Source organism: Streptococcus alactolyticus (assembly GCF_012277075.1).
Lineage (GTDB): Bacteria > Bacillota > Bacilli > Lactobacillales > Streptococcaceae > Streptococcus > Streptococcus alactolyticus.
The window spans coordinates 1-57,671 of record NZ_JAAXMT010000001.1 but is presented as its reverse complement, the minus strand read 5'-3'; the positions used below and the strand labels follow the sequence as shown (position 1 = coordinate 57,671).

The following is a 57,671-nucleotide window of genomic DNA, read 5'->3' as shown; positions in this document are numbered from 1 at the left end:
GGACCGCGAATATCATAAGCAACGTGTTCTAGCTTTGAAGATTTGTCAAATGTTTTCATAGAATTTACCTCGTTGCCAATATTATAAACTTTCCGCCTTAAATTTTCAATTCTCTAACGATTCTAAAGGTAAATTTTCTTGTGTGAAAAAGGCTCTGATAAACTCTGCTTTTTCTGAATGGTTTTCTGTTAAGATAAAAAGAATTCAGAAAAATACTCAAACGTTTTCAATTTCACATAAAAAGGAGTATAATGAATGTGAGGATATTCATAGTTTAGGCCATTTAGGTGCCTATTGTCCTGCATATCACTTTATATCTCATAGGAATGAGGGAAATGTTATCTTTTTATTCTTTGGTTAACATAATTAAGGAGGCAGTTATGTCACAACATTATGAACGAATTATGATTGCGGTTGATGGTTCTTACGAATCTGAGTTAGCTTTTGAAAAAGGGGTAAACGTTGCTTTGCGTAACAAGGCTGAATTGATCTTGACACACGTCATTGACACACGTGCCCTACAAAGCATTGCGACCTTTGACACTTACATCTACGAACAATTAGAAGAAGAAGCTAAGGGTGTTTTGGAAGGTTTTGAAAAGAAAGCCCATGAAAGAGGGATTGAAAAAGTCAAACAAGTCATTGAATTTGGTAATCCTAAGACCCTTCTTGCGCGTGATATTCCTGATAAAGAAAAGGTGGATTTGATTATGGTAGGGGCGACTGGTCTTAATACCTTTGAACGCTTGCTTATCGGTTCATCATCAGAATACATCATGCGCCATGCTAAAGTGGACTTGTTGGTCGTGCGTGATAGCCAAAAGACTTTCTAAAAGGACAACTGAACTCGGCCTAGTTTTTGCGACTAGGTCTTTTTGCATACGAAAAAACCAAGCTTAGGATGTCTTAGCTTGGTTATTTTTTTGGCGCTGAAAAGCGTGTTGAATTTGTCGATTTAATTTCCGATGAATGGTTGGTTCTGGTGCAAAACGTTCTTCCCAATCATCTGGTTTTAAAATTTTATGAGTGATAGGGTCAAAATGCGCCTTGCCGTCAGGGAAAACTTTGCCCATATTAGCCTCATGAACCGCGTCAAATAACGGTTTAGGGTCAACACCCATCAATACAAATGAACCATAGGTCAAATACAGCAAATCCGTCAAGGCATCCACTTGCCCAACCAAAGGCGTTTCAGGGTGTTCCTTGCTTTCTACCTTGCGTGCCGCCTTGTCAATAGCCGCGTGCAATTTGACCAGCGAATCGTTAAAGATAGCCTCATCTCCATGACTAGCCGCATAGAGAAATTCCACGATTTCTTCGACCTTGAAATCCGAACGGTGATTAGCCTCTTCATTTTCATAGACTCTTGGCATTTCGCAGGTTGTGCCATCCATGACCTTGTGGAACATTTTCACCTTGTTGAAGTTTTCGTCTTGGCTATCAAAACTTTCTTCTTGCTCTAGATGAATCAAGCCAAAGTGAGCCAAAGCTTTTGAGATACCGTCGTTATTGTTGGTTTCTGTGGTGTAATGGGCAATGTCTTTGAGAGAAGCTTCCGCATTTCCCATCGCGACACCGATACCAACACCCGATAGCATTTCCTTATCATTGTCAGAATCGCCAAAGGCCATTACCTCAGACAAATCAAAGCCAAATTGCTTGCCTAAACGCTCAATGCCGTGTATTTTTGATTGGTTGTAAGAAATCAAATCCGCTGAATAAGGGCTGCTGCGCGTTACCTTAATCTGTGGAAAACGGTTCTGAATGTTTTCCGTTTCGTCCTCGGTCGCAATCAAAACCACCTGATAAATGGGCCGGCGCATCAAGGTCAGCAAGCCATTGACATTTTGCGGTTTGAAACGACGAATGAGGTGTTTAAAACTACGCTCGACTGCTTTTGCCCATTGCTTGGGAACAACCGAACTCACCACTTGCCCAAAACGGCTAGTCCCCATGTCAATAATACGCGAGCCAACCAAGCCCGAAGCTGTCCCCAAAGAAATCTCGCGACGCTTGTCATTGGCATAACGGATAATGCGGTAAACAGTGGACACAGACAAAGGATTTTGGTAAACCACCACATCACGCGTGAAAATATACTGCCCATTATAAGTCACTGCAAAATCCAAGCCCAGATTTTCAAGGTAAGGCTGCACAAAACTTGGTCCCCGACCTGTTGCCACGCCGACAAAAATTCCTTGTTCTTTTAAATTGTTAATGGCTTTTTTTGTGGATTGTTGGACGTTTTTTCGGTCGTTTAACAGGGTGCCATCAATATCAAAAAAGACTGCTTTTATCGCCAAATCAGTTTCTCGCTCTCCATCTTTATGTTAAAATAGATTATAACACATTTTTGAAGGAAGTTTTAGAACAATGAAAAAAATCCTTGTCTTGCACACAGGCGGTACAATTTCCATGCATGCTGATCAAGCGGGTAATGTTCGACCAGATACGGATAATCCTATGAATCATATTGGTGTCAGTCTTGATAACATCGAAGTGACAGCAATTGATTTTTTTAATATCCCAAGCCCACACATCACCCCTAAACACATGCTCCAGCTTTATCAAGAAATCAAGCAAAAAGCTGCGGATTTTGACGGAGTGGTCATTACCCACGGTACAGACACCTTGGAAGAAACGGCTTATTTCCTAGATACCATGGAAATTCCTAATATTCCTATCGTTATCACAGGCGCCATGCGCTCGTCAAACGAACTAGGAAGTGACGGGGTGTACAACTACCTCAGCGCCCTTCGTGTAGCCAGCCATGACGATGCTATTGGCAAGGGGGTACTGGTCGTGATGAACGATGAAATTCACGCTGCTAAATACGTGACCAAGACACACACGACCAACGTATCAACCTTCCAAACACCTATCCACGGCCCACTTGGCATTATCATGAAACACGATATTGTATTCTTTAAAATGGCCGATACGCGTGTTCGCTTTGATTTGACTGATATTTCAGGAACTGTGCCAATTGTCAAGGCCTATGCAGGGATGGGGGGAGATGGTATCATCAGTTTCCTTAACCCTGACAATGTTTGTGGAGTCGTGATTGAAGCCTTGGGAGCTGGTAATGTGCCACCACGCGCTGCCCAAGAAATCGTGCACCTCATCGAGCAAGATGTCCCAGTTGTCTTGGTATCACGTTGTTTCAATGGGATTGCGGAGCCTGTTTATGCCTACGAAGGCGGTGGCGTCCAACTCGCCCAAGCAGGGGTTATGTTTGTCAAGGAATTAAACGCTCAAAAAGCGCGCTTAAAACTCCTTATCGCTCTAAACGCTGGTTTGAAAGGGCAAGCCCTCAAAGACTACATTGAAGGTTAGGCCGCTTATCTTTTCAAAAAGACACTCAAAAAAGCTCAGCTTAAATCAAGCTGAGCTTTTTGCCATTCCATGGGCTTTGGTGTCTTATCATGGGTGTTGTTTTTCCGCTGCCCTTGTCATGTCAAAAAGGAGAGGTCAGCAACTCACCGACCGTAAGCAGGTCTAGGATGAATGGTTTTAGCAAAATATTTGTGATAAGTGACTCTTACTGTCATAAGCCTTCCCCCTCACTTCATTTGATGGTTTTATTATAAGGGAAAAAACTTAAGCATGGCTTGCAAAAAACTTGCACAAAGCTTAATCAAAGGTGTCCTTGTCTTTGAGATGGTCGGAAATCACCTGCCACCTAGCGTCTTTTTGCCAATTATCTTCCGCCACAATCTGGCTTGCCACCCGTCTGGCTTCCTCTAAAATGGGATAATCTTCCACGATATCCGCCACTTGAAATTCGGGAATACCTGATTGGCGAGTGCCAAAGATTTCACCTGAACCGCGCATTTTGAGGTCAGCTTCTGCTAATACAAAACCGTCCGTGGTTTCTGTCATGATTGTCATGCGCTCTTTTCCTGTGTCTGTTTTGGGATTGGCCACTAAGATGGCATAAGATTGCTTATCCCCACGGCCCACTCGTCCGCGTAGCTGGTGCAATTGGCTAAGCCCAAAACGGTCAGCATCCATAATCAACATGATAGTTGCATTGGGCACATTGACACCAACTTCAATGACGGTGGTTGACACCAAAATCTGACTTTTTTGCTGCTTGAAGTCTTGCATGATAGCATCCTTTTCTTCGTTTTTCATGCGACCATGCATGAGGGCAACTGTCGCAGTTCCTGCGAAATATTGGGACAATTCGTCGTGCAAAGCGACTGCATTTTTCAAATCCAAGGCCTCAGATTCTTCAATGAGAGGTGATACCACATAGGCTTGGGCACCTTTGGCTAACTCCTTTTTCATCCAATCCAAGACAGTAGGCAATTGCTCATGCTTGACCCAACGTGTGATAATAGGCTTTCGCCCCGCAGGCAATTCATCAATAATGGAAACGTCCATTTCCCCAAAAGCCGTAATAGCCAGCGTTCTGGGAATAGGCGTCGCGGTCATCATCAAAACGTCAGGGTTATTGCCTTTTTCACGGAAAATACGACGCTGATTGACACCAAAGCGGTGCTGCTCATCTGTAATAACCAAACCCAAGCGGTGATAGGTCACTGCGTCTTGAATCAAGGCGTGTGTTCCCACGACCATATCAATCGAGCCATCCGCCAACGCCGCGAGGGCTGTTTTTTTCGCAGCCGCCTTCATGCCTGACGTTAAAATCGCGATCGATAAGTCTGGAAACAATTGACGCAAACTTTCAAAATGTTGTTCCGCTAAAATTTCCGTGGGCACCATCAAGGCTGACTGAAAACCTGCGGTGTAGGCGGCATACATGGCAAGACTAGCCACAACAGTCTTTCCTGACCCCACGTCCCCTTGCAAAAGGCGATTCATGTGAGCACCTGAACGCATATCGGCTAAAATGGCCTCCAAACTGCGTTTTTGCCCACCTGTCAAGGCAAATGGCAGAGTAGCAATCTTTTCAGCCACTTTTTGAGCATCATAGGCAATCACCTGACCGTTGCTTTCTGCCTTATTATCCGCCTTTAGAACCTGCAAATTCATCTGAAAATAAAACAGTTCCTCAAACTTGATGCGGCGCAGGGCCTGTTTGTATTCGGCGATGTCTTTTGGAAAATGCATGGCAGCGGTGGCTTGAGCACGTCCTAACAGACGGTATTTGTCCAGAAGGACTTGGGGGAGATTTTCAGGTAACCAATTCAAAGCCCCCATATCAAAGGCTGACTGGATAGCCTTGACCAGTGTTTTTTGTGAAATGCCTTGAGCCACGCGGTAAACAGGTTGCATATCATCTGTGACCTGAGCCAAAATTTTCATTCCAGTCACCGTTGCTTTCAGGGCATCCCATTTTCCAAAAATAGCAATATCACTGCCCAAGGTCACCTTATCCGCTAAATAAGGTTGATTGAAAAAAGAAACAGCAACAACTGCTTCGCCCTGCCGAATTTTAAAGGACAGGCGATTACGTTTATATCCATAATACTGCACGTTCGCTGGTGTCACAACTGTTCCGACGATAACCGAACGCTCCCCGTCAACCAACTCAGAAATGCGTTTGCTTTTAAAATCCTCATAACGAAAAGGGTAGTAGAGCAACAAGTCCTCAATCGTATAAATACCTAATTGCTGGCATTTTTCGGCTGTTTTGGCACCGATACCTTTTATTTCCACAATGGGTGATTGTAAGTTCATAAAACCTCACTTTGCTGCTTAATAGCAAAAAGAGATTCTAAATCGCTGCTTTTTCGTCACAGCGAAGTAGAATCCAATTTATTTTGAATACACACGAGGCACACGGTCACTTAATAGACAAAGCACTTCATAATTGATGGTGCCACGTTTTTGGGCTAAATCCGTCGCAGTGATAACTTGGTCGCCGTCTTGTCCAATCAAAGTCACCTTGGTACCAATTGGAAGTTTTTCTGGCAAGCGAATAGTGATTTGGTCCATTGACACACGCCCAACGATTTCACACCATTCCCCATTGACCAACACATAAAAGCCTTGCAAATCACGGGTCCAGCCATCTGCATAACCAATCGGAACCGTCGCAATGTATTCATCCCCTTGAGCCACGTAAGTAGCCCCATAACCAACAGAATCACCAGCTGAAATTTGCTTCACATGTACCAAAGAAGATTCCAAGCTGAGAGCAGGTTTGATCGGATAAGGCAAGGCTAATTCCGTACCGCTTGGGTTAAGGCCGTACATCACAATGCCTAAACGCACCATGTTAAAAATAGTTTCGCTATGCCACAGACTCGTTGCCGAATTGCTGGCGTGAACAAGGGCTGGCGTTTCGCTCAAATGCGTAATCAAGTCTGTGAAAAAGGCTAGCTGTTGATTGAATTTAGTGTCGTCAGCTTCATCAGCCGTTGCAAAATGCGTGAAAATTCCTGCCACATGAGCGCCAGCTTTTTTCAAATCCGCCAACAAATGCTCTGCCTCATCCAGACTTCTCACACCAATCCGACCCATGCCAGAATCGACTTTCAAATGAACATCCAAGTCCGCCAAAGAAATGCCTTGCGCCAAGGCCATGTCCAACCATTCCTGACTAGCCACCGTCAAGGTCAAATGATGCTCGCGCGCTATTTCCACTTCTTCTGGCATAATAACTCCCAGAATCAAAATGGTCTTGTCAATGCCAGCTTCACGCAACTCCAGCGCTTCATCAATATTGGACACGCAAAAGCCATCCACCAAATGCGAAATCGCCTGCGCCACTTGCTTAGACCCATGCCCATAAGCATTAGCCTTTACCACCGCAAAAGTCTGCTTCCCTTGAGGGATATTAGCTTGCACACTTTCAATATTTTGGCAAATCGCTTCTAAATCAATTAATGCCTTAGTCGGTCTATGTAAACTCGAAATCATGTCATTCCTCCAAAGATAATCATTTATGAGAAGTCGTCTAATGTGTGATTTTTAATCCTTTCAACCAGAATCATCCTCTAAGATAACACTGGCTTGGGCATAATCTCCCGAGTGAGAGATGGAAATAAAAGTCCTTCCCGAAAAAGGAGAGCGGGTAATCACCGGCGCTCCTTGGGAATTATTTAAAATTTCGATATCCTGAAATCGCAGTTTTCCAATGCCCGTTCCCATTGCCTTAGCAAAGGCTTCCTTTCCAGCCCAACGCCCTGCCAAAAAGGCCATTTGGCGTTTTAAGTTGGTATGTTCTGAAAAGCGCCTAAACTCCGCTTCTGTTAAAATGCGTTGAGCAAATTTGGGGTTCTTCTCATAAGCTTGTTGAATTGCGGAAATGTCTTGTAAATCAATACCATGCCCAATAATCATGTGACTCCCTTACCTCAGCTTATCCGCACCTGCTAACTCTCCTCAAAACTAAGGAGCTGAGAGAAATTCCCAGCTCCATTATATGTTAGTGATTAGAAGAGCAAGTCCTCATAGGAATCATGTCGCAATGTTTCATGAATTTCACGGATTAATTGTTCAGTTTTATCCCAGCCCAAACATGGGTCAGTGATGGATTTTCCAAAGACTTCTGGCGTGTCTTGACGACCGTCCTCAAGGTAAGACTCAATCATGAATCCACGCACATAAGCTTTGATTTTCTCATTCCAATCTCGATTGATTAGGGTTTGACGAACAATACGCACTTGTTCTAGGTAATTTTTCCCTGAATTGTCGTGGTTGGTGTCAATCACGATAAATGGATTTTGAAGTCCCATTTTTTCGTACAAGCTGATCGCTTTGAGCAAATCATCGTAGTAATAATTTGGCTCATTTTCACCGTGTTCGTTGGTTGCCCCGCGCAAGATAGCATGAGCTAACGGATTGCCGTCCGTTTCCACTTCAGCATTTTGGTAAATGAAATTTTGCACATTTTGCGCGGCATAAATACCATTAAACATAACCTGTAAGTTACCAGACGTTGGGTTTTTCATACCTGTCGCCGCATCAATTCCTGATGCTACAAAGCGGTGTTCTTGGTCTTCAACCGAACGCGCCCCAATAGCGTGGTAAGAAACCAAATCATCTACTAGCGGTAAATTAGCAGGGTAAAGCATTTCATCAGCCGTAGTCAAACCTGTTTCAGTAATCACGCGATAATGCAAGTGACGAACGGCTGCCACTCCATTAATCAAATCAGGTAATTTTGAGGTATCTGGCTGGTGCATCAAGCCCTTATAGCCGTCACCATTAGTACGTGGCTTAGCGGTATAAACACGCATCACAATAAAGATGCTATCTTTAACTTCTTCTTGCAATTTTGCCAGGCGGCGAGCGTATTCCAAAACAGCCTCTTCATTATCTGACGAACAAGGACCAATCACAAGAAGCAGGCGCTCATCTTCACCTCTGATGATACGAGCCAATTCCTCGTCACGCGCCTCTTTCTTTGCAAGAAAGTCTCCTTCTAATTTTGAGATGGCCTTAACTTTTGCAATGTCAAGCGTTGCACTTTTTTGATGTATTCCCATAATTATTCTCCTAATGTGCCGTAAATTTCACGGATTAATTGTTCCGTGTTGTCCCAACCAAGACAAGGGTCGGTGATTGATTTTCCGAAGATTTCTGGCGTATCTTGACGACCATCTTCAAGATAAGATTCAATCATGAAACCACGCACGTATTGCTTAATTTTAGCATTCCAATCACGATTGATTAGGGTTTGACGGACAATACGCACTTGTTCCAAATATTGCTTACCTGAGTTGTCATGGTTTGTGTCAATCACGATGAATGGGTTTTTAAGCCCTAATTTTTCATAGTGTTCGATGGTTTCAAGAACATTGTCATAGTAATAATTTGGGACGTTTTTACCGTATTCGTTGGTTGCTCCTCGAAGAATAGCGTGTGCCATGGCATTTCCTGACGTTTCCACTTCTTCACCGTTGAATAGGAAAGATTGTTTGTTTTGAGCAGCGTAGATACCGTTGAACATAACGTTCAAATTACCAGATGTTGGGTTTTTCATTCCTGTTGGAACATCGATACCAGATGCTACAAAACGGTGTTGTTGGTCTTCAACAGAGCGTGCTCCAATCGCGATATAAGACACCAAGTCATCCACCAATGGAAGGTTTTCAGGATAAAGCATTTCATCAGCAGTTGTCAAGCCTGTTTCTGAAATCACGCGGTAGTGCAAGTTACGTACCGCTTTGATACCGTTAATCAAGCTTGGTGATTCTGATGTATCAGGTTGGTGCATCAAGCCTTTATAGCCATCCCCATTGGTACGTGGTTTGGCAGTATAGACACGCATCACCATAAAGACGCGGTCTTTCACTTCTTCTTGAAGTTTTGCCAAACGATGAGCGTATTCGAGAACAGCCTCTTCGTTATCTGATGAGCAAGGACCGATGACCAAAAGAACACTGTCATCTTCGCCTTTCATGATCGCTTCTAATTCGTGGTCACGCGCTTCTTTTCTCGCCAAAGCCTCACCAGTTAAGGCAGATTCTTCCTTTAGCGCATCGAAATCGATTTTTTTACTTGTTGCTTTAAATGACATGAATCATCCCCCTTAGTGTCGAAAAGTTTAGATTTTTTCTATTATATCACTTTTGGCTCTGTTTTCAATCAACTTTTCTGAATTTTCAGTAGACAGTCTAAAATTGTTTGCGACCGTGACAGTTTTTGAATTTCTTACCTGAACCACATGGGCAAGGATCGTTACGTTTAACGTGAGAGAAATCAATATCTTGTGTCGCTTGGTTTGGTGTTTGCGCCGCAATATTCTTTTCAGCCATTGTTGTGGCGTTTTGTGACACACGTTCACGTTCTTGTTGGTGAATTTGTGCTTTCATCATGGTTCTTGTTACATCAAATTCAATCGCACCAATCATAGCTTGGAACATACGGAAACCTTCAGATTGATATTCCACCACAGGGTTATTTTGGGCATAACCACGCAAACCAACAGATTGACGCAATTGATCCAAAGCATCAATATGGTCTGTCCATTTATTGTCAACAACCATCAAAATAAGCACTTTTTGGAATTCTTTGACGGCATCAGGTGTTTTCAATTTAGCCATTTGCGCATCGTAAACGACCATCGCACGGTTAAAAAGTTCTTCTTTGATCTCATCAAAGCTCAAGTTTTCCAAATCAGATTGTTGGATAGATTGCTCATCAACTAGGTTGTTCTTAGCAAAATTCAAAATAGCGGCAAGTGCTTCGTCACGATCTGAATGGCTGTGTGCCTCAACAGTACGTTTGATGGTGCGTTTAATCATCGCTTTGATTTCAGGACCTAAATCACGGTCAGCTGTAATCACGTCACGACGTTCTGCATAAATGATTTCACGTTGTTCACGCATAACATCATCGTATTGCAAGACTTGTTTACGTGTATCGTAGTTGTTCCCTTCAACACGTTTTTGGGCAGATTCCACTTGACGTGTCAACATACGCGAACGAATAACCGCATCTTCTTCATCAAGATTCATACGGTCAAGGAAGGCCTTAATACGGTCTGAACCGAAACGACGCATCAAATCATCTTCAAGTGACAAGTAAAATTGTGATTCACCTGGATCACCTTGACGTCCTGAACGTCCACGAAGCTGGTTATCAATACGACGGCTTTCATGACGTTCTGTTCCGATAACGCACAAACCACCCAATTCACGCACACCTTCACCAAGTTTAATATCGGTACCACGACCAGCCATGTTGGTTGCGATAGTGACTGCACCACGTTGACCAGCGTTCATGATGATTTGAGCTTCTTTAAAGTGGTTTTTCGCATTCAAAACTTCGTGTGGAATGCCTGCATCCACCAAGCGTTTTGAAATAATATCAGATGTTTCAACAGCAACTGTACCAACAAGAACAGGTTGTCCTTTAGCATGACGTGCCTTAACATCTTCAACCACTGCTTTGAACTTAGATTCCAAAGTTGGGTACAAGAGGTCTGGATGGTCAATACGAGCAACTGGTTTGTTCGTTGGTATCGGAATGATACGCATGTTGTACACTTCACGGAACTCTTCTTCTTCCGTTTTAGCGGTACCAGTCATTCCTGCCAATTTCTTATACATACGGAACATATTTTGATAAGTAATTGAGGCACTTGTTTTTGATTCTTCTTGAATGCGGACGCCTTCTTTAGCTTCGATGGCTTGGTGCAATCCATCAGAGAAACGACGACCTTCCATCGTACGACCTGTAAATTGGTCAACGATTAGAATTTCACCTTCTTGGCTAACCACATAGTCAATATCCAAAATCATGATGTAGTTAGCGCGAAGAGCATTGTCGATATAGTGCGTCAAGGCAACATTTTCCAAATCGTAAAGATTGTCTAAGTGGAAGTATTCTTCTGCCTTGTCAATCCCGTAATCCGTCAAGCTAATGGTCTTAGTTGGCACATCGACGATGTAGTCTGTGCTTGTCAAAGTTTTAACAAAACGGTCCGCACGAATGTACAACTGACTCGTTTCTGAGCTAACTTGACCAGACACAATCAATGGTGTTCTAGCTTCGTCAATCAATACTGAGTCCACCTCGTCAATCAAGGCGAAGTTTAGCGGACGTTGTACCATGTCTTCCTGACGAACAACCATATTATCACGCAAGTAGTCAAAACCAACTTCTGAGTTGGTTGAATAAGTGATGTCACAGTTGTAAGCTTCACGTTTTTCAGATGATGATTTCGCTGACAAGTTGATACCAACAGAGAGTCCTAGCCAGCTGTACACTTCACCCATTTCTGTCGCGTCACGCGTTGATAGGTATTCGTTAACCGTAATAACGTGCACCCCTTCGCCAGAAATGGCGTTAAGGTAAACTGGCATAGTCGCTGTCAAGGTTTTCCCTTCACCAGTACGCATTTCAGGAACATCACCATTGTGCATCACGATACCACCCATAATTTGCACACGGTAAGGGAACAAGCCCAATACACGTTTGGCTGCTTCACGCACAACCGCGAAAGCTTCTGGCAACATCTGGTCGAGGGTTTCGCCGTCCTTGTAACGTTGTTTAAATTCAGGAGTCTTTGCTTTCAATTCGTCGTCTGACAAAGCTGCCATAGCGTCAGCATAAGACTCAACCTTTTTTGCTATTCTTTCTAATTTTCTTATTTCACCTTTATCGTTTTCGATAACAGTCCGTAGAATATTTGCCATTCCAATTCCTTTCGATAAACTTGTCAGCCCATTCTATCATAAAAACCCTTTAAATTCAAGAATTCAGCGTACTAGCATCTGCTCAATTGAGGGTGTTAGAAGCGTTTTTCAAACGCGCAAAAAGACTGAGGTAACGGCCCTCAGTCCTAACATTCTTATAAGAAATTAACGTTCTGATACTTTCTTAGCCAAAGCAAAATTACCTAGGGTTGCTGAGCCATTTTCGGCTACACCTGGTGTAACAATGTACTCTGCAACATCTGGAACAGGAACATAGCCATTTAACAGGGCGCTAAATTTATTACGAACGCGATGCAGCATATGCTCTTGTGCCATAACACCACCACCAAACACAATGACTTGTGGGCGATAAAGTAAAGTTGCTTGAACAGCCGCTTGGGCGATGTAGTAAGCTTGGACATCCCAAACTTCAGAATTGAGCTCAATCAATTCACCGCGAATACCTGTACGCCCTTCAAGCGAAGGACCTGCTGCCATACCTTCCAAACAGCCCTTGTGGAAAGGACAAGAACCTGTGTAGTCATTAGTAACATCTTGTGGGTGTGGCGCCACATAAACGTGACCCGCTTCGGTGTGTCCGATCCCACCAACAAATTCACCATTTTGGATAGCACCCGCTCCAATTCCTGTACCGATAGTGTAGTAAACAAGGCTCTTAACCCCTTTACGAACAAGGGTTTCACCATATGCAGAACTGTTAACATCGGTTGTAAAGTAAAAAGGTACTCTAAAATGTTTTGAAATCAATCCAACCAAGTCCACATTTGCCCAATGAGGTTTTGGCGTAGTCGTAATATAGCCATAGGTTTCTGAATTTTCATCCACATCAATCGGACCAAAAGACCCAATAGCGACACCTGCTAAGTCTTCCTCAAAGCGCTTGAAAAAGGCAACCACTTTGTCAATGGTTTCATAAGGTGTAGTCGTTGGAAATTGCGCCTTTTCCACTACTTGAAATTGCTCATCACCGACAGCACAAACAAATTTCGTCCCGCCAGCTTCTACGCTACCGTATAATTTTGTCATGTTTTTTACCTCAATATATTATATTTTTTCGATTTGTCAGTGAAAGAGTGGTGACAATCACCTCTCTACTGAATCGTTTTTATTTAACGTCTAGCAAGTTATCCCCTTCACGGACGCTACCATCAGCGACTGGTGTTACTTCAGAGTAGTCAGCTGTATTTGTGATGATAATCATAGTCGTATCATCAAGTCCCGCGTCAGCGATTGCTTTGCTATCAAATGTTCCAAGAACATCGCCTTTTTTCACTTTTTGGTTAGCTGATACTTTTTGAGTAAAGCCTTTACCTTCCATTGACACGGTGTCAATACCAATGTGAATCAAAACTTCTGCTCCGTCGTCAGATTTAAGGCCGTAAGCATGACCTGTTTCAAAGGCAATTTGAACCGTACCATCAACTGGTGAGTAAACTGTGTCACCACTTGGTTTAACAGCAATCCCTTGACCCATTGCCCCAGATGAGAATACAGGGTCGTTAACAGATGCCAAGGCAACTGTTTCACCAGCTAATGGGCTAACAATTGTTTCTGCTACTGCTTGAGTGGTAGGAGCTTGACTTGGTGCTGCAGTTGTTGTTTCTGCTTGTTTAGCAGATTCTTGAGCCGCTTGTTCTGCAACTGCTTCTGCTTCGAAAAGACCTGCTTCTCTTGTTTTACCGTAGATGTAAGTCAAAGCAAAGGCAATGGCGAAGCTGATAAGTTCACAAAGAATGTAGAATGGAATAGATGTTGCTTTGATTGAAAGGAATCCAAGGAAACCTGCTGAACCAAGTGATACGGCAACAACTTTAAGCAATCCTGCTACTGCAGCTGCTACCCCTGAACCAATCAAGGCACAGAAGAATGGGAAACGGTATTTCAAGTTAACCCCGAACAAAGCAGGTTCGGTAATACCTAGAAGGGCTGATACCCCTGCAGATGAAGCAAGACCTTTTGTTTTAGAATTTTTCGTTAAGAACCAGATGGCAAATGTCGCCGCACCTTGGGCAACGTTGGCCATAGAAGATACTACGAAGATGAAATCTCCGTATCCAATACCTTCACGCCAAGCTGAAAGCAATTGTGTTTCGATAGCTGGGAAGGATTGGTGCAGACCTGTCATAACAATCAATGAATAAGTACCACCAAAGATACCCATACCAATGAATCCAGTTGTGTTATACAACCATACAATCCCATCTGTGATTGCATTTGACAACATCAACATCACTGGACCAATGACTGTGAAGGTTACAAAACCTGTAATCATCACAGACAAGAGTGGTGTGAAGGTAAAGTCAACTGATGATGGCAAACGTTTGTGGAAGAATTTTTCTAAGACTGAAAGCAACCAAACTGCTGCCAAAACTGGAATAACTTGGTAAGCGTAGTTGGTTTGTGCTACATGGTAACCAAAGACATTCCAATATTCGCTAGCCCCACCAAGGTCTGGTGTGGTCATAATCATACCAATGGCAGCCCCTAGGAATTGGTTAGCACCAAAGCGTTTCGCAGCTGAGATTCCGACCAAGATAGGCAAGAACATAAATGGTGCAGCTGACATCAATTGAATCATTGCTGAGATACCCTCAATAGCAGGGTACATCTCTTCAAGTGATTTTGGTCCAAATAAGTCTGGTGAGGTTAAGAAGTTGCGCAATGCCATCAACAAACCACCTGCAACCAGGGCAGGAATAATTGGAACAAAAATGTCTGACAACAACTTAATCAAAGCCATGATTGGGTTAAATCGCCCATTGTTGTTAGCAATTTGTTTTAAATCATCTGTAGAAACTTCTGACAAACCTGTCTTTTTAATCAATTCGTCATACACGAAGTTGACATCCCCAGCACCGATGATAACTTGGTACTGACCGTCAATTTTGAAAGTTCCTTTAACATCTGGATTTTCATCCAATGCTTTTTGATCGACTTTGCTATCGTCTTTCAATACAAGACGAAGACGAGTCGCACAGTGGGCAGCTGCAACAAGATTATCTTTTCCGACCGCTGCAATAACGTCAGAAGCTACTTTTCCATAATCCATTACATTAACTCCTTTTGTCTATTTATTAAGTGTGTGAAAGCGTTTCACTTGTTTACGTTTACATTCTACCACATCTGTCAAAAATATGTCAAGCGTTTGATATATTTTTTTATTTTTTGCCAAAAACAATTGATTTTTAAATAGAAAACGTTTACTATATAGGTATAGATGGATTACTAAAAGGAGAAAGACCCCTATGGATTTACCTAAAGAAATACGATACCGAGCGTATTCCGACTGGAGTACCGAAGAAAGAGCTGCTATTGCAGAAAATGTCAACAAGTCACCTTGGCATGTCACTTATCACATTGAGCCAAAAACAGGCTTATTAAACGACCCAAACGGCTTTTCTTTTTTTAACGGCAAATACACCCTTTTCTACCAAAATTGGCCATTTGGCGCAGCTCATGGCTTGAAAGAATGGGTTCATACCGAGTCAGAAGATTTGGTGCATTTCCATACAACTGGCGCAGAATTGCTGCCTGACACCAAGCACGATAGCCACGGGGCTTATTCAGGTTCAGCCTACGAAATCGACGGCAAATTATTCCTATTTTACACAGGAAATGTCCGTGATAAAAACTGGGTACGTGACCCTTTGCAAATCGGGGCTTGGATGGACAAAGACCACAAGATCACCAAATGCAAAGACGTGCTTATTCAGCAGCCTAGCGACGTGACTGAACACTTCCGTGACCCACAAATTTTCAAATACGATGACCAATTTTATGCTATTGTTGGAGCTCAAAGTCCTGAAAAATCAGGCTTTATCAAGCTTTACAAAGCCCTTGACAACAACGTTGAAAACTGGGAAGAAGTGGGTAATCTTGACTTTGGCGGAACAGGGTCAGAATACATGATTGAATGTCCAAACCTTGTTTTTGTGGATGGAAAACCAGTCCTACTTTACTGTCCACAAGGTCTGGATAAGGCAGAATTGGATTACCAAAACATTTACCCAAATACCTACAAAGTGTGTCAAACGTTTGATACAAAGATCCCTAAATTGGTTGATCCATCAACAATCAACAACTTGGATTATGGATTTGAAGCTTACGCAACACAAGGGTTCAATGCGCCTGATGGACGTGCTTTGATTGTGAGTTGGATTGGATTGCCAGATATTGATTACCCAACTGACCAATACGACTACCAAGGGGCACTTAGCTTGGTCAAAGAATTGTCTATCAAAGACGGCAAACTCTACCAATACCCTGTCGAAGCCATTACAAGCCTGCGTTCAAGCTCAGAACCGCTTGCTGACAAAGCCGAAACAGCAAACATTTACGAATTAGAAGTTACTTTTGCTGCTGACCAAGTATCAGAATTATTACTATTCGCTGACGACAAAGGAAACGGCCTACGTTTGACTGTGGATACTGCCAACGGAAAAGTCATCCTTGATCGTAGCAAAGCTGGCGTGCAATACGCAACTGATTTTGGTCAAACCCGTGAATGTGACATTGAACCAACAGAAACCACTGCCAACATCTTCGTCGATCGTTCAATTGTTGAAATTTTCATTAACAAAGGAGAAAAAGTATTTACCAGCCGCGTCTTCCCAGAAGCAGGGCAAAGCGGTATTCAGCTCACAGCTGGGGAAACGACTGGAACATACTTTGAGTTAACAAAGTAACATGGTAGCAAAATTAACAGATGTCGCTGAATTAGCTGGTGTTAGTCCAACCACCGTGTCGCGTGTCATCAATAACAAAGGGTATTTATCTGAAAAAACCAAAAGCAAGGTTCAAAAAGCCATGCAAACCTTGGGTTACAAGCCCAACAACCTCGCTAGAGGTCTGCAAGGCAAGTCAGCCAAATTGATTGGGCTCATCTTTCCAAATATCAGCAATATTTTTTATGCCGAACTCATCGAACATTTGGAAATCGAGCTTTTCAAACGTGGCTACAAGACCATTATTTGCAACAGTCAAAACGACCCTGCAAAAGAAAAAGAATACCTCGAAATGCTTGAGGCTAATCAGGTAGACGGGATTATTTCATCTAGCCACAATCTTGGCATCAAGGACTACAATCGTGTTGAGGCACCCATTGTTTCTTTTGACCGCAATCTCGCGCCAAATATCCCGATTGTATCCTCTGATAATTTCGAGGGAGGAAAAATGGCCGCTAAAACCTTGCAAAAGAACGGTTGCCAGCAAATCATTATGATTACAGGAAATGACAATACGGACTCACCAACAGAACTGCGTGCCCTTGGCTTTTCTTTCCAAATTCCACAAGGAAAAATCTTCAAAGTGCCAAACAACCTCTCTAACATTCGCCGTGAAATGGAAATCAAGTCCATTATCGCCAACAACAAACCTGATGGGGTCTTCGTTTCTGATGATTTGACTGCAATTTTGACCATGAAAATTGCCAAGCAACTCAAACTTCAAGTACCTGAAGATTTGAAAATCATTGGCTATGACGGCACGACTTTCACCGAAAATTTCATTCCTGAACTTACCACGATTAAACAACCGATTGACGAAATTGCTAATTTAATTGTTGATGTTCTGATCAAAAAAATAAAGGGAGAAAAGACCAGCAAAGACTATGTTTTGCCGATTTCTTTACTCCCTGGTGGCAGTATTTAAAAAGCAAAAAAACAAGCTGAACAATCAGCTTGTTTTTTTACATTGTAATAAACTGGCTTAGCAAACCATTGACAAATTTTGCAGATGTGTTATCTGAATATTTCTTAGCAATTTCAATGATTTCATTGACAGCCACGCGACCTGGTGTTTCGTCAAAATACTTGATTTCAAACAAACCTAGGCGCAACAAAGTTTTATCCGTTAGGGTCAAGCGTTCCAAAGACCAACCTGCTTTTAAATGCTCTTCAATTTGCTGGTCAATCTCTGCTTGAAAGTCTTGCACACCTTTGACAAGGCTAAGGAGAAAGACAGGAATATCAACTGTCACTCCTTCATCATCAAGCATGGGTTTGTCGTAAATGTAGGCAAACTCCGCAGCTGACAAGACATCTCCCCCAAATTCTAGGCTAAACAGGGCTTGGAAAGCACGCTCACGAAGGTCACGTCTGGAATTGGTAAAATTATTAGTCATCCAAAAAATCCTCATCAAACAATGCTTTTAAGTCTGGTTTAGGAGTCTTTTCAGGAACAATGCCTTCTACATGAATGTTTACAGATGAGATGGTTACTTCTGCCATGTCATAAACGGCTGCTTTTACCGCTTTTTGGATAGCAATAGAAACAGCAGGGACATTGACACCGTATTGTAAATAGACATAAATATCCGCATTAACTGTTCCATCTTCTTCTGTTTTAAGATAGACACCTTTGCCCAAAACGGTTTTGCTAAAGCTATCTGTCACCGCTTTGTTACGAAGGGAGTGAACACCATCAACCTTAGTTGCAGCAATACCTGTAATGACTTCCAGTACACGTGGTGAAATGACGATATCACCAATATTTTCAGTTGTCATAAGCATTCCTTTCTAAATACATAAAGGTAAAAAAGTAAAGAGTACAAACTGCCTCTCTACTTACTTTACTGGCTATTACGCACGTGATACGTAAGTACCTTCTTGAGTGTTGATGACTAATTTTTGACCAACTTCAATAAAGTCTGGCACGTTAACCACAAGACCTGTTTCAAGAGTGGCTGGTTTACCTGAACCTGTAACAGTTGCTCCTTTGATTGAAGGTTGTGTGTCAGTAACGATCAATTCAACAGTTGTTGGAACAGTTACACCGATAACTTCTGTACCGTAGAATTGAATTTTAACTTCTGAGTTTTCAAGGATGTAAAGCAATTCTTCTTCAACGTTGGTTACTGGAATTTCGTATTGTTCGTAGCTTTCAGTATCCATGAAGTATGCGGTGTCATCCATTTTGTAAAGGTATTGGGCAGCACGCGTTTCAATGATTGCTTGTTCAAATTTTTCTTCTGGGCGGTAAGTCGTATCAAAAGTTGAACCAGAACGAACGTCGCGGAGTTTCATACGCATAACAGTGTTCCCTTTACCTGGTTTGTGGTGGCTTGCTTCAAGAACTTTGATAAGTTTGCCATCTGATGTTACGAAAGTCATACCTGCTCTAAGCTTACTTGCTTCAATCATTTATTCATTACCTCTTATAAATTAGTTATCGTCTTATTTTACCATAAAATAGAGCATGGCTCAAATGTTTTATAGGGGAATGTCTAGTCAAGGGCTTTAAGCATCTTTTCCCAAATGCACTTCTGGGACGTCATGCTGCACATAAGCTACGCCTTTTTGCTCCATCAGTTCAATGGCAAACGGATGCATGCGGTAAGCCGTCTTGTAGGTGATTTTCTTGATACCTGCTTGTAACAAGGCTTTGGTGCAGTTGATACACGGAAAATGGGTCACATAGATTTCGGTACCTTTTGTAGAAATGCCTTCTTTGGCACATTGGATGAGGGCATTCATTTCGGCATGAACCGTGCGAATACAGTGCCCGTCCTCCATCTTATGCCCAACCTCATTGCAGTTATCAGTAGCAGACACCCCACCGTTGTATCCTGTGGCGATGATGCGATTATCCTTGACCAATACAGCCCCAACAAAAGCACGGTCACAGGTGGAACGCTTGGAAATCAGCTCCGCATTTGCCATAAAATAATCTTGCCAAGAAAGTCTATTTGTCATCGTTTCTTCCTCTTATGCTTATCTAACGCTTGTACAGGCTCGTTTAAGGTAAGACAATCAATTCTTTTGGTGCCAAGGTCAAGACTTCGCAACCCTCTTCTGTGACGATAAGGTCATCTTCGATACGGACACCAAATGCATTGTCCAAATAAATGCCTGGCTCGTCTGTAATCACCATACCTGCTTCAACCACTTCTTCTGATTGACCAAAGTAAGGAATTTCATGGATATCCAGTCCGATACCATGACCAATACCGTGCGTGAAATAATCACCGTAACCCGCATTGGTAATCACATTACGCGCTGCCTTGTCGTAATCTTTACGAACCATACCTGCCTTAACCGAATCAATCACAGCTTGGTTCGCTTCCAAAACCAACTGGTAAACCTCACGCTCCTTGTCGCTAATGTCACCGATGTGAATGGTGCGTGTCATATCGCTAACGTAATGATTGTAGTAGCAACCAAAATCAAGCGTCAGCATATCGCCAGATTCAATGACCTTGTCACTCGCTACACCGTGTGGCATAGCAGAGCGTTTACCTGACGCTACGATGGTTTCAAAGGAAATACCTGATGCCCCATATTCACGCATCCGAAAATCAAGGAAATTGGCGACTTGCAATTCTGTCGTTTGCCCTGCCTTGATAAAGTCCAGCACATCTGTAAAGGCACGGTCAGAAATGGAACAAGCCTTACGGATGGTTGCCATTTCAGAAGCATCTTTAATCATGCGCAATGCTTCCATGAAGTTGGTTTGGGCTTGCAGATGATAACCTGCAAATACCGCTTGCAGATTTTGATAGTAGGCAAAAGACACTTGACTATCAAAGCCAATTCTTTCCAACTTATCTGCTTGGATAACCTTGGCAATCTCTTGCAGAGGGTCACGGCTTTCAATGATGTCAAATCCTTGTACGGATTGTTTCGCAATCAAGGTATAGCGGGCATCTGTCACAAACAAACAGCGTGTTTTAGAAATAAAAACCGTCGCTGACGTCCCCCAAAAACCAGTCATGTAGTAAATATTGTTTTGACCAGTCACCAAAAAACCATCAATACCAACTTTGTCCAACTTTTCTTCAAAACGTTTCAATCTTGTCAACATAGGACTCTCCTTTGCAAGTCTTTTCCCCATTATATCAAAATAAGTTAAAAGCGGATACAAGATTTCGGCATATCACGGAAAAAGCCTCTCCAAATGGCATATACCTTGGAAAAGCTTTCTTGATATTATGATAATTTGTCTTTCAAATATTGTCCTGTGTAAGAACCTTTGACTTTGGCGACTTCTTCAGGCGTACCTGTGGCAACGATTTGACCCCCGCCGACACCACCTTCTGGACCAAGGTCAATCAAGTAATCCGCCGTTTTAATGACATCTAAATTGTGTTCAATCACGATGACGGTATTGCCATCATCCACAAAACGTTGGAGAACTTGAAGCAAGCGTGCAATATCATCCGTATGTAAACCCGTGGTTGGCTCATCAAGAACATACAAACTCTTACCTGTTGAACGTTTGTGCAATTCACTTGCCAACTTCATGCGTTGGGCTTCCCCACCTGATAAAGTGGTTGCCGATTGTCCCAAAGTGATGTAGCCAAGCCCCACGTCTTTAATCGTTTGCAGTTTCCGAGCAATTTTAGGAATGGCTGCAAAGAATTCTACCGCGTCATTGACTGTCATTTCAAGAACTTCGGCAATATTTTTATCCTTGTAACGAACTTCTAGGGTTTCACTGTTGTAACGTGTCCCATGACAAACCTCACAAGGCACGTAAACATCAGGCAAGAAGTGCATTTCAATCTTGATAATCCCATCACCCGAGCAGGCTTCACAACGTCCACCCTTGATATTAAATGAGAACCGTCCTTTTTTGTAACCACGAATTTTGGCTTCGTTGGTTTGGGCAAATAAATCGCGAATATCATCAAATACACCTGTATAAGTAGCTGGGTTTGACCGCGGTGTTCTTCCGATAGGGCTTTGATCAATGTCAATCAAGCGGTCAACGTATTCCACACCTTCTAGGGCACGGTGTTTGCCAGGTTTGGCAGCATTACGATTTAATTTTTGGGCGACAGCTTTTTTCAAAATGCCATTTACCAAGGTCGATTTCCCAGAACCTGACACACCTGTCACGGCAATAAAGGTTCCCAAAGGAAAATCAACGTCAATGTTTTTCAGGTTATTTTCACTAGCTCCCTTGATAGACAAGAAACGCCCATTGCCTTGACGGCGTTCTGTCGGCACAGGAATAGCTTTTTTCCCTGACAAATACAAGCCCGTGATGGAATTGGGGTCCTTGGCCACTTCTTCTGGGGTACCTGAAGCAACGATTTCACCGCCAAAGGCTCCTGCTCCTGGCCCCACATCAATCAACCAATCCGCCTGACGCATGGTGTCCTCATCGTGTTCCACAACAATCAAGGTATTGCCCAAATCACGCATTTTCTTCAAACTAGAAATCAAGCGGTCATTGTCCCTTTGGTGCAAGCCAATTGAAGGCTCGTCAAGAACGTAAAGCACACCAGAAAGGTTGGAACCAATTTGCGTTGCTAGGCGAATGCGTTGGCTTTCCCCACCAGACAAAGTCCCTGCCGAACGTGACAAGGTTAAATAATTCAAACCAACATTGTTTAAGAAAGTCAAACGGTCTTTGATTTCTTTTAAGATAGGTTTGGCAATGACACTTTCATTTTCAGAAAGTTCCAAGTGTTTCAAGTGTTCCAAATGGTCAGACACAGACAAATCAGACACTTGCCCAATGTTCAAGCCATCTTCACCACCCACGCGTACACTGAGGGCTTGCGGGTTCAAACGGTAACCATGACAAGCTGCACAAGTCAATTCGTTCATGTATTCTTTCATGACCTTGCGGGTGAAGTCACTATTGGTTTCATGGTAACGGCGGTTAACATTGTTGACAACCCCTTCAAAAGGAATATCAATGTTGCGTTCGCCACCAAAATCATTGACATAGTGAAAATGAAATTCACGCTCACCTGAACCATATAAGACAAGGTTCTGGTCGTCCTCGCTCAAATCCTCAAAAGGCGTATCCATATTCACGCCAAAGGCTTCCATAGCTTGCTCCAACATGGTTGGGTAATATTGTGACGAAATGGGATTCCACGGAGCGAGTGCCCCTTCACGCAGCGTCTTGTGACGGTCAGGCACCACCAAATCCACATCCACTTCTAATTTAATTCCTAAGCCATCACAGGTCGGACATGACCCAAAAGGCGCATTAAATGAAAAGAGGCGAGGTTCCAATTCTGGCACGGTAAACCCACAAACAGGGCAGGAATAATGTTCTGAAAAGAGCAATTCATTGCCATCCATGGTGTCAATGATGACATAACCATCAGCCAAACGAAGGGCTGATTCGACCGAATCAAACAAACGCGACCGAATGCCTTCTTTGTTAATCAAGCGATCCACAATGATTTCGATATTATGTTGCTTGTTCTTAGACAACTCAGGGACTTCTGAGACCTCGTAAACATCTCCATCGACTCTAGCACGCACATAACCATCCTTTTGAATGCGACTAAAAATGGTCTTGTGTTGCCCTTTTTTACGACGAACAATAGGTGCCAAAATCTGCATCCGTGTCCGCTCAGGCAAGGCTAGGACTTGATCCACGATTTGCTCAACAGACGAAGCCTTAATCGGTCCATGCCCATTGATACAATAAGGCGTCCCTACACGCGCGTACAACAAACGCAAATAATCATTGATTTCTGTTGTCGTTCCCACCGTTGAACGAGGGTTTTTACTGGTAGTTTTTTGGTCAATGGAAATGGCAGGGCTAAGCCCCTCAATCGAATCCACATCTGGTTTTTCCATGTTACCAAGAAACATACGGGCATAAGCTGACAAGCTTTCCACATAGCGGCGTTGCCCTTCTGCGTAAATCGTATCAAATGCCAAACTCGACTTTCCCGATCCAGACAAACCTGTCACCACAACCAGCTTATCCCTAGGAATATCCACATTAACATTTTTCAAATTGTGGGCACGCGCCCCACGAATCGTTAGTTTTTCTTGCATATTTCTCAACCAGCAGTTCCAGTCCGCCGCCATATCTCAATAGTAGCGCACCTCTAATAAGAACTGATAATCCTTTCTAATTAGGCATTTCCACATGTTCCACCTTCATTATAACAAATTTTCTGTGACTTACTTTCCCAAAAAAACTCCGAATTGTAGTATAATAGGAGAGTATGTAAATTTTCCTTTTTTCGTTATGAAAAACAGTGTCTTTTTACAGGCTAAAAATTTAGAACACGATTTGGCTGATAGTGAAAGAAATGCCAAATCCTGTATCTCAGGTAAAAAGGAGGGGTTGTTTTTATGGAACAAATGTTTCTATCAACAGCGTTAGAATTTAAAGAAATCAATACATTCGAGCCAGGCGCTTGGATTAACTTGGTTAACCCCTCCCAGGAAGAATCAGTGAGGCTGTCTGAACAGTTCAACATTGATATCACTGACCTACGTGCACCACTTGACCTCGAAGAAACCTCACGTATTGCCGTTGAGGACAACTACACTCTCATCATCGTTGACGTACCGACCTATGAAGAGAGGAACAACAAAAGTTACTACGTCACCATTCCTTTGGGAATTATCGTGACAGAAAATGCCGTTATTACGACTTGTCTGCAAGAGTTGACCCTTTTTGACAACTTTTTCAATCGCCGTGCGAAAAATTTCTACACTTTCATGAAAACACGCTTTGTTTTCCAATTGCTTTATCGCAATGCTGAGCTTTTCCTAACTGCTCTTCGTTCTATCGACCGCCAAAGCGACCGTATCGAAGCTGAACTGGAAAATGCCACACGCAATGAGCAACTCATCGACATGATGGAGTTGGAAAAATCTATCGTGTACTTGAAAGCGTCTCTAAAATTCAACGAGCGTATTGTCAAGAAACTCTCAAGCAGCAACAGTTCTTTGAAAAAGTACATTGAAGACGAAGATTTGCTGGAAGACACCTTGATTGAAACGCAACAGGCCATCGAAATGGCTGGCATTTACGAAAATGTCTTGAATGCCATGACCGAAACAACAGCCTCTATCATCAACAACAACCAGAACACCATCATGAAGACACTCGCCCTCATGACCATGATTTTGGATATTCCAACCGTAATCTTCTCAGCTTATGGTATGAACTTCCAAAACAACTGGCTACCGCTAAACGGTTTACCTCATGCCTTTTGGTACATCGTCTTTATCGCCGCTTCTATGAGTGCCGCTGTCGTGATTTACTTCTTTAGAAAGAAGTGGTTCTAATGAATGAATTGCCCCACACCCTCTTGTTAAATCCTAATCATTTGACGCAGGGTGTTTACTAGTGAGAGAAAGTAAATCATTTGTTTTCTCTCACTAGTAATTTCTCTTGATGTAAAGACATTACTGGATACACTTAATCATTTGTTATTTCAAAAAACAGGAGAATAGACCTAATGGATCTCAATCAGCTTACTAAAAAGAATCAAGAATTCATTCACATTGCTACCAATCAGTTGATTCGTGATGGCAAATCAGACGAGGAAATCAAAGCTATTTTAGCAGATGTTTTACCAACCATCGTTGAAAATCAGAAAAAAGGGATTACCGCCCGTTCACTTCTTGGCGCACCAACAACTTGGGCTGCTTCTTTCACAACACAAGAATCAGAAACCCAAGACGCTAACAAAAAGAAAAACGATAACCCTTGGTTGATGTGGTTGGATACATCACTATTATTCATCGGCGTCGTAGCCCTTTTAAATGCTGTTATGGCTTTCTTTAGCACGTCAGCAACAAGCTTTGGTTTGCTCTCACTTATCGCCCTTGGTTTTGGTGGTGGGGCTGCTATGTATGTCACTTACTACTTTATTTACCGCCACGCTGGCAAACCAAAAAGCGAGCGTCCTGGCTTTGGTAAAACCATCCTTGTTATCGGACTTTCAATGATGGCTTGGGTATTGGTTTACACGGCAACAGCCTTCTTACCACTTGCCCTCAACCCACAATTGCCAGCAGTTGTCATGCTTATCATCGGAGCTGCTGCTCTACTTGGACGTCATTATCTTCAAAAACGCTACAACATCCTTAGCGCTATGACGCCACAAGCTTAACAGTCAAACCCCTCACTTTTAAAAAGTGAGAGGTTTTTTTGATGCTTTTGATCATACAAAAAACGACTTCACAAGGAAGTCGTTTTTAGCGTCATCGCAACGAATTAGTCTTCGTTTACGAATGGCATAAGAGCCATAACGCGAGCGCGTTTGATAGCTGTTGTTACTTTACGTTGGTTTTTAGCTGATGTTCCAGTAACACGACGTGGAAGAATTTTACCACGTTCTGATACGAAACGGCTAAGAAGCTCAGTATCTTTGTAATCAACATATTCAATTTTGTTAGCTGCGATGTAATCAACTTTTTTACGGCGTTTGAATCCGCCACGACGTTGTTGAGCCATGTGTATTCTCCTTTATATTATAGTGTTTCAAGTCCGATAAACTTGGTCATTCCATACTTTAGAATGGAAGGTCGTCGTCTGAAATGTCCATTGGGTTTGAATTGCCAAATGGGCTTTCGTCGCGACCAAAATTTGGTGTTTGTTGTGAAGGTTGTGATGAAAAACCACTATCATGTGAATTATCCCCAAATGATGGTTGGTTATTGTAACCAGCATTGTAAGAACCACCTGATTGGCCTTCACGTGTAGCACGACTTTCCAAGATTTGGAAATTATCTGCAATTACTTCTGTTACGTAAACGCGTTGACCTTGTTGGTTTTCATAGTGACGGGTTTGAATACGTCCTGTGATACCAACCAATGTGCCTTTTTTAGCCCAGTTAGACAGGTTTTCTGCTTGCTGACGCCAAATCACACAGTTGATAAAGTCAGCTTCGCGTTCACCATTTTGGTTTTTAAAGTTGCGGTTTACCGCTAGGGTAAAAGTCGCAACAGCTTGATTTGATGGGGTGTAACGAAGTTCTGCATCGCGGGTCATACGACCAACAAGTACTACATTATTTATCATAACACACCTTCTTACGCGTCAAGTTTAACAATCATGTGACGAAGAATGTCGCCGTTGATTTTTGAAAGACGGTCAAACTCGTTAAGAGCTTCAGCGTTTTCAGCTTCAACGTTGACAATGTGGTAAAGTCCTTCACGGAAATCTTTGATTTCGTATGCAAGACGACGTTTTTCCCAGTCTTTTGATTCTACAACAGTCGCACCGTTGTCAGTCAAGATAGAGTCAAAACGTGCTACCAAAGCATTTTTAGCTTCTTCTTCAATGTTTGGACGAATAATATAAAGAATTTCGTATTTAGCCATTGATATTTCCTCCTTTTGGTCTAATGACTCGCATCCTTGGACACGAGTAAGTGAGGCATACTCACAATAAATAATTATACTATATTATCCTAGAATGTGCAAGAGATTTATCTAGAAGTTCTGAAATCTCCCTCATCATAGATGGAACGGTTGCTTTCATACAACTCTGTGGCACAATCAAGGCTTTTGCGTAATTGCACCGCTTCGTCACGGCTAGTAAAAATCCGTTGTGTTTGGACATATTATTGACCGCTCCGCCAATACAATTTCTGAACAACCCACATAGCGCTACTCGCTTTTTTGCTAAACATAAGGTTCATTATGGCATATAGAGCAAACCTTGTTTATCTACCATGTAGAAACGACTGTAAGCTTCTTCTTCTGTAAGGCCTTGTTCCATCATTTCCAAAAGAACGCGGTGGGCAATACCTGCACCCGCTGTTCCTCCACCGAAGCAAAGGTAACGTTGGTCTGTTAATTTTTCACCAGTGATATCAAGCGCACCATAGATACCTGCTAGAGTAATGATACCAGTTCCTTGGATATCGTCGTTGAATGTTGGGATTTTATCTTTGTATTTGTTAAGGATAACAGCCGCATTGCTACGTCCGAAATCTTCCCAGTGCAAGTACAAATCAGGGAACAAATCTTCAGCTTCTTTAACAAATTGGTCGATAAAGTCGTAGTAAGCTTCACCACGGATACGTTTGTGGCGATTTCCTAGATAAAATGGGTTGTTTAATAATTCTTCGCGGTCTGTACCAGCGTCAATGACAACTGGTAAAACCGTTTTAGGGTCAATACCTGCTGCTGTGTAAATCATCAATTTTCCGACTGAAATATCCACACCTTGTGTACCCCAGTCACCAATACCTAAAATACCTTCTGCATCGGTTACAACGATAAGGCGGATATTACGATCGCCTGCTGCATTTTTAAGGGTATCAAGAATGTCTTCAGGGTGTTCAACAGAAAGGAAAGCCGTATATTGTGGATCAACAAACAAATCACTGGATTGTTCGATAGATTCTGCAATAACTGGATCGTAAACAATTGGGTTAAATTCAACAACGTGTTCGTTAAACAAATAGTAGAACAAGGTTCTGTTTGTGTTGAAAATTTCCATCAAGAAATGGCGTTTTTCCAAATCGATGATTTACGTTGATAGTGAGCATACGCTTGTTCTGCTTGTTCTTCAATGGTTTGAACTTTTGGAGGAAGTAAACCAACTAAACCAAGTTCTTTACGTTCTTCCAAAGTAAAAGCAGTTCCCTTATTCAAAAAAGGATCATTCAAAATGTCATGTTCTAACATAATAAATATCCTCTCTTTTAATAAATAAATTAGCAAACAAAATTACATAGGCATAGTACAACTTTTCACATAAAAAGTAAAGACATAGGTTCTGATATTTTTAAAAAAACGTACCCACCTCTAAACTCTGCCCAACAGGCATAAGAGTAAGAGGTTGGATACGTTAATCTTGGTCTAGTGTGCGATTGTCAATACGGTAAATCGCTAATAAATCACAGGCTAACCATGATGATTTCATGTAACTAATGTAGCGTGGTTGCCATTCTGGTGCAAATTTTTGCTTGTATTTACGCAATCCTTCAAACGAGTAAAAACGTGACGTGAAGGAATAAACAAGGAAACCAATGCGTTCTTGGATAAAACTGTCTTTATTGATTCCCACATTTGATAGCGGCGCCATGCCCAAATCAAAGTAGCGGTAGCCTTCTTCCTTGTAGTGCAAGAAGAGAGAAATAAAGAGGTAATCCATAACGCCAGATGGGCTTTCTTCCTTGTCATAACGCATTAAATCAACGGTAACAACAGATTCTTCTTCAGCTAGGATAATGTTGGCAAAAGCCACGATTTTTCCTTTGTCATTACGTACCAAAGCCATCGGCGTCATTTGCAAGTAATCTTCCTTGAAAAAACCTAGTGAGAAGCCTTTTTCCTGACGGCCATCCAGCCACGAATCTGAAATGCTGCGAAGCTGTGTGATTAGCTCAGTCGCATAAGGCGGTTGGATAATATCAAATGTGAAGCCTTCTTTTTCCACAAAGTTAAGGGCACGGCAGAAGCTCTTGCTGCTTTTACCCGTCAAAGTGAAATCTTGCAGATGAACCAAAGCAGACTCCCCAAATTTCATGAATTCAAACCCACATTCATGCAGGTAGAGGGTCAATTCTTGACCGATTTCATAAAAGACTGGCGAATAATTGAGGTCCCTAGCTGCTCGGATAAAGGCGTTGATAGCAGGCTGGAAGTTGTCCTTATCGCCAATCGGCTCGCCCATCACCACGGCTTTGTTATTATCCAGTGAAAATTGAAGCACAACACTTGCTTCTGGTTTATTAGGGTACCAAAACAACTGCTTGTCCCCCAAGAATGGTAAAAAGCTATCAGAGGTGTTGCCATGTGTGTCCAAAAACTGACGATAGGCTTCCGCATCGAAAGACTCGCCTAGTTTCTTAGAGCTCTTTCGCAAAAGGTGCACGATAATCGTGTAGCAAATACCCACGACAATAATCGTTCCAAGGAAAGAAATGGCAAATTTATTAAGCTGTAAAATTTCTTTGTGATGAATCAAATAATGCGGCATGCCTAGGAAAAGGTAGCTAATGATTAAGCCTAGAAAAATCACGCTGTCTTTCAGCAAGGATTCCCAAGAATAAATCAAACGGTCAACAGTCAGGTTATTTTTGAAGAAAACCAATAACAGTAACAAGATAATCAAATAAAGCGACGTGAAATTGCTAAAGGATTTGGCATTTATCCAAATAAGCGACACGAAAATGAGCCCAATGCCAAAAGGCAGTGCTTGACGCACGCGCTCTAACAAAGAACGCCCTAAAAGAATGTAAAGACTTCCGATTAAGATACTTGGAAATTGCCAAATGAGGTTGGCATGAATAGGATTCATCTGTTTCAACCAGTGAATTTGATTGACCTTCTCTGGAATGGTAGCTGATAACACGAGAAAAATCCCAAACAAAACCACCAAACCATAAATCAAACGTCTTAGCAAAGTAACGGTTAATTCTTTTGGAATGCCTTTGTAGTGGTCGTTGATGGTTTTACCAAGATTTTTAACAAATAGCACCACCCCAAGGGCAAATGGCAAAATATCGTAAACCATACGGTAAAGCAAGGTCCACAAAATTACGTCAGTGCTGGCAAATCCCATCATGGTCAAAGCTGTCATCATAGTCAAATCAAAACTTCCGATTCCACCAGGAATGAAAGAAATCATCCCAAACAAAATGGCTAAGATGTAAGCTCCAGCAACTTGGACAATTGAAAAATGGAAGCCCATCAAATACCCAACTGCAAGGAATGACCCAACACAACCTGACCATTCCAAAACAGAAATCAAAGTTAATTCCAAACGCACCTTTCGCTCAACATTACCAAAAAAGGTGAGGTTTTCCCTTGATGATATCCACAAGACGACTGGGAAATAAAAGGCTGCTACCACAAAAATAATCAAAAAACGGTGTAGATAGGAGCCTTCTGTGAACAACCCTGCAAACAGCAAAATCACTGTGGATAAGACAGACAAACCAGAGCTAAAATAAGGGAGCAGACGGGACAAGACCTTGATGCTTTTCCCGTTGTCAATGCCGTCACTGTACAAGGCTAGACGCAAACCAACATCTATAATTCCACCAAAACCAATCATATTATTTATGGTGTTGATACTCCAACTATTTTCAATAATATACTTTTTAGAGTGCGACGTCCCAAGCAAACGGTTGAAAATAACGTCATAACCAATCATCGGCATAACGGCCACTAAGCCAATCAAAATCATTAGAACGATATTGAAAGGGGGAATGCTAGCAAAGGCTGACTGTAAGGTTGGCCACGAAATGGTTTTAGACAATCGGAAAAATTCGACTAAAACCAAGATGAAAATCGATAAACTAAATCCTATTTTGATCTTGGATTCATTGGTTTTGAAAAAATTGATGACTTTCTTCATGCGTTCTTATTCTCCTCTAGTTGCGTCAAAAAGTGATTCACTTCCTTATTAAAACGTTTGGGACTGAGGTAAGCCATATTGTGCAGACGAAATGGTACTGAAACCAAATGACCATTACCAAGATGATTAGCAATTTCAAGCGAATGCTCATAAGAAATCAAGTCCCATCCACCAATCAAGACCAAGGATGGAACGGTAACACGAGCTAAATCATTCAGATGAATAGGCATATCCTCCATCATCAAACGCATATTTATCATATAATTTTCCAATTGTGGGAAATACGGCAACAAACGCTTCATCACACTATACAAAACGTGTGTGGACAATCCAGCATACCATTTCTCACCATACAGGCGAATGTTTCCAGCATTTAAGACCAAACCTGTCACCAAGTCAGAGTATTTCAAAGCAATAGTCAAAGCCAAGTTTGCCCCGTCACTATAACCAATGAAAGTAGCCTTGTCGATGCCCAATTCCTTCAGCGCATAAGCAATATCATCTGCCATCAAATCAAAGGAATTGACCGCCTTTTCATTAGTCGATTGCCCATGACCTCTGCTGTCAAACAAAACCAACTGGTATTTTTGAGAGAAATAAGGAATTTGTTTGCTAAAGTAATGGTAATTGCCGTTATTACCGTGTAAAAAGACTAAGGTTTCGCCCTCACCGACAATCTGATAATGCAATTGTGAACCGTCAGGTAAAGGGATAAAGGTTTCTGATTCAGTATCCTTACTGGCATCTCTACGGCATTTGATAAGCAGCAACAAGCCAATGCTTAACAAAACAGGAAAGAGATAGGTTTTTGGAAAACCAATAAAAGAATAGACAATCATGCCTGCTGTTAGCGGTGCATTCATGGTAATTCCCAAGAAACTACAAGCAGCAACGGCTAGATAGATTTGAGATGGGTCATTAAAACCAAAAAGAGCAGCCACCAAGCACACCACCTCTCCAAAAGCAACTCCCAGTGAAATCGATGGCGTCATTGTCCCACCGTAAGACCCAAATCTCAAGCAGAGTAAGACAATGGCGTATTTACATGTAAATAAAACCAAGGCATCAGGCAAATTCAAGCTGTCAAATCCAGCTTGCACCAAAGGTGCCCCATTCCCCAGCAATTCTGGAAAACGATAACTTTGCACAGCAAGAAGGACAAAAACCAAAGGCAATTGCCATAAAATGCGACTATCTTTGGTGCGATTTTGGCTGGCGTGTTTACTAATACGGCTAAACAAACGCGCCACAGGTATGGTCGCAAAGGTTAAAATAACCGTCACCACAAAAGTCACCCAAGTCACAGGCTGAGGATTGACATGGTAAAGCGGTGCATCGCTAATTCTCAAGTGGGCAATAGCTGTCGCTCCATAAGTCGTGATGAAAGCCACCACCACATTTATAGCCGTCAAAGGAATGCCAAGCACTTCAAAGACAAATATCAAGCTGGCAAAAGGAATTTGGTAAATGGCTGCTAAACCTGCTGCCGCCGAACTCGCCACCAAAACCGAACGCTGGTCACTATCTAGCGGAATTTTTCTAACCAAATGCGTTGAGAACAAACTCCCTAATTCACGCGGAGCCACTTCTTTACCAACAGGCGCCCCCATACCAACCGTGATAACTTGCAAAAACAAATGCCCTAATTGTCGCCAAAAAGGGGGATATTCTTCTATTTCTGATTGAGGTGAAATTTGCTTTTTCAAAGGAATTAGACGTCTTCCTTGCCTCTGAAGAAAATACCACCCCAAAGCACTTAGCAAACCAGAAACCAAAACAATGCCGCTACGTTGCAGCGCTGGCACGGTGTGTAAAATGTCTTCCCAAAGAAAATCAAAAAGATCATGCAACACAATAGCGCCTAAACCAACTAGAATAGCCATAACAAGCGCTAATAGTATTAGCCTAATCTTATTTCTATTCGTAAATACTGTATCCATACCTTCTTACCTTAAACCAATTGAAAAAGTTAGCTGTCCTTAACAAATCTGTTAGGTGTATCAGAAATATTCTAACATAAAAACGAACGAACTGCACCTTGTACTTGTCAAAGATCAGTTATTATCTCTATTATGGTATCACAAAAGCCCCGCAAAAGAAAAAGACTAGAACTGCTATTTTGCTTTTCTAGACTTTTCTTTGATAGCATCAAAAAAAGCACTCTAGAAAGTAGCTAGAATGCTCTTTAGTCAACGTTTTTAAGTTATTGTCATCAATAAGTGATTTTCACTATTGCTTTTTTAGGGTTATTTATATCTCATAGAGTTGTCATGGGAGTACACTAGAGTTAATTGTCACCGTTTTTATAACGGCCTACATTCATCTTCATCATATTGCACCTCCGTGGGTTCTTTCAAATCAGAAGCCTCATTTTACATTGGACTCACTCCTACTAATGTTTGTTAATCCGAAAAGAGCGATTGACTCGTCGCCACTTTGGCTTAACTTGCTCTACTTTAAAACTCCTAACATGAATTGCTTTCATATCTATCTTTTGTCTTATCAAACATGGAAGCAATATGATTAGAAGCCCTATCGATTACTATTGTTACTAGCGAAAAAGTCAACCGGTCGCTTTTTCCATCTAGCTGTATCTAATCGTCTGCTTCCAACACCATTTCTTCTAAAATATGGCACCACTCCCTTTAGAAATAACGTCGTTTTATGCCGTTATTGATCTCCATTCTTATAACGTCCTACATTAACCATCAACATAAGGCATCCCTCCAATGTACTTTGTTACAAGATTTCTCGTTTACGATTAGGGTGATTAATCACCATTTTTATAGCGTCCTAGATTAAACCTCATATAGTCCACCACCTTCATAAGGTTATCCCTGCCTACCTAAATCCAAGTTGGAGACTAATCTCCGTTTTTATACCGAGCGACATGATGTTTCAACATAAGAATCATTACCTCCTTATCTTGTTTTATCTGTCATCCTTCTTTACACTTTTATTATAATGTAACCGATTACAATTGTCAAGAATTTTGCTGCTTTTTTTGTCTATTTTTTTCGATAAGTCGCTTTTGCTACTATCCACCTAAAAACTTTGATACAATAAAGGCATGATTGATTTAAAAGATTACGGTATTGAGATGTGGGAGGATGATACCATTTTGTCCTTTCGCCGCACTTTGTTGGCTTGGTACGACCAAGAAAAACGGGATTTGCCTTGGCGACGAACCAAGGACCCTTACGCGATTTGGGTGTCTGAAATCATGCTACAACAGACACAGGTCCGCACGGTTATTCCCTACTACAAGCGCTTTTTAGATTGGTTTCCCACCATTGAAAGTCTGGCAAACACTCCTGAAGAAAAGCTCTTGAAGGCTTGGGAAGGACTGGGGTATTATTCTCGTGTCCGCAATATGCAAGCAGCTGCACAGGATATCATGACGCGATTTGGCGGGCAGTTTCCAGCCAACCACAAGGACATTCTTTCTTTGAAAGGAATTGGACCTTACACGTCTGGAGCTATTGCAAGTATTGCTTTTGGTCTGCCTGAACCAGCTGTGGATGGCAACGTGATGCGCGTGATGGCTAGGCTTTTTGAAATTAACTACGATATCGGTGACCCTAAAAATCGGAAGATTTTTCAAGCTGTGATGGAAAAACTCATTGACCCTGACCGTCCTGGGGACTTTAACCAAGCTTTGATGGATTTGGGAACCGACATTGAATCTGCCAAAAACCCACGACCACATGAATCACCAATTCGCTTTTTCTGTGCGGCTTACCTAAACGGTACCTATGACAAATACCCCATTAAATTGCCTAAGAAAAAGCCTAAACCGCTTGATTTGACTGCTTTTGTCATCCGAAATGCTGACGGGGAATTTCTCATGGAAAAAAACACCGAGGAACGATTGCTAGGAGGCTTTTGGTCTTTTCCTATCTTGGAAATGCCTGACCAACAAACTGATAAAAAGGCAGACTTTGAAGAAGGTTACCACATACACCCAACTTGGAGTACGGCCACTTTCACGCCTGTTAAACATACCTTTAGCCACCGAAAGTGGACCGTCACATTGATTGAAGGCACCGTCGCTTCACCACAATTGACGAAAGGCAAAGAACTGCGCTGGGTGAAAAAAGACGCTTTGAGCGACTATCCCATGGCAACCCCACAGAAAAAATTATTAGAAAACTATTTGACGTCTAAAAAGACCCAATAAACACAAAAAACCTCAACGCCAAGCGTTGAGGTGCATTAGGAGATTTATGGGAGTTCTAGGCTAGGATACCTATCACCCACCAAACAATAACTTCAATCAGTGATTAAAGCCACTGCTATGAAAAAGAAAGTTTATTAGGAATGATTATAGTATAAGCGGTCTAGCTTAATGAAACCTAAACGTTTACTTATAGAAACCGTAAAGCAAACCAATGGAGATTTAAAGATAGTTAAAATACGCCAAATCAACTGTCAGGGCATTAGCCGTCACAAACTGGTGCTTGCCATTAAACTGAGCAAAATGGGTTGCCGCTTGAATGCGATAAACCTTGGCAAATTCCTGATAAAGCACAGCATCCATCTCACTCACATTTAAGAAATAAACGGTTTGGTTCATCTGTCCCAAACGGTCCAAACCTCTTTGGGTTTCAGCCTGTTCCAAGCGTCCGATAAACAACAAAAACGTTTCTTTCATATCCATTTTATTAAGCAATTCATGCAAGGTGATGAATTGGATATTGTCAGAAATGCCTTTTTTATCACGGCAGAAAAACCATCTGCCTGCTAATGTCAATAACCCTAAAACAAGAAAAGCCCTCATATCATACCTCCCACTTATTTATTCGTAAACGAAATGACTTGTGGGGTGGAAATGAGGGATTTTTTTGAATGAAACTACTTAATCCATGACTAGCATTGATTTAATGGCTTTGCGGTCACGCATATCTTGATAGGCTTGGTTGATATCATCTAGAAAATAAGTGTGGGTAAAGACACGGCCTGGATTGATATCCCCGTCAAGAACAGCCTTGAGAAGAATTTGCTTATCGTAGGTTGTCACAGAAGCTGAACCACCACCGATGATAATGTTTTGTGAAAAGGTTGAACCAAGTGGGCGATTATCGTAATGGGGCACACCCACAAAACCAACACGACCGCCGTTGTGGAGAACTCCCAGAGCTTGGTCAATAGCTGCTTCCGTACCAACACATTCTAGAGCAACATCCGCACCACCACCGAGAATGTTACGCACCTTGGCAATACCTTCTTCGCCACGTTCAGCAACGACAGCATTAGCACCTGAAGCCAAAGCCATTTGCTGACGGTCCTCATGTCGGCTCATCAAGATAATCTGAGAAGCCCCGCGCATTTTGGCCGCAATAACCGCACATTGACCAACGGCACCATCACCGATAACAACGACCTTGTCGCCTGGCTTAACGTCAGCAACACGCGCAGCATGATAACCTGTTGGCATAACATCAGCCAAAGTAAGGAGTGATTTCACCATACCTTCTGAATAATCAGACGGTTACCCAGGGATTTTAATCAAAGCCCAGTTAGCATAGTGGAAGCGAACATATTCTGATTGGAAACCAGAAGACCAGTTTGTATAGCCAGGGTGGTTATCACACGTTCCGTCAAAACCAGCACGGCAAGCATCACATTCCCCACAACCGTGAGTAAATGGCACGATGACAAAATCACCAGGTTGAACAGTAGTAATGGCAGGGCCAACTTCTTCGACAATACCAAGCGCTTCATGACCTGAATTGACCGAATGCGCTGCTTTTTTATCTCCATTGGCATAAGCCCAGAGGTCAGAACCACACACGCAAGCACGAACGACTTTGATAATGACATCATCATCGGCTTGTAATTGTGGTTTTGGTACCTCTTCAATAGTCATCAGACCAGCTTTTTCAAAAATGGCAGTTTTCATTGTAAATACAGGCTTTGCTTGCCATCAACATGATGACAAGTGAGCCCCTCCTTTCTTAATATTGATATTGGGACAAAACGCTCACTTATCCGCGTCCCAAACGAGTAAGCGCCAAAAGTGTGAAAACACTTTCTATTTGATTGACACCGTTATTATAATCCTTTGAGTGCACTCTAAATCAAGCCATATGAACAAAAAAAGTCAGGAAAATCCCGACTTTTATGATTAGCTTAATTCTGCGACGATGTCTTTGATTTGTTCTTTGGTGTGAACCCCAGCTACTTGTTTAACCACTTTGCCATCTTTCTTGAATAACAAGGTTGGGATTGACATGATACCAAATTCTTGTGCGGTATTTGGGTTTTCGTCCACATCGATTTTAACGATTTTAAGAACATCTTCATCGATTTCTTCTGATAATTGGTCTAAAATTGGGGCTTGCATCAAGCATGGACCACACCAAGTTGCCCAAAAGTCCACTAGGACAAGCCCTTCGTTTGTTTCTGCTTCAAATGTTGCATCTGTCACGATATGTGCCATAATCTTACCGAGAACTGCCAAGACGTCAGTTCTTTTTTCCTTTTCTAATAGTCTATGTGCCTATTTTACGGGAAACTTTAGCGTTTGACAAGTAATTGCTACGTTTTCCGTGATATAATGCTATTATCATCTCAATTAAGGACAAACCATGAAAGATTACGCAGATTTTTACCAACGGCTAACGCAACCTATCCGAAAAAGACCCGCATCCATTCGCTGCTTACGCTTAAGCAATAGCCTCGTCACCAAGATAATGTACCTCATCTATCCTATCTTACTTATCTATCTTTGGTGGCAAGCTCCCAAGCGTCTAATGGCTTTTATCCTTATCCCAGCTCTTGCTTTTGTGCTGGTGTCCGTCATTAGAAAACGCCTCAACGTCCCACGTCCCTACGAGGCATGGGCCATTACTCCTTTGATTGCTAAAAATACCAAGGGGCAATCTTTTCCAAGCCGTCACGTTTTTTCAGCGACCATTATCAGCATGGCTGTCTTACGACTGAATATCATCTTGGGCAGCATCTGCTTACTTCTGTCCCTCCTTTTAACTTTTTGCCGTGTGCTTGGGGGCGTCCACTATCCACGCGATGTCACGGCAGGTTTTCTCATCGGACTTGCTTGCGGGGCATTGCTCTTTCTTTTTTAATCATCACAAAATCTCCCTAGCGATGCCGTTAGAGAGATTTTTTTGTTTAACCTAAATTAGCAATGGTACAACCGCTACCGCCTGCGTTTTGCGGAGCGTATCCAAATGATTTCACGTGTTTGTTACGGCGAAGGTATTTGGTAACACCCTCACGGATAACACCCGTTCCGATACCGTGAATAATGTCCACCTGCGCCATATTATTAAGCAAGGCTTGGTCGATAAACTCATCCAATTCTTGCATGGCTTCTTCGTAACGTTTGCCTCGCAAATCCAATCTAGCACGCGGTCCTGTGCTTTTTTGGCTTTTCTTAACCACATTGACTTGTTTTTTCTTCGGTTTTTGAGCTTCCTCTTGGACTTTGACAAGGGTAAATTCGTCCTCTTTCAAAGTCATCTTAATCAAGCCAATCTGAGCTTCCCATTTGCCATCTTTGACTTTATTGGTCAAAGTACCCCGTTGTCCGTAAGCCGTCACGATGATATCATCACCCACGCGCGGCGCGCGTAATTTCTTGGCTTTCTTGAGAACCTTATTTTTAGACAAATCAACCTCAGGCGCCAATTTTTTCAGCTGGCTTTTGGCTTCGATGACTTCATGTGGTTTTAAGCGTGCTTTTTCATGCAGATTTTTGAGAATAGCTTCGCTTTCTGCCATCGCTTTGTCTACAATTTCCTGTGCTTTGACGCTGGCCTTTTCCAACTCCTTGTCCTTGGCGTGTGAAAATTCATTGTAAAGCTTCTTGACAGCACGGTTGAATTTGAGATTTTCTTGCTCCACTTCTTTGATGTGGTCCAGGCGTTTGCGGCTTTCACGCGTCTGAGCTTCCAAACGTTCGATGATGCGGTTAACATCGGTATCTGAATCCGTCAATCGCTCTGCTTCATTGACAATAATTTCTGCCAAACCAAGACGGCGAGCAATTTCAAAGGCGTTTGAACGTCCAGGAACCCCTTGCATGAAATGGTAGGTTGGACTGAGTGTGTCCGTATCAAATTCCATGCTTGCATTTTCAACAAAATCCGTTTCGATGCCGTAGGCTTTTAACTCTGGATAGTGGGTGGTTGCCATGGTTTTGACTTCCAACAAACGCAAGTGCTCCAAAATCGCCATGGCTAGGCTAGCCCCTTCTTGTGGGTCCGTACCAGCACCCAATTCATCGACCAAAACAAGGCTATCTTTATCAGCTTGGTCTAAAATACTAACGATATTGGTCATGTGGCTTGAAAAGGTTGACAAGCTCTGCTCGATAGATTGCTCATCACCAATATCTGCAAAAATTTCCTTGAAAATAGCAACCTTGCTGCCTTTATCGGCTAAAATCGGCAAACCTGATTGTGCCATCAATTGTGCCAAGCCCAAGGTTTTCAACATAACTGTCTTACCACCTGTATTGGGACCCGTGATGACTATAATCGTCAATTCCTGCATAAAATGAAGGTCATTGGCAACAGGATTGAGCAAGAGTGGGTGACGGGCTTGCAAGAGTTGAACGGTCTTATCGCTTGATAATTGTGGCACCACAGCGCGACGCTCTTGCATAAATAAGAATTTGGCGCGCACAAAGTCCAAATGCCCTAGCACCCAAGCATTGTTGCGAATGATTTGGGTATGCGGGCGAAGCATATTGGACAATTCGCGTAAAATACGTGCCATTTCGTGGCGTTCGTCAGCGCGCAATTGTGTGATTTCTTCGTTTAATTGCACCACAGCGCGTGGCTCAATATAAACTGTGCTTCCAGATGCTGAAATATCATGCACAACCCCAGAAATACGGTTGCGGTAGGTATTTTTCACAGGCAAAACCGCACGGCCATTACGGCTAGCAAGCAAGGTTTCTGTCAAATGGTCAGCTTGTTTTTTCAAAATATCTTGCAAAATCTGACGCACACGACTCTCACTGTGATTGATTTGACGACGAATCCTGCCCAATTCAGCACTGGCGAAGTTTTCAATAAACCCGCCATCGTTGATAGCCTGTAAACTTCCCTGTAAACTTGGAAGCAGTTCAAGCTTATCAAATAAGGTATTTAGAGCTGTCAACTCGACATTTTCCAAATCATTGTAAAAATGTTTGACCTCTGCAGACACTTGCAAGACCTTCTTGATATCGATGATTTCTGAAATGTTAACATCTGCTTCTAATTCCAGACGGCGCATGCTCTCAGAAACATCACGCAAACTGCCCATACCAAAGGAATGATGTTCAATGAAAATCTGCTCCATATCTGACATTTCATCAAAAGAACGCAAGATACGGTCAGCCTCTGTCATTGGTTCTAATTTGTGCAACTCCTCTTGCCCTTGCTCGGTTTGCAAGTAACCTTCGAAAAGTTGCTTGACTTTATCAAATTCTAACTGTTCTAAAATTCTTGTATTCATGCTTTCTTATCCTATAAAAATAAGGGCTAAAGCCCTTTGTTAATTCAAAACAGACCCTGCCCACAAATCTTTGATACTGTTGACAAATGGGTAAAAAGAGTCCACTAAAAATCGGACCAATCCACTGCCTGAGAGGGTATTTTGCACTAAACTCAATGGAACGGTTACCAGCAAGGTCAAAACCAAGCTGAAAAACATCATCGTAACCAGCACCGAAAAAACACCGCTCACGACATTAGCACCAACATTGTCCCAACGATTAACAGGTGCCAAATGAACAAAAACACCCAGCAAACGAAAAGTCAGATAAGCTAGACTGTAAATAGCGGTAAAGGCAGCCCCTGCATAATAAACTTGGTCCAAATCAAAGAGAGGCACATCCCGCCAAAACGCCATGGTCGCGCCTTGAACCGCATTGGCATAGGGAAGCCACAAGGTCAGCTTATCTGCCAAGGGTTGATAGAACTGCCCCGCAATAACAAGCGACAACACACTAGCCACAAGGTAGTAGGTTTGCAGAACAATTCCGCGCGCATACCCAATGTAAAACTGCCAAATAAAAACGATTAGAAGAATAGCAGATATCATACTTAATCCTCGTTAGCGTCTGATTTACTGGCTTTCTCCTTGATGTCAACAATCGTTTCCGAGCGAAGCGCCATTAACTCTTTCTCCATTTTTTCAACTTCTATTTCACGGCTAAGCTGAGTTGAAAGGGAATTGATAGCCATTAAAATAGCAACCATTTCATCATCAGCTTGGGGTAATTTTTCTTTAATAGCAGCGTATTTTTCTTTTGCAACTCTTTCGACTTCTTCCATAAAGAGATTATCTTGATCTGTCGTCAAGGTAATTGTTTTTTCTCCAAAAACAAACTTATACCGATTTTTACTTTTCATATAGTCACCTCCTTAACATTATACCGTAAAATAGCCATTTCGTAAAATACTAGGAGAAAAAACAAGACTTTGGCTATCTATTTGAGCATAGCCTTTGGTTTTATGATAAAATGGGACTATGAGTACAGTTGTTATAACTTTAAAAGGGGCAGCTTTGCAGAAACTTATAAAAACATTTAATAGCCAGCAAGTTGCCAGTAAAAATCCCTATATCACATTTGCAGCCAAAGTAGATAAGGTGATGATTTCAGTTTACACGTCAGGAAAGGTCGTCTTTCAAGGTGAAAAAGCTGAGGAAGTCGCTAAATATTTTGGCTATCAAGCGCCTGACGCATCCATCCAAACAGCACCCGCAGGGCAAAAACTAGCCCTCATCGGGTCAGATGAGGTGGGCAACGGTTCTTACTTTGGGGGCTTGGCAGTTGTGGCTAGTTTTGTCACTCCTGACAAACACGCCCTGCTTAGAAAACTAGGAGTGGATGACTCCAAACGATTGACCGATGCCAATATTCGCAAAATCGCTCCTATTCTCAAGCAAGAAATTCCCCACCGCGCTCTCCTCCTATCTCCTAAAAAATACAATCAGGTCGTGGGAGCTGGCAAACAGTACAATGCTGTTTCTGTCAAGGTAGCTTTACACAATCAAGCTATTTATTTACTACTAAAAGACGGCTTCAAACCGCAAAAAATCGTCATCGATGCTTTTACCAGCCAACAAAACTATCAAAAATATGTCAAGCAAGAAGTCAACCAATTTGACAATCCCTTGACACTAGAAGAAAAGGCTGAAGGCGAGTATTTGGCGGTGGCGGTCAGCTCGATTATTGCAAGAGATTTATTTTTGGACTATTTAGACCAGCTCAGCCAAAAAATCGGCTATCCCTTGCCAAGTGGGGCAGGGCAAAAGTCCGACTTTATTGCCAGTCAGATCTTAAAAACGCATGGAATGGCTGGTTTAGCAGAAACAGCTAAACTGCATTTTGCAAATACAAAAAAAGCTCAAGAGCTATTACGGAAAGGAAATTGAGGAAGCATTATGAAATTTCTTAAAGAATGGGGACCTTTTATCCTCTTTGTTTTGGTGCTAGGTCTTAGTCGCTTATTCCTTTGGCAGCCTGTCAAAGTCGATGGGCACTCAATGGACCCAACCTTAGCAGATGGAGAACGCTTGATTGTCCTTGACCACACGAAAATCAACCGTTTTGATATTGTTGTGGCTAAGGAAACTGAGGACGGACAAACCAAGGAAATCGTTAAACGTGTCATCGGGATGCCTGGTGATACGATCACTTACAATGATGACACGCTTTACATCAACGGTAAAGAAGTCGATGAAAAATACCTTGATGAGTACAAACAAGCCTTTGATGACGACCAACTCCAAGACATTTATGCCTATAATTCGCTCTTCCAAGAGTTGGCTGAGAAAGCAGACGCCTTTACTACGGATAGCGATGGCAATACTGAATTTACCGTTAAAGTGCCAAAAGGCGAGTACTATCTCATGGGAGATGACCGCATCGTATCGAAAGACAGCCGTGAAGTCGGAACTTTTCCGAAATCATCCATTGTTGGCGAAGTCAAATTCCGCTTCTGGCCACTTTCAAAAATCGGATTTATTGAATAAACGCACAAGGCTAGAAAAAACTCTAGCCTTGTTTTTGTTTTTCCTTTAACAAAGAAATGGTATAATAAAGCCATTCTGAACAAGCAAATGACACTAAAACAAAAATAATGAGGACAGACTTTTCATGGAATACTTTTTTTCTGGCACGGTTGAGCGAGTCATTTTCGAAAATGCTAGCAACTTTTTTAGGATTGTCTTGATGAGTATCGAGGATACCGATGCGGATTTTGATGAACCTGAGATTATCGTGACGGGGACGATGGCTGATATTGCTGAAGGCGAGGACTACACCTTTTGGGGCGAGTTAACCCAGCACCCAAAATACGGGGAGCAACTAAAGGCCTCACGTTACGAGCGTGCCAAACCCACTTCTTCTGGCTTGATCAAATACTTCTCAAGTGCCCAATTTAAAGGCATTGGTCGAAAAACGGCTGAGAAGATTGTGCAACTTTACGGTGACAATACCATTGATCATATCTTGGACGACCCTAGCCGATTAGACAACATTGCTGGTTTGTCTAAGGAAACCAAGGACCGTTTTTTAGCTCGTCTAAAACTGCATTATGGAACAGAGCAGATTTTAGCCAAACTGGCCGAATACGGCTTAACCAATCGTGTTGCCGTTGATATTTTCAATCATTATAAAGAAGACAGTTTGGAAATTATCCAAGAAAATCCCTACCAACTGGTTGAGGATATTCAAGGAGTTGGTTTTAAGATTGCAGATCAACTGGCAGAAGAATTGGGCATTGAGGCAAACGCACCACAACGTTTTCGAGCAGCACTTGTGCACACCCTTTTTGAAACTTCTATGGAACGAGGCGACACCTATGTGGAAGCACGAGATTTGTTAGAACAAGCCATTACCACTCTCGAAGAAGCACGCCCTGTCGAATTGGACCCCGCAGCTGTCGCTCAAGAATTGTCAACACTCATCACAGAAGACAAGGTGCAAAACATTAGCACCAAGATTTTTGACAGTAGCCTTTTTTATGCCGAAGCTGGTATTAAAAAGCATCTGACACGTATCCTTGACACCCCTTTGGAAAATACTTTTTCGGACGATGACATTCAAGAAGAAATCGCAGCTGTTGAGGAAGATTTTGCTATTTCTTATGACCAAGTCCAACGCAAGGCTATTCAAGAAGCTTTGCAAAGCAAGGTATTTATCTTGACAGGTGGGCCAGGGACTGGAAAAACCACGGTTATCAACGGCTTGATTGCTGCTTATGCGCAGCTCCACCGCATTGACCTCAATAAAACAGACATTCCTATTATCTTAGCAGCACCGACAGGACGAGCCGCACGACGAATGAATGAATTAACTGGCCTCCCCAGTGCAACCATTCACCGTCACTTAGGATTAAATGGTGACAACGACTACCAAGCCATGGACGATTATTTGGATTGTGATTTGATTATCATTGACGAATTTTCTATGGTGGACACTTGGCTAGCTAATCAACTCTTTAGTGCCATTGCTTCAACAACTCAGGTCATTATCGTTGGGGATAGCGACCAGCTACCGTCTGTTGGTCCAGGACAAGTGCTTTCTGACTTGTTAAAAATTGACACACTCCCCCAACTTGCCCTCACCAAAATCTTTAGACAATCTGAGGATTCGACCATTGTCACGCTTGCTAACCAAATGCGACAAGGCCAATTGCCTGCCGATTTCACACAAAAAAAGCCTGACCGCTCTTATTTTGAAGCCAGTGCTACCTACATTCCTGATATGATTGCCAAGATTGTCCAATCTGCTGTTAAAAGTGGTATCAACCCGCAGGAAATTCAGATTTTAGCACCCATGTACCGTGGTGCCGCAGGGATTAACCGTCTCAACACCATTATCCAAGACTTGCTCAATCCCTTGGACAATCAGCAAGATTTTGCGTTTGGTGAGATGAGTTTTCGTAAAGGAGATAAAATTCTCCACCTTATTAACGATGCCGAGCTAAATGTCTTTAATGGCGACATCGGCTACATCACAGATTTAATTCCCGCCAAATACACCGAATCCAAGCAAGACGAACTCTATTTGTCCTTTGACGGTAATGAGGTCATTTACCCTCGCAACGAATGGCACAAAATCACCCTTGCCTACGCCATGTCTATCCACAAATCGCAAGGGAGTGAATTTCAGGTGGTTATTTTGCCAATTACACATCAAAGTCGCCGCCTCCTACAACGCAACCTCATCTACACCGCCATTACACGTTCCAAGAGTAAATTGGTGATGCTAGGAGAACTTGCCGCCTTTGATTATGCCATCAAAAATGAAGGTGATAAGCGCAAAACTTATCTTGTGCAGCGTTTTAGCAACGATAATCTAGCGCAAGAAACAGCTGAAAAACAGGTAGAAACACCACAAGAAACAGCTACACCCGAAGATCAAAATTACCAAAATGTCGCTGTTCCCGCAGACACCGCTGTCGAAGAACAGATTCAGTTAACCTTGGACATTGACAACCAAGTGGAGCAAGAAACTCAAGCCTATCGCCTGACAGAGAAAAATATCCCTTTCATCGACCCCATGATTGGCTTGACAACAGCCGACATCGAACGTTTTTTCAAATCCTAACACTAACCCCCCAGACCTACTTTCGGCTGGGGGTTATCTCATGAACTCTCATGACTTGGCAGAAGGCTATTTACAACGCTTCAATTTATGGTATAATAATTTGTATTATGACATTAGTATAATTTGATATTTTGGAGGTTTGGTATGGTTTCTTATGAAAAATTACGTCAGTCCTTGCGTTCTTGGACATTGTTCATCGCTTGGATAAATGTACTCGCCGCTATCGGCAAGATTTCAGGTATTGTCAGCTACTTTGCCATCAGCAATAATTTAGATGAACTAAAGAAAACTGTGGATACTGAGGTTTATCAAACCCTGGTCGCTGCAAGTAATATTTGGTATCCCATTATCTACATCGTTGCTTTGGTGACTAACGTTGTTGTGGCTTATCTGGCTTTTAGGAACCTTGCCAAAATCAAAGAAAACGTACCTAGCTTGATGCCTTACCGTATTGCCTTGGGCTACACTGTTGTCTATAACGTTGCTATTATCATCTTAGCAGTTGTCTTGGGGGATTCACTTAGCATCACACTCTTTTTATTTCCTATTATCTTCTTGGTGCTTTATGGCTATGTTTACAACAAAGCTATCCAACTCTTGTACCGCGACGACGCAGTTGAAGTCAACTAAGTACATCACACCATCAGAAAAGCCACTGCTATTAAGTGGCTTTTTTCTATTTAAAGATGGAGGGCAATGGACTCGCTTGTATTTTCTAGTTGAGTTGCCGTGACACCTAAAAGACGTATGCCTTTTGAAGACTCTTCCAGCTGGTCAAAAATAGCTTGAGCCATTTGACTAATCGTTTTGGCATCATCTGTCGCCACGTCCAGCGTCATGCGTTTGGTCAAGGTCGAAAAATCTGAATAACGCACTTTTAAGACAATCACGCGCCCCAATTTTTGATTTTTCTTGAGGTTGTCAGACACGCGCTGCGCATTTTTGGCAATCTCTGAGCGAATACTGGCTTCATCATACAACAATTTGCCATAGGTTTTCTCACTCCCAACCGATTTGCGAATGCGATTGGGTTGCACAGGTGCATTGGAAATGCCTCTTGCTTTTCGATACAAATCGTAGCCAAAACGCCCAAAAAGGTCAATCAAGGTCATCTCAGACAAGCCCAGCAAATCCTCGCCCGTGTAAACGCCCATGTGATGGAGCTTATCCACCGAACGCTTCCCCACACCATGAAATTTTTCAATAGGCAACTGTTTTAGAAAATCTTGAGCATCTTCTGGCAAAATCAAGGTCAATCCCCTTGGTTTTTCAAAATCCGATGCCAATTTAGCCAAGAATTTATTATAAGACACCCCAGCCGAACACGTTAAACCAAGCTCTTGCCAAATGTCATACTGAATCATTTTAGCAATCTTAACCGCTGACTTGATGTTCAGTCTATTATGCGTCACATCCAGATAAGCCTCATCAATCGACATAGGCTCTACCAAATCCGTGTAACGCTTAAAAATAGCCCGAATCTGCAGCCCAATTTGACGGTATTTGTGATGATTACCAGAAATAAAAATGGCTTGCGGGCAACGCTCGTAAGCTTCTTTTGAGGACATGGCAGAATGCACGCCAAACGTTCTAGCCTCGTAATTACAAGTTGACACGACCCCACGACCGCCTGTTTTCCTAGGGTCTGCCCCAATAATGACAGGGTGCCCCTTCAAATTAGGATTATCACGCTCCTCCACCGAAGCAAAAAAAGCGTCCATATCAACATGAATAATTTTTCGAGAGGTGTCATTGATTAAAGGGAAAATCAGCATTAAGGTATCCTTTCTCCATTTATTATACCAATTTTTAGGTTTTTTCGGTTATTTTAGCTTTTTTAGTACAGTTTATTCGTATTATTCAACTGTACTAGTAAAGATTCTCACATAATTCGCTGATCTCCCCTTTAGAAAACGCTTACCATATGTTAAACTATATTTGTAAATGTAACAGAAGACTTGTTACTAGAATTTAAGGAGATCTCTTATTATGGCGACTGTTAAGACTACTACAGATGTTTTTGAAAAAGCTTGGGAAGGCTTTAAAGGTACTGACTGGAAAGAAAAAGCTAGTATTTCTCGTTTCGTACAAGCCAACTATACCCCATATGATGGTGACGAAAGTTTCTTGGCACCTGCGACTGAACGTTCACTCAAAGTGAAAAAAATCGTTGAAGAAACAAAAGCACATTACGAAGAAACGCGTTTCCCAATGGATACACGTCCAACATCAATCGCTGATATCCCTGCTGGATACATCTCAAAAGAAGATGAGTTGATTTACGGTATTCAAAACGACGAGTTGTTCAAATTGAACTTCATGCCTAAAGGCGGTATCCGCATGGCAGAAACAGCTCTTAAAGAACACGGTTATGAACCAGACCCAGCTGTTCATGAAATTTTCACAAAACACGTGACAACTGTAAACGATGGTATCTTCCGTGCTTACACATCTAATATCCGCCGTGCCCGTCACGCCCACACTGTAACTGGACTTCCTGATGCATACTCTCGTGGTCGTATCATCGGTGTTTACGCACGTCTTGCCCTCTACGGAGCAGACTACTTGATGAAAGAAAAAGCAAACGACTGGAACGCGATTACAGAAATTGATGAAGAATCAATTCGCCTTCGTGAAGAAGTTAACTTGCAATACCAAGCCCTTGGTGAAGTCATTAAATTGGGTGACCTTTACGGTGTCGATGTTCGCCGACCTGCGATGAACGTCAAAGAAGCTATCCAATGGACAAACATTGCTTTCATGGCTGTTTGTCGTGTGATTAACGGTGCGGCTACTTCTCTTGGACGTGTGCCCATCGTTCTTGATATTTACGCAGAACGTGACCTTGCTCGTGGTACATTTACAGAATCTGAAATCCAAGAATTTGTTGATGATTTCGTATTGAAACTTCGTACCGTAAAATTTGCTCGTACCAAAGCTTATGACGAACTTTACTCTGGTGACCCAACATTCATCACAACTTCTATGGCTGGTATGGGTGCTGACGGACGCCACCGTGTTACAAAAATGGACTACCGTTTCTTGAACACTCTTGATAACATCGGTAACGCTCCAGAACCAAACTTGACTGTTCTTTGGACAGATAAATTGCCATACGCTTTCCGTCGCTACTGCATGAAGATGTCACACAAACACTCTTCTATCCAATACGAAGGTGTGACAACAATGGCAAAAGACGGATATGGTGAAATGTCATGTATCTCATGCTGTGTGTCACCACTTGACCCAGAAAACGAAGAACAACGCCACAACATCCAATACTTCGGCGCACGTGTAAACGTCCTTAAAGCCCTTCTTACTGGTCTAAACGGCGGTTACGACGATGTTCACAAAGATTACAAAGTCTTTGATATCGAACCAGTTCGCGACGATGTGCTTGATTTTGACACTGTCAAAGCCAACTTTGAAAAATCACTTGACTGGTTGACAGATACTTACGTAGATGCCCTTAACATCATTCACTACATGACTGATAAATACAACTACGAAGCTGTTCAAATGGCATTCTTGCCAACAAAACAACGTGCTAACATGGGATTTGGTATCTGTGGTTTCGCTAATACTGTCGATACCTTGTCAGCTATCAAATACGCAACAGTTAAACCAATCCGTGACGAAGATGGCTACATCTACGACTACGAAACTATCGGAGATTACCCTCGTTGGGGTGAAGATGACCCTCGTTCAAACGAATTGGCTGAATGGTTGATTGAAGCTTACACAACTCGTCTTCGTAACCACAAACTTTACAAAGACGCTGAAGCAACTGTATCACTTCTTACCATCACATCAAACGTTGCTTACTCTAAACAAACAGGTAACTCACCAGTTCACAAAGGGGTTTACTTGAACGAAGATGGTAGCATGAACCTTTCTAAATTGGAATTCTTCTCACCAGGTGCTAACCCATCTAACAAAGCTCGCGGTGGTTGGTTGCAAAACCTTAACTCATTGGCAAGCCTTGACTTCTCATATGCTGCCGATGGTATCTCATTGACAACCCAAGTATCACCACGTGCTCTTGGTAAGACCTTCGATGAACAAGTGGATAACCTTGTGACTATCCTTGATGGTTACTTTGAAAACGGTGGTCAACACGTTAACTTGAACGTTATGGACCTTAAAGACGTTTACGATAAGATCATGAGTGGCGAAGACGTTATCGTTCGTATCTCTGGTTACTGTGTCAACACAAAATACCTCACAAAAGAACAAAAAACAGAATTGACTCAACGTGTCTTCCACGAAGTACTTTCAATGGACGATGTCGCTGAAACTCTTTCTCAAAACTAATATGTAAAAAAGGGCTCATTGTCAACTGTAGTGGGTTGATGCTAGCTAACATCTAGAGAGAACCAAATTGGTTTTCTCTTTTTTGACGTTCAAAGCGATGAGAATGCGTTTTTTAAAGTTTTCAAAGTTCCTAAAGCCATAGGCATTCCGCTTGATAACCTTGATCAGATTGTTAGTAGCTTCGAGTTTGGCATTAGAGTAAGGTAAAGTAATGGCGTTGATGACTTTCTTCTTATCCTTTCGGAAGGTTCGAAAAACCGTCCGAAAGATTGGATGCACGAGCATGATATTGTCTTCAATGAGCTCAAAGAAGTGATCAGTGTTTTTCTCCTGAAAGTGGAACAGTAAGAGCTGGTAAAGGTCGTAATGACATTTCAATTCTTCTGAATAGCTGATGAGTCGATCTCGAATTTCTTTATTTGTTAGATGTTCTCTAAAGGTTGGACGGTAAAATCGCTTGTTATTCATCTTGCGACTATCCTGCTGTATCAGTTTCCAGTAGCGTTTAAGAGCTCGATATTCTATTGATTTACGGTCAAATCGGTTCATGATTTGGATACGAACACGGTTCATAGAACGACTAAGATGTTGGAGTAAACTAGTCCAGTGGACTATTTTAGCCCGAGCTTAAAAAATGAGAAAGCGAGGGGAAAACGGTCGAGAACGATTTGAGCATGCGGAAAAAGCTGTTTGGCCAGCTGTTAGTAAGGACTATACATATCCATAGTGATGAATTGTACACGTTCACGGACCTTTCTGTGATAACGCAGGAAATGGTTGCGGACGACTGCCTGTGTTCGTCCATCTAAGATAGCGATGATATTCTTGTTATCAAAATCCTGAGCGATAAAGCTCATTTTCCCTTTCTTAAAACTATACTCATCCCAGCTCATGACAGTAGGCAGGTGATTCAAGTTGGTTTTAAACTGAAACTCATTGAGCATACGGATGACAGTTGAGGTTGATACGGATAGCTCCTCAGCTATTTTTGTCATGGAGGTCTTTTCGATGAGTTTTTGAGCGATTTTCTGGTTGAGGATCGTCGGGATTTGATGATTCTTCTTAACGAGAGAAGTCTCAGCGACTTGCATCTTTCGACAGTTTGAACAACGAAAGCGACGCTTCTTAAGCAGGATTCGACACTTGAAGCCGACACAGTCCAGATAAGAGATTTTAGAGGCTTTCTGGAAGTCGTATTTAGTCATCTTTCCCCTACAATGCGAACAATCAGGTGCATCGTAATCAAGAGAAGCTATAATTTCCTTGTGTGTTTGACAGTCGATAATATCCTTGATAGTAATATTTTGGTCTTTCATTCCGAGTAGTTTTGTGATAGTATTGAAGTGTTCCATATGATTCTTTCTAATGAGTAGTTTCGTCGCTTTTCATTATAAGTCATATGGGTCTTTTTTTCTATGCACGAAAAGGCTCCATAACTTCTGACTGGGTGTTACCCACTACAGAAATTATAGAGCCGAAAAAAGCAGTCTTGTCGATAGGCAAGGCTGCTTTTTGTGTTGTTAAGATCATCAAAAAAACCACCTCAACTATGAGGCGGACATACTTAGAAATGTTTCTGAATCCATTGCGAAATCAATTTTCGTTCTTCAATCCAAAGCGGTCTATCATCGTAATCATAGGTGCGATTTGTCAAAAAAATCGCTGCTTTTTGCTCCTTGCGATTAATGGCGATATAAGGTCCAGTATAGCCTGTATGGTCCAACCAGTCCCCTTCCTTGTTCCAAGCTAGAGAGCGCTCCTTTGCCGTACTGCTAAAATTACGCCAAATGCCACGAGTAAAGTCGTCCGTCAAATAATGCTGGCAGAACACTTCCAAATCCTTGACCGTTGAAAACAAGCCCGCAGAACCTGAGTGATGGCCCAAAACCTTAGCTTTGGGATCATGAACCATACCGTCCGTAACACCTGAAAGCGTTGGAACCGCCCCTTTTACAGGACCAAAGCTGGTCTTTTCCATCCCAAAAGGCTGAAAAACAAGCTCTTTGAAAATCTCATCCAAGGATTGCCCCAACTGGTATTCTAACATGTAACCTAGCAGCAAAAAGTTAATGTCGGTGTACAAAAAAGCTTTAGAGTCGGTCACTCGAATGTGATTGATAGCCGCTTTCAACTCCTGTGCGTTTAGCTTATCACGGTTAGGAATAAAAGGATCAATGCCACTGCCATGGGTTAAGAGTTGCCGCAAGGTCACCGTATTGTCCTGAAAATCAGGGTAACAGTGCACCAAAGGGGCGTCTAAATCCCAATTTTTCTCCTGCAAAAGCGAAATCATCACCGTTCCCACACCGACAACTTTTGATACTGAGGCTAAATCGTAAATGCGATTGGGTTGAACAGGTGTTTTCCCATCAATTGTACCAATGTAATGCTCCGTCCACTGACCATTTTTAAAAAGAGCCACAGAGGCTCCATTGTAAATATGACGTGTCATTTGGTCATGGACAATATCTAATAAATCCATCACTTTGTAAACCAAATTTCAATGCGATTAGGGTCTGAAAGCACAAGGACTTTTTCTTTTTTGTCTAAGTAAACCTCTTGACCCTTTTGTTCTAGAAAATCAGACAAGTGTTTCAAATCATAGTCTTGGGGTACTTGGCATTCCAAAATCTCCAAATCCCATGTTTCATGCGGTTTTACTGTCAAATCAGGTCCACTGGCCTGAACAAAACGCATATCCACAAGAAATTCCCCAGCAAAAACATCGTCGTAGAAAGCACGTGCTGCAGCTTCATTAGCGACATTAAGCGTGATTTGCTCAAATTGAAAATCTGAAACGATAGCCAAGTCTCCGTTTTGAGGGAAGCTCTTTGGCTCAATTTCTTTCAAAGTGGCTACATCGTCTTCTGCGTGCAGCAAGAAGAGATCACCTTCTGGAGAAATCGTTTCAAAAGCGAAACCTTTGTCGCCTTCAAACAAACGTTCAACAACAACACCATTTCCTAAAACAGCCAATAACTCGTTTGCATTTGGGAGTTTAACGACCAGTTGATTGGTCTTTTTAGTGCCCTCTACAGCTCTTGTACGGGGATGTGGCGATTCTTCAATGATGAAACTAGCCTTTTTATTTTTAGCTGAAAAAATAGCAAGGGCGTTCTCCTCAACTACCAATTTAAATCCTAGTCGTTTGTAAAAATCAATATTGTGGTCACGGTTATTCACGCGTAAAACGGGGTGTTTAAAGGTGATGCCGTCAAATAATGTCATTTATCTCTCCTTGCTATGTTGTGTAATGCCAAAAGCATCTCTTATATAAGCGGCTACTCTATTGTAGAAAAAAAAATAGCATTTGACAAGAAATTATGTGCTTTTTAAGCTCTATAATTTCTGTAGTAGACACTGCCAGCCAGAGATGACTCTTGAATGCCCATAAACGTTAATATAATCGTGTTGATTAACGTTTTGAGAATTGTAGCTTTCTTAAGATCCTTTTTTATCTCATTTGTCATTCTTTGATAAATGTCAGTAATACCAAGCACCTATTAGAGACTTTATTCGTTTATTATCTAACCTATTATTTCAGACCACAGGTTATCAAGAGATTATCAAAAATGAGTTTTCGAAACTTATGTAATTGATAAACTAGAATAGCAATGTTAATCATAAAAATCAATTTGATAGATTAGATTTTTTGTCTCTTAATAATTTTTCAATTTTATCAACATGATACTTCCAATACAATAAACCAATGATTGTAATAGGTATTTCTAGCAAAACAAAACGGATTGCTATAGTAAAACTCAAGCCAACAACCAGCATATATGCCATTTCAACTATACTAGATATTAAAAATATAGTAAGTATTTGGATATAGATGTTTTTTCTGAAATTTGATGGAGTATTTAAATAATAACTCTAAAGCAAACACTTCAACATATCCGAATATTATGAATATAATAATATTGATCCAAGACGTTAAACTTGAATTTATGAGAGTAAAATATAGATTGTAGATTGCACCAATGCAAAGCAAGAGTAGAAGTTTTTTAAGTATTTCACCACTAATCCTCTAGGTTTCCTCCTTATTAAAATTTGTCACGTTTGACATTATTAGTATAGCTCCATCAATAAAATTTATATTCTTTTGGCCTATAAGTTGCAAAAATCAACATATAAGATGCACAGAGGAGATTCTTCCCAAAAAAGAAAAAAACAATTTGGTTCTCTCTTGATGTTAGCTGACGTCACCCCACTACAGTTGACAAGGAGCCACTTTTTAGCAAAAGAAAAAGAGCCTAAACAGGCTCTTAAAAAACAGGTATTATAAATACAAGAATTTGAATAGGCAAACGGCTGCAATAGCTGCAAGAATTGGAGCTACTACTGGTACCCAAGCATACCACCATTTAGAATCACCCTTGTGTTCACCAAGAACTGATTTTGGAAGCAAAGCATGGACAATACGTGGACCAAGGTCACGCGCTGGGTTAAGACCTGGACCTGTAGGACCTCCAAGTGAAGCCACCAAAGTCATTACAAGGAAACCAAGACCCAAGTGTGCTACTGCAAGTGATCCTGTTGTGTAAGGAACTACTTGGCTTGTTGCTGTTGTCACATCATAACCGTAAGTTGTCAAGCGTGTGATCAATTCAGCACCAAAGTAGTTTTTCGTCAAAGCCATAGCGCCAAAGAATAGGACAAATGAACCTAAGAATTCGTTTAGGAAACCATTGATCCAAGCAGCTTTGTGGCTTGCTTGTGTGCCATCGTCAACAGCTGAAATAGTTGAGAATGAACCAAGAATAGCATTTGGGTTTTCTGTTTTGAGGTAGAAAGGTTTATGAGTCATCACAACAAGCAATTGACCGCACATTGCACCTAAGAATTGAGCAAGAATATATTGTGGAACGTGAGCCCAATCAAATAAACCAGAAATAGCAAGTGCCAAAGTAAAGGCTGGGTTAATGTGGTTTCCTGAAACATTACCAAACATAAGTGCTGGAATCATCACACCAAATCCATAACCAACGGCAATGATAATCCAACCAGATCTGTATCCTTTTGTCCCTTTAAGTTCAACGTTGGCAACAGCACCATTTCCAAGGATAATAAGGAATGCCGTCCCGATAAATTCTGTGATGTATTTCACAGTCCATGTAACATCCATGTGTCTTTTGTTTCCTCCAAAATTATAGTTTAGACAAGTATCATTTTATCAAGTATAATAGACAATGTAAAGGCTCTCTTTAAAATAAAAACGTTTACTTTTATAGAAAGGAAGTTTCATGAAATACAATCAATTCTCTTTCATCCCAAGACCTGTCGCCATTGTTGAACAAGAATTGCAAGCCTTAGGATTTAACCTCAACCAAAAGCATGAAGACAAGATGGCTTTGGAAAATTTCTGCCGCAAAATCTTCTTTAACTATGAGGATACGGACTATCCACTCCACAATCTTTTGGCTGATTTTGGCACAGATTTGCTGACCTTTTTCCAATCTGATGCGCCTTTGACAACGGATATTTTCAACACCGTTGCACTGCAATTGCTGGGCTTTATTCCTCATGTGGATTTCACAGATACGAATGCATTTGTAGAAAAAATAGCCTTTCCTGTGCATTATCAAAAAGGGCATATGCTTGAGACGCTTTACCATCTACTAGCCAGCCGAAATAAATCTGGCATGACCTTACTAGATGATGTGGTTAGTCGTGGGCTTATCCCCGTTGACAATGACTACCACTTTTTTAATGGCAAATCTCTAGCTACCTTTGATACGACAGATGTCGTCCGTGAGATTGTTTATGTGCAAGCTCCGATTGACACGGACCAAAACGGTAAAAGCGACTTGATTAAGGTTACTATTATTCGTGCAAAAAGCAAGCACCCCTTACCAACCATAATGACAGCAAGCCCTGATTGTTTATGTGCAAGCTCCGATTGACACGGACCAAAACGGTAAAAGCGACTTGATTAAGGTTACTATTATTCGTGCAAAAAGCAAGCACCCCTTACCAACCATAATGACAGCAAGCCCTTACCACGCAGGGACAAATGGCCTTGCTAATGACAAAAAATTGTACAAAATGGAAGGGGAATTAGCGGTTAAACCAGCGGGCAAGATAAACGTTGAAACGCATGATTTTGAGCCTTTAAACTTAGCTGACGAGGACCTGCCTGTTAGAAATAGTGAAGAAAGCTTCCACTTTATTGACCCCTACACCCTGAACGATTACTTCCTTGCGCGTGGGTTTGCAAATATCTATGTTTCAGGCGTCGGAACAGCGGGTTCTGATGGCTTTATGACCAGCGGCGACTATGCCCAAGTGGAAAGCTTTAAAGCGGTGATTGATTGGTTAAATGGCAGAGCGATTGCCTTTTCTAGCCATCGTCGCGACAAGAAAGTATTAGCAGATTGGGCTAGTGGCTTGGTGTGTACAACTGGGAAATCTTACCTAGGAACCATGTCAACGGCTCTTGCAACCACTGGTGTGGACGGTTTGAAGGTTATTATTTCCGAGTCAGCTATTTCATCTTGGTATGATTATTACCGTGAAAATGGTCTTGTTTGCAGCCCTGGTGGCTATCCTGGTGAGGACCTTGACGTATTGACCGAATTAACCTATTCACGCAATTTATTGGCTGGAGATTACCTCCGTCATAATGCGCATTACCAAGACTTGCTTGATGCTCAATCCGCTCAATTGGACCGCACGTTTGGAGATTACAATCAATTTTGGCATGACCGCAATTATCTACCACACGCTGATAAGGTACAGGCGACTTGCGTCTTTACTCACGGGCTTCAGGACTGGAATGTCAAGCCGCGCCATGTTTTCAACATTTTCAATGCTCTGCCTGACACGGTCGAAAAACACGTCTTTTTACACCATGGCGAGCACGTTTACATGCACAATTGGCAATCCATTGATTTTCGTGAAAGCATGAATGCCTTGCTTTCAGAAAAAATGCTCGGTCAAGACAATCACTTTACGCTACCGACGGTTGTTTGGCAAGATAATAGCCAGCCACAAAGATGGGAAAAATTGGACACATTTGGTAGTGACAAACAAGTGACCCTTGCTCTTGGTAGTGAAGAGCGAGTCATTGATAACCAGTATGACGAAGCTGATTTTGAACGTTATGGCAAGCAGTTTAGAACATTTAAAAAAGACTTGTTTGCTGGCAAAGCCAATAGCATTTGCCTTGATTTTCCAGTGGAAGATAGCTGGCGTATCAACGGTCAAATGACCCTGCATCTGAAAGTGAAATCAAGTGTCAATAAGGGTATCTTGTCTGCTCAGGTACTTGATTACGGTGAGAAAAAACGTTTCAAAGACCTGCCAGCTGTCCTTGGTTTACACGCCATTGACAATGGACACAATTTCTCTCGCGAGGCTCTCAAGGAATTGCCTTTTACTAAAACACCTGAGCGTGTGATTACGAAAGGGCTTATGAACCTGCAAAATCGCACGGATCTCATGACTATTGAGGACGTTACTGCTGATAAGTGGATGTGCTTTGACTTGACCTTGCAACCAAGCCTTTACCAACTAGAAAAGGGCGATACGCTGCGTGTCTTGCTTTACACCACTGATTTTGAACATACGATTCGTGATAATAGCAAGTACCACTTAACCGTGGATTTAAGCCAGTCATACTTGCATTTGCCTATCGATGACTAACACAAAAAGAAGT

At 42.0% G+C, this 57,671-nt stretch carries 42 protein-coding genes and 6 pseudogenes (1 of these 48 running past the window's edge); 15 read left to right on the top strand and 33 right to left on the bottom strand.

All coding sequences use genetic code 11. From position 1 onward, the window contains the following. Positions 1-59: the 5' portion of a pyridoxal phosphate-dependent aminotransferase gene (locus HFK82_RS00240; RefSeq protein WP_168260380.1), read on the bottom strand. It extends 1,156 nt beyond the left edge of the window; the window shows 59 of its 1,215 coding nt (coding positions 1-59); its start codon is at positions 57-59; its stop codon lies off the left edge, out of view. A 321-nt stretch (positions 60-380) separates the two neighbouring features. Between HFK82_RS00240 and HFK82_RS00235 the strand changes: the two genes are divergently transcribed. After that, positions 381-833 carry a universal stress protein gene (locus HFK82_RS00235; RefSeq protein WP_168260379.1) on the top strand — a complete coding sequence of 151 codons (453 nt, stop codon included), beginning with the start codon at positions 381-383 and terminating at the stop codon, positions 831-833. 63 nt (positions 834-896) lie between these two features. Here HFK82_RS00235 and HFK82_RS00230 read toward each other — a convergent pair whose 3' ends face one another. After that, positions 897-2,303 (bottom strand): Cof-type HAD-IIB family hydrolase, encoded by a 1,407-nt coding sequence (locus tag HFK82_RS00230; RefSeq protein ID WP_168260378.1) that lies wholly within the window; start codon positions 2,301-2,303, stop codon positions 897-899. A gap of 70 nt (positions 2,304-2,373) precedes the next feature. Here HFK82_RS00230 and HFK82_RS00225 point away from each other — a divergent pair, with 70 nt between their 5' ends. Beyond that, on the top strand, positions 2,374-3,336 hold the full coding sequence (locus HFK82_RS00225; protein WP_154455176.1) for an asparaginase: 963 nt from the start codon (positions 2,374-2,376) through the stop codon (positions 3,334-3,336). A gap of 297 nt (positions 3,337-3,633) precedes the next feature. Here the strand turns inward: HFK82_RS00225 and recG are convergent, their stop codons facing one another. The 8 genes from recG to HFK82_RS00185 all read right to left on the bottom strand — a co-directional run bounded on the left by recG (position 3,634) and on the right by HFK82_RS00185 (position 15,132). Beyond that, positions 3,634-5,649 (bottom strand): ATP-dependent DNA helicase RecG, encoded by a 2,016-nt coding sequence (recG, locus tag HFK82_RS00220; RefSeq protein ID WP_168260377.1) that lies wholly within the window; start codon positions 5,647-5,649, stop codon positions 3,634-3,636. A 78-nt stretch (positions 5,650-5,727) separates the two neighbouring features. Next, on the bottom strand, positions 5,728-6,834 hold the full coding sequence (gene alr, locus HFK82_RS00215) for an alanine racemase (RefSeq protein WP_154455178.1): 1,107 nt from the start codon (positions 6,832-6,834) through the stop codon (positions 5,728-5,730). Positions 6,835-6,894: 60 nt separating this feature from the next. Then, positions 6,895-7,257 carry a holo-ACP synthase gene (gene acpS / locus HFK82_RS00210; protein WP_154455179.1) on the bottom strand — a complete coding sequence of 121 codons (363 nt, stop codon included), beginning with the start codon at positions 7,255-7,257 and terminating at the stop codon, positions 6,895-6,897. Between the two features lie 92 nt (positions 7,258-7,349). After that, on the bottom strand, positions 7,350-8,405 hold the full coding sequence (locus HFK82_RS00205) for a 3-deoxy-7-phosphoheptulonate synthase (protein ID WP_154455180.1): 1,056 nt from the start codon (positions 8,403-8,405) through the stop codon (positions 7,350-7,352). Positions 8,406-8,407: 2 nt separating this feature from the next. Continuing rightward, positions 8,408-9,439 (bottom strand): 3-deoxy-7-phosphoheptulonate synthase, encoded by a 1,032-nt coding sequence (locus HFK82_RS00200; protein ID WP_168260376.1) that lies wholly within the window; start codon positions 9,437-9,439, stop codon positions 8,408-8,410. A gap of 97 nt (positions 9,440-9,536) precedes the next feature. After that, positions 9,537-12,062: a preprotein translocase subunit SecA gene (gene secA, locus HFK82_RS00195; protein ID WP_168260375.1), complete on the bottom strand. Its 2,526-nt coding sequence runs from the start codon at positions 12,060-12,062 to the stop codon at positions 9,537-9,539. Between the two features lie 165 nt (positions 12,063-12,227). After that, positions 12,228-13,109, bottom strand: coding sequence for a fructokinase ScrK (scrK, locus tag HFK82_RS00190; RefSeq protein ID WP_168260374.1), 882 nt, complete (start codon positions 13,107-13,109; stop codon positions 12,228-12,230). Positions 13,110-13,188: 79 nt separating this feature from the next. Continuing rightward, positions 13,189-15,132 carry a sucrose-specific PTS transporter subunit IIBC gene (locus HFK82_RS00185; RefSeq protein ID WP_168260373.1) on the bottom strand — a complete coding sequence of 648 codons (1,944 nt, stop codon included), beginning with the start codon at positions 15,130-15,132 and terminating at the stop codon, positions 13,189-13,191. Between the two features lie 196 nt (positions 15,133-15,328). Between HFK82_RS00185 and HFK82_RS00180 the strand changes: the two genes are divergently transcribed. Next, complete coding sequence (locus HFK82_RS00180; RefSeq protein WP_154455185.1) at positions 15,329-16,768, top strand: sucrose-6-phosphate hydrolase; 1,440 nt, start codon at positions 15,329-15,331, stop codon at positions 16,766-16,768. A gap of 1 nt (position 16,769) precedes the next feature. Then, positions 16,770-17,732 carry a LacI family DNA-binding transcriptional regulator gene (locus HFK82_RS00175; protein ID WP_168260372.1) on the top strand — a complete coding sequence of 321 codons (963 nt, stop codon included), beginning with the start codon at positions 16,770-16,772 and terminating at the stop codon, positions 17,730-17,732. A gap of 37 nt (positions 17,733-17,769) precedes the next feature. On the opposite strand, the gene nusB is transcribed toward HFK82_RS00175, so the two are convergent. The 6 genes from nusB to uvrA form a co-directional block, all read right to left on the bottom strand. After that, complete coding sequence (gene nusB / locus HFK82_RS00170) at positions 17,770-18,204, bottom strand: transcription antitermination factor NusB (RefSeq protein ID WP_168260371.1); 435 nt, start codon at positions 18,202-18,204, stop codon at positions 17,770-17,772. After that, positions 18,197-18,586, bottom strand: coding sequence for an Asp23/Gls24 family envelope stress response protein (locus HFK82_RS00165; protein WP_154454933.1), 390 nt, complete (start codon positions 18,584-18,586; stop codon positions 18,197-18,199). Before HFK82_RS00165 ends, nusB begins: the two co-directional genes overlap by 8 nt. A 75-nt stretch (positions 18,587-18,661) precedes the next feature. After that, entirely contained in the window at positions 18,662-19,222 is a 561-nt protein-coding gene (efp, locus tag HFK82_RS00160) for an elongation factor P (RefSeq protein ID WP_168260370.1), read from the bottom strand. Positions 19,223-19,318: 96 nt separating this feature from the next. Beyond that, positions 19,319-19,774 carry a deoxycytidylate deaminase gene (locus HFK82_RS00155; RefSeq protein WP_154454935.1) on the bottom strand — a complete coding sequence of 152 codons (456 nt, stop codon included), beginning with the start codon at positions 19,772-19,774 and terminating at the stop codon, positions 19,319-19,321. A 43-nt stretch (positions 19,775-19,817) separates the two neighbouring features. Next, entirely contained in the window at positions 19,818-20,882 is a 1,065-nt protein-coding gene (locus HFK82_RS00150; protein WP_168260369.1) for a M24 family metallopeptidase, read from the bottom strand. A 125-nt stretch (positions 20,883-21,007) separates the two neighbouring features. After that, complete coding sequence (uvrA, locus tag HFK82_RS00145; protein WP_168260368.1) at positions 21,008-23,833, bottom strand: excinuclease ABC subunit UvrA; 2,826 nt, start codon at positions 23,831-23,833, stop codon at positions 21,008-21,010. Positions 23,834-24,136: 303 nt separating this feature from the next. Between uvrA and HFK82_RS00140 the strand changes: the two genes are divergently transcribed. Both HFK82_RS00140 and HFK82_RS00135 read left to right on the top strand, forming a co-directional pair. Then, complete coding sequence (locus HFK82_RS00140) at positions 24,137-25,081, top strand: magnesium transporter CorA family protein (protein WP_168260367.1); 945 nt, start codon at positions 24,137-24,139, stop codon at positions 25,079-25,081. Positions 25,082-25,254: 173 nt separating this feature from the next. Beyond that, entirely contained in the window at positions 25,255-25,911 is a 657-nt protein-coding gene (locus tag HFK82_RS00135) for a DUF1129 domain-containing protein (protein WP_154454939.1), read from the top strand. Positions 25,912-26,015: 104 nt separating this feature from the next. Here HFK82_RS00135 and rpsR read toward each other — a convergent pair whose 3' ends face one another. The 6 genes and pseudogenes from rpsR to HFK82_RS00105 all read right to left on the bottom strand — a co-directional run bounded on the left by rpsR (position 26,016) and on the right by HFK82_RS00105 (position 33,059). Further along, on the bottom strand, positions 26,016-26,255 hold the full coding sequence (rpsR, locus tag HFK82_RS00130; RefSeq protein WP_000068664.1) for a 30S ribosomal protein S18: 240 nt from the start codon (positions 26,253-26,255) through the stop codon (positions 26,016-26,018). A gap of 58 nt (positions 26,256-26,313) precedes the next feature. After that, on the bottom strand, positions 26,314-26,823 hold the full coding sequence (locus tag HFK82_RS00125) for a single-stranded DNA-binding protein (protein WP_168260366.1): 510 nt from the start codon (positions 26,821-26,823) through the stop codon (positions 26,314-26,316). 11 nt (positions 26,824-26,834) lie between these two features. After that, on the bottom strand, positions 26,835-27,125 hold the full coding sequence (gene rpsF / locus HFK82_RS00120; RefSeq protein ID WP_154454941.1) for a 30S ribosomal protein S6: 291 nt from the start codon (positions 27,123-27,125) through the stop codon (positions 26,835-26,837). A 328-nt stretch (positions 27,126-27,453) separates the two neighbouring features. Beyond that, a pseudogene (gene maeA, locus HFK82_RS00115) lies at positions 27,454-28,439 on the bottom strand (oxaloacetate-decarboxylating malate dehydrogenase); the annotation flags it as partial. 163 nt (positions 28,440-28,602) lie between these two features. Then, a complete protein-coding gene (gene mprF, locus HFK82_RS00110; RefSeq protein ID WP_168260365.1) occupies positions 28,603-31,119 on the bottom strand; it encodes a bifunctional lysylphosphatidylglycerol flippase/synthetase MprF in 2,517 nt (838 codons plus the stop codon). Further along, positions 31,116-33,059, bottom strand: a complete 1,944-nt coding sequence (locus HFK82_RS00105) for an alpha/beta fold hydrolase (protein ID WP_168260364.1) — start codon at positions 33,057-33,059, stop codon at positions 31,116-31,118. Before HFK82_RS00105 ends, mprF begins: the two co-directional genes overlap by 4 nt. A 1,130-nt stretch (positions 33,060-34,189) precedes the next feature. Between HFK82_RS00105 and mutY the strand changes: the two genes are divergently transcribed. Further along, complete coding sequence (gene mutY, locus HFK82_RS00100) at positions 34,190-35,299, top strand: A/G-specific adenine glycosylase (RefSeq protein WP_168260363.1); 1,110 nt, start codon at positions 34,190-34,192, stop codon at positions 35,297-35,299. Between the two features lie 219 nt (positions 35,300-35,518). Here mutY and HFK82_RS00095 read toward each other — a convergent pair whose 3' ends face one another. From HFK82_RS00095 to trxA, 3 genes and pseudogenes are all read right to left on the bottom strand, one after another. Next, the gene (locus HFK82_RS00095; RefSeq protein ID WP_168260362.1) at positions 35,519-35,899 is read right to left on the bottom strand and encodes a hypothetical protein; all 381 of its coding nucleotides are present in this window, start codon (positions 35,897-35,899) and stop codon (positions 35,519-35,521) included. 78 nt (positions 35,900-35,977) lie between these two features. Beyond that, a pseudogene (locus HFK82_RS00090) lies at positions 35,978-37,021 on the bottom strand (alcohol dehydrogenase catalytic domain-containing protein). 225 nt (positions 37,022-37,246) lie between these two features. Continuing rightward, positions 37,247-37,561 carry a thioredoxin gene (gene trxA / locus HFK82_RS00085; RefSeq protein WP_154455395.1) on the bottom strand — a complete coding sequence of 105 codons (315 nt, stop codon included), beginning with the start codon at positions 37,559-37,561 and terminating at the stop codon, positions 37,247-37,249. A 148-nt stretch (positions 37,562-37,709) separates the two neighbouring features. Here trxA and HFK82_RS00080 point away from each other — a divergent pair, with 148 nt between their 5' ends. Then, a complete protein-coding gene (locus HFK82_RS00080; protein WP_168260361.1) occupies positions 37,710-38,207 on the top strand; it encodes a phosphatase PAP2 family protein in 498 nt (165 codons plus the stop codon). A 46-nt stretch (positions 38,208-38,253) separates the two neighbouring features. Here HFK82_RS00080 and HFK82_RS00075 read toward each other — a convergent pair whose 3' ends face one another. Genes HFK82_RS00075 through HFK82_RS00065 form a run of 3 tightly spaced genes read right to left on the bottom strand, consistent with a single transcriptional unit; the run spans position 38,254 to position 41,489 of the window. Beyond that, positions 38,254-40,590 (bottom strand): endonuclease MutS2, encoded by a 2,337-nt coding sequence (locus tag HFK82_RS00075; protein WP_168260360.1) that lies wholly within the window; start codon positions 40,588-40,590, stop codon positions 38,254-38,256. A gap of 39 nt (positions 40,591-40,629) precedes the next feature. Continuing rightward, positions 40,630-41,178, bottom strand: coding sequence for a CvpA family protein (locus HFK82_RS00070; protein ID WP_168260359.1), 549 nt, complete (start codon positions 41,176-41,178; stop codon positions 40,630-40,632). Positions 41,179-41,180: 2 nt separating this feature from the next. Next, on the bottom strand, positions 41,181-41,489 hold the full coding sequence (locus HFK82_RS00065; RefSeq protein ID WP_168260358.1) for a hypothetical protein: 309 nt from the start codon (positions 41,487-41,489) through the stop codon (positions 41,181-41,183). Positions 41,490-41,607: 118 nt separating this feature from the next. Here HFK82_RS00065 and rnhC point away from each other — a divergent pair, with 118 nt between their 5' ends. The 4 genes and pseudogenes from rnhC to HFK82_RS00045 all read left to right on the top strand — a co-directional run bounded on the left by rnhC (position 41,608) and on the right by HFK82_RS00045 (position 46,327). Continuing rightward, entirely contained in the window at positions 41,608-42,516 is a 909-nt protein-coding gene (gene rnhC / locus HFK82_RS00060) for a ribonuclease HIII (RefSeq protein ID WP_154455387.1), read from the top strand. Between the two features lie 6 nt (positions 42,517-42,522). Next, complete coding sequence (gene lepB / locus HFK82_RS00055) at positions 42,523-43,116, top strand: signal peptidase I (RefSeq protein ID WP_168260401.1); 594 nt, start codon at positions 42,523-42,525, stop codon at positions 43,114-43,116. A gap of 124 nt (positions 43,117-43,240) precedes the next feature. Beyond that, positions 43,241-45,439: pseudogene (recD2, locus tag HFK82_RS00050) on the top strand (SF1B family DNA helicase RecD2); the annotation flags it as partial. Between the two features lie 402 nt (positions 45,440-45,841). Beyond that, positions 45,842-46,327, top strand: a complete 486-nt coding sequence (locus HFK82_RS00045) for a hypothetical protein (protein ID WP_168260356.1) — start codon at positions 45,842-45,844, stop codon at positions 46,325-46,327. 50 nt (positions 46,328-46,377) lie between these two features. Here HFK82_RS00045 and dinB read toward each other — a convergent pair whose 3' ends face one another. Beyond that, complete coding sequence (gene dinB / locus HFK82_RS00040) at positions 46,378-47,472, bottom strand: DNA polymerase IV (protein WP_168260355.1); 1,095 nt, start codon at positions 47,470-47,472, stop codon at positions 46,378-46,380. A 214-nt stretch (positions 47,473-47,686) separates the two neighbouring features. On the opposite strand from dinB, the gene pflB reads away from it, so the two are divergent. After that, positions 47,687-50,011 carry a formate C-acetyltransferase gene (gene pflB, locus HFK82_RS00035; RefSeq protein ID WP_168260354.1) on the top strand — a complete coding sequence of 775 codons (2,325 nt, stop codon included), beginning with the start codon at positions 47,687-47,689 and terminating at the stop codon, positions 50,009-50,011. 45 nt (positions 50,012-50,056) lie between these two features. Here pflB and HFK82_RS00030 read toward each other — a convergent pair. From HFK82_RS00030 to gla, 4 genes and pseudogenes are all read right to left on the bottom strand, one after another. Further along, a pseudogene (locus HFK82_RS00030) lies at positions 50,057-51,363 on the bottom strand (ISL3 family transposase). Positions 51,364-51,575: 212 nt separating this feature from the next. Then, on the bottom strand, positions 51,576-52,496 hold the full coding sequence (locus HFK82_RS00025) for a serine hydrolase domain-containing protein (RefSeq protein ID WP_168260353.1): 921 nt from the start codon (positions 52,494-52,496) through the stop codon (positions 51,576-51,578). Beyond that, on the bottom strand, positions 52,493-53,239 hold the full coding sequence (locus tag HFK82_RS00020; RefSeq protein WP_168260352.1) for a CppA family protein: 747 nt from the start codon (positions 53,237-53,239) through the stop codon (positions 52,493-52,495). The genes HFK82_RS00025 and HFK82_RS00020 overlap by 4 nt, the downstream gene beginning before the upstream one ends. Positions 53,240-54,293: 1,054 nt before the next feature. After that, positions 54,294-55,139: an aquaglyceroporin Gla gene (gene gla, locus HFK82_RS00015; protein ID WP_168260351.1), complete on the bottom strand. Its 846-nt coding sequence runs from the start codon at positions 55,137-55,139 to the stop codon at positions 54,294-54,296. A gap of 118 nt (positions 55,140-55,257) precedes the next feature. Between gla and HFK82_RS00010 the strand changes: the two are divergent. Both HFK82_RS00010 and HFK82_RS00005 read left to right on the top strand, forming a co-directional pair. Next, positions 55,258-55,770, top strand: a pseudogene (locus HFK82_RS00010) (Xaa-Pro dipeptidyl-peptidase); the annotation flags it as partial. A 121-nt stretch (positions 55,771-55,891) separates the two neighbouring features. After that, positions 55,892-57,658, top strand: a pseudogene (locus tag HFK82_RS00005) (Xaa-Pro dipeptidyl-peptidase); the annotation flags it as partial. Positions 57,659-57,671: the final 13 nt, after the last annotated feature.

Excerpts from the sequence above, each read along its gene's own strand:
- HFK82_RS00235 (WP_168260379.1), top strand. The coding sequence starts at position 381 with ATGTCACAACATTATGAACGAATTATGATTGCGGTTGATGGTTCTTAC.
- HFK82_RS00225 (WP_154455176.1), top strand. The coding sequence starts at position 2,374 with ATGAAAAAAATCCTTGTCTTGCACACAGGCGGTACAATTTCCATGCAT.
- recG (WP_168260377.1), bottom strand. The coding sequence starts at position 5,649 with ATGAACTTACAATCACCCATTGTGGAAATAAAAGGTATCGGTGCCAAA.
- alr (WP_154455178.1), bottom strand. The coding sequence starts at position 6,834 with ATGATTTCGAGTTTACATAGACCGACTAAGGCATTAATTGATTTAGAA.
- acpS (WP_154455179.1), bottom strand. The coding sequence starts at position 7,257 with ATGATTATTGGGCATGGTATTGATTTACAAGACATTTCCGCAATTCAA.
- HFK82_RS00205 (WP_154455180.1), bottom strand. The coding sequence starts at position 8,405 with ATGGGAATACATCAAAAAAGTGCAACGCTTGACATTGCAAAAGTTAAG.
- HFK82_RS00200 (WP_168260376.1), bottom strand. The coding sequence starts at position 9,439 with ATGTCATTTAAAGCAACAAGTAAAAAAATCGATTTCGATGCGCTAAAG.
- secA (WP_168260375.1), bottom strand. The coding sequence starts at position 12,062 with ATGGCAAATATTCTACGGACTGTTATCGAAAACGATAAAGGTGAAATA.
- scrK (WP_168260374.1), bottom strand. The coding sequence starts at position 13,109 with ATGACAAAATTATACGGTAGCGTAGAAGCTGGCGGGACGAAATTTGTT.
- HFK82_RS00185 (WP_168260373.1), bottom strand. The coding sequence starts at position 15,132 with ATGGATTATGGAAAAGTAGCTTCTGACGTTATTGCAGCGGTCGGAAAA.
- HFK82_RS00180 (WP_154455185.1), top strand. The coding sequence starts at position 15,329 with ATGGATTTACCTAAAGAAATACGATACCGAGCGTATTCCGACTGGAGT.
- HFK82_RS00175 (WP_168260372.1), top strand. The coding sequence starts at position 16,770 with ATGGTAGCAAAATTAACAGATGTCGCTGAATTAGCTGGTGTTAGTCCA.
- nusB (WP_168260371.1), bottom strand. The coding sequence starts at position 18,204 with ATGACTAATAATTTTACCAATTCCAGACGTGACCTTCGTGAGCGTGCT.
- HFK82_RS00165 (WP_154454933.1), bottom strand. The coding sequence starts at position 18,586 with ATGACAACTGAAAATATTGGTGATATCGTCATTTCACCACGTGTACTG.
- efp (WP_168260370.1), bottom strand. The coding sequence starts at position 19,222 with ATGATTGAAGCAAGTAAGCTTAGAGCAGGTATGACTTTCGTAACATCA.
- HFK82_RS00155 (WP_154454935.1), bottom strand. The coding sequence starts at position 19,774 with ATGACAAATAGACTTTCTTGGCAAGATTATTTTATGGCAAATGCGGAG.
- HFK82_RS00150 (WP_168260369.1), bottom strand. The coding sequence starts at position 20,882 with ATGTTGACAAGATTGAAACGTTTTGAAGAAAAGTTGGACAAAGTTGGT.
- uvrA (WP_168260368.1), bottom strand. The coding sequence starts at position 23,833 with ATGCAAGAAAAACTAACGATTCGTGGGGCGCGTGCCCACAATTTGAAA.
- HFK82_RS00140 (WP_168260367.1), top strand. The coding sequence starts at position 24,137 with ATGGAACAAATGTTTCTATCAACAGCGTTAGAATTTAAAGAAATCAAT.
- HFK82_RS00135 (WP_154454939.1), top strand. The coding sequence starts at position 25,255 with ATGGATCTCAATCAGCTTACTAAAAAGAATCAAGAATTCATTCACATT.
- rpsR (WP_000068664.1), bottom strand. The coding sequence starts at position 26,255 with ATGGCTCAACAACGTCGTGGCGGATTCAAACGCCGTAAAAAAGTTGAT.
- HFK82_RS00125 (WP_168260366.1), bottom strand. The coding sequence starts at position 26,823 with ATGATAAATAATGTAGTACTTGTTGGTCGTATGACCCGCGATGCAGAA.
- rpsF (WP_154454941.1), bottom strand. The coding sequence starts at position 27,125 with ATGGCTAAATACGAAATTCTTTATATTATTCGTCCAAACATTGAAGAA.
- mprF (WP_168260365.1), bottom strand. The coding sequence starts at position 31,119 with ATGAAGAAAGTCATCAATTTTTTCAAAACCAATGAATCCAAGATCAAA.
- HFK82_RS00105 (WP_168260364.1), bottom strand. The coding sequence starts at position 33,059 with ATGGATACAGTATTTACGAATAGAAATAAGATTAGGCTAATACTATTA.
- mutY (WP_168260363.1), top strand. The coding sequence starts at position 34,190 with ATGATTGATTTAAAAGATTACGGTATTGAGATGTGGGAGGATGATACC.
- HFK82_RS00095 (WP_168260362.1), bottom strand. The coding sequence starts at position 35,899 with ATGAGGGCTTTTCTTGTTTTAGGGTTATTGACATTAGCAGGCAGATGG.
- trxA (WP_154455395.1), bottom strand. The coding sequence starts at position 37,561 with ATGGCACATATCGTGACAGATGCAACATTTGAAGCAGAAACAAACGAA.
- HFK82_RS00080 (WP_168260361.1), top strand. The coding sequence starts at position 37,710 with ATGAAAGATTACGCAGATTTTTACCAACGGCTAACGCAACCTATCCGA.
- HFK82_RS00075 (WP_168260360.1), bottom strand. The coding sequence starts at position 40,590 with ATGAATACAAGAATTTTAGAACAGTTAGAATTTGATAAAGTCAAGCAA.
- HFK82_RS00070 (WP_168260359.1), bottom strand. The coding sequence starts at position 41,178 with ATGATATCTGCTATTCTTCTAATCGTTTTTATTTGGCAGTTTTACATT.
- HFK82_RS00065 (WP_168260358.1), bottom strand. The coding sequence starts at position 41,489 with ATGAAAAGTAAAAATCGGTATAAGTTTGTTTTTGGAGAAAAAACAATT.
- rnhC (WP_154455387.1), top strand. The coding sequence starts at position 41,608 with ATGAGTACAGTTGTTATAACTTTAAAAGGGGCAGCTTTGCAGAAACTT.
- HFK82_RS00045 (WP_168260356.1), top strand. The coding sequence starts at position 45,842 with ATGGTTTCTTATGAAAAATTACGTCAGTCCTTGCGTTCTTGGACATTG.
- dinB (WP_168260355.1), bottom strand. The coding sequence starts at position 47,472 with ATGCTGATTTTCCCTTTAATCAATGACACCTCTCGAAAAATTATTCAT.
- pflB (WP_168260354.1), top strand. The coding sequence starts at position 47,687 with ATGGCGACTGTTAAGACTACTACAGATGTTTTTGAAAAAGCTTGGGAA.
- HFK82_RS00020 (WP_168260352.1), bottom strand. The coding sequence starts at position 53,239 with ATGACATTATTTGACGGCATCACCTTTAAACACCCCGTTTTACGCGTG.
- gla (WP_168260351.1), bottom strand. The coding sequence starts at position 55,139 with ATGGATGTTACATGGACTGTGAAATACATCACAGAATTTATCGGGACG.